Origin of the sequence: Aeromonas sp. S2(2024), assembly GCF_041402505.1 — a bacterium.
GTDB lineage: Bacteria > Pseudomonadota > Gammaproteobacteria > Enterobacterales > Aeromonadaceae > Aeromonas > Aeromonas media.
In genome coordinates this window covers 395,582-452,290 of sequence record NZ_JBGLRL010000001.1, presented here as the reverse complement: position 1 = coordinate 452,290, position 56,709 = coordinate 395,582, and the positions used below count along the sequence as shown (strand labels likewise).

Here is a 56,709-nt window from a genome sequence, read left to right as displayed (position 1 = left end):
GATAGGTGCCCATCTGGCGCTCGGGATGGACAGGCTGGCCTGGGTCACCCTGCTGCCGCTGCTGCTGATCGGGGTCGGCGTGCTGCTTACCCCGGCCCTGCTCGACAAGACCGGGCCGCGCCCCTTGCTCGGCACGGCCCTGTTGCTGCTGATGCTGGGCAGCGCCCTGCGCTTCGATCTCGCGAGCGGCGCCCTGCTCATCGCCAGCGCTGCCCTGTGCGGGCTGGGGTCGGCCTTGGTTCAGGGAGTCCTGCCCGGCCTCATCAAGCACGCCTTCGCGGGCAAGGTGCCCCTGGTGATGGGGATCTTCTCCGCCTGCATGATGGGGGGCGGGGCGCTCGGCGCCGTGCTCACCCCCAGGGTCGCTGTATACCTCGACTGGTCCCGGGCGCTGGCTCTGTGGAGCCTGCCGGTGCTGCTGGCCCTTCTCTGGCTCGGCTGGCGGGTGCGCCTGCCCGCCGCCGCGCAGCACTCCCCCGTATCTGGGGAGCAGCGGCTGATCGCGCTGCCCCGCGCCTGGCTGCTGATCGCCTGCTTTGGCATCATCAACAGCGGCTACGGCATCGTCGTGGCCTGGCTGGCCCCCGCCTACCTGGTGCTGGGGTGGAGCCCCCAGCAGGGGGGCGAACTGGTGGCCTGGCTGGCCCTGGCCCAGACCGTGAGCGGCCTGGGTCTGCCGCTGCTGGCGGCGCGCAAGCTGGACAGGCGCCCCTGGATGGGGCTCGCCATCGCGGCGCAGGTGGCGGGCTTTGGCGGCCTCTGGCTCGCCCCAGAAGTCGCCCCCATCCTCTGGTGCCTGCTGTGCGGCGCCGGACTTGGCGGCAGCTTCTCCCTCATCATGGTGATTGCGCTGGATCACCTGCCAGACCCCAGGCGCGCCGGCAGCCTCAGCGCCCTGATGCAGGGGTTTGGCTTCATGCTGGCGGCCACGGGCCCCTGGGTGGCGGCGCGCCTGCACCACTTGAGCGGCGATTTCGCTAGCGCCTGGCAGTGGCAGTTGGGGGGGCTGGCGCTGATGAGCCTGCTGGTACTGCGTCTGGATCCGCGCCACTACGCCCGCGTGATGCGACAGCCTGCGGCTCCTGTCAGCCAACGGGGCCAGACGGCACAAAGCAATACACCGGCCTAGGGCCGGTGTATTGAGCAGGTTGAAAAACGAGTGACGGGGCGCCTTAGCGCCCCTTCTTCTGCCGTCCACCCTGGTTGGTGCGCGGTTTGCCCGCAGTGGCCGGCTTGCCCCCCTTGGCCGGGGCCCCCTTGCCAGCGCTGCCCTTGCCTGCGGGGCTTTTCTTCTCGAAGGCCTCCGGGCCCGGCACATTGGGGCGCCCGCCAATCTCGTGATCGTCGTCCCGGCGCGGCTTCTTGCCCTGAGCCGGTTTGGCGGTTTGCGCCGCCGGGGTCTTGGGTTTCTCCCCCTTGGCCGGTTTCACCTCGGAGGAGGAATCTTCAATGAGCTTGAACAGCTCGATCAGCTCGTCGTCGGTAAGGTCGCGCCACTCCCCCACCGGCAACCCCTTGAGGCTGACGTTCATGATGCGGATGCGCTCGAGCTTGGTGACCTCGAAGCCGAAGTGTTCGCACATGCGGCGGATCTGGCGGTTCAGCCCCTGCACCAGTGTGATGCGAAACACGAAGGGGGCCTCTCGCTTCACCTTGCACTTCTTGGTGACGGCGCCGAGGATGGGCACCCCGGCCCCCATGCCCCGGATAAACTCGTCGGTCACCGGCTTGTCCACGGTCACCAGGTACTCTTTCTCGTGATCGTTGCCCGCCCGCAGTATCTTGTTCACCAGATCCCCGTGGTTGGTGAGGAAGATGAGCCCCTGGGAGTCCTTGTCGAGACGGCCTATGGGGAAGATACGGGTGCTGTGGTTGACGAAGTCGACGATGTTGTCCTTCTCCCCCGCCTCCGTGGTGGAGACGATGCCCACCGGCTTGTTCAGCACGATGAAGACCAGGCTGTCCGCCTCCCGCGCCTCTATCACCTGACCGTTGACCTTGACCAGATCCCCGGCAAATACCTGATCGCCGATCCCGGCCCGCTTGCCGTTGATGTAGACATGGCCCTGCTCGATGAAGCGATCGGCCTCGCGACGGGAGCAGATGCCGCTCTCGCTGATGTATTTGTTCAGGCGCATGGATTCATCGGCCAGCATGGGTCACCTGCCAGATAGTGGAGTTCAAAAGAAGTGTCGGCTCAGTCAGCCAGGTCATGGTCGGGTTAGTCTGCATACATGTCCATCTACAAAAAGAATCTACAAAAAGCGCCTGCAATCAGTCTCTTCAAAAGGGCAAGGCCGCCCTTTCTTCAAAAAAACGCCGCTACAGTAGCATATTGCGCCATCCCTTGCCCCGCCCCGTGCACCGGATCCTGCCATCCGCCCCACCTTACCCCTGCTCCCGCCCTCCTCTCCCCAGCCCAACAATGAGCGACAAGCCAGCGGTCGCAGAGAGCGTCGAAGGATACCCATAGAGAGGGATGAACTAAAACTTGCTATTTATTGACTAAAAATGCATAAAAAGATTTTCGTCAGCACGAATTATCACGTTCGTGTCGGCCATGTAGCGGCGTCACCGCCATCATTGTCGGCAATTACCGCCACGAAACAAATTTTTATCCGCATTCACTTTCAATGTCGAATATAAAGCGGGGTGCGGCGCCGACCCTTCTCTGGCAAGAGGCCAATTTCCCTTTATTACAGGAGTTACAGATGAGTCATTCCCTCTCTCAGGAGGCATTCCTGGCCCAGGTGGCCAGCCGCAACCCCCACCAACCCGAGTTCATCCAGGCGGTGAGTGAGGTCGTCGCCTCCATCTGGCCCTATGTGGAGCGTCACCCCCGCTACCTGCAACACGGCCTGCTGGAGCGGCTGGTGGAGCCCGAGCGCCTTGTGCAGTTTCGGGTGAGCTGGGTGGATGACCAGGGTCAGGTGCGGGTGAACCGTGGCTACCGCATTCAGCACAACAGCGCCATCGGTCCCTTCAAGGGAGGCATGCGCTTCCACCCCTCGGTGGATCTCTCGGTGCTCAAGTTCCTCGCCTTCGAGCAGACCTTCAAGAATGCCCTCACCACCCTGCCCATGGGCGGCGGCAAGGGGGGCAGCGACTTCGATCCCAAGGGCAAGAGCGAGGGAGAGGTGATGCGCTTCTGCCAGGCGCTGATGCTGGAGCTCTATCGCCACCTCGGGGCCAACACCGACGTGCCGGCCGGTGACATCGGGGTGGGCGGGCGCGAGGTGAGCTACATGGCGGGCATGATGAAGAAGCTCACCAACAGCGCCGAGTGCGTCTTCACCGGCAAGGGACTCTCCTTTGGCGGCAGCCTGATCCGCCCGGAAGCCACCGGCTACGGCCTGCTCTACTTCGTGGAGGCCATGCTGGCCCATCGCGGCCAGTCCCTCGATGGCATGCGGGTCTCGGTGTCGGGCTCGGGCAACGTGGCCCAGTACGCCATCGAGAAGGCTATGGCGCTCGGCGCCTGTGTCATCACCGCCTCCGACTCCGGCGGCACCGTCTATGATCCGGACGGCTTCACCCCCGAGAAGCTGGCCCGCCTGATGGAGCTTAAAAACGAGCAGCGCAAGCGCGTCGCCGATTACGCCCACGAGCTGGGGCTCGAGTTCTGCACCGGCCGTACCCCCTGGCATCTGGCGACCGACGTCGCCCTCCCCTGCGCCACCCAGAACGAGCTGGACGAATCGGATGCCGCCGCCCTGATCGCGAACGGCGTACAGCTGGTGGCCGAGGGGGCCAACATGCCCTCCAGCGCCGCCGCCATCCGCCTCTTCCACGACGCCCGGGTGCTGTTCGCCCCAGGCAAGGCCGCCAACGCAGGCGGGGTTGCCACCTCGGGGCTCGAGATGAGCCAGAATGCCCAGCGCCTCTCCTGGACCCGGGAGGAGGTGGACGCCCGCCTCAAGGGGATCATGACCAGCATCCACGCCACCTGTGTGCGCTACGGCCAGGTGGATCAGGGCCAGGATGACGGCCATGTGAACTACGAAAGCGGCGCCAATGTCGCCGGCTTCGTCAAGGTGGCCGACGCCATGCTGGCGCAAGGGGTCTGCTAGTCACGCCACTCCCCGAAACGCCCCCAAAAGCAACAGGGCAGCCCATGGCTGCCCTGTTGTGTTAGATGTATCGCTGTCGCTTTAATCTGGGCGATCGCAGGTTGCATGCCCGGCGCCACTTCACGCCCACTTCACCCAGCCATGACACCCTCACTCCTCTTTCATGCGCGAACGAGGACAACGAGATGACAACGAGATGACAACGACCATAGGCGCCCTCCTGATCCTGGCCGGGCTCGGCTGCTTTGTGGCCTTCAACCTGCTTGGCACCACAGTGGATGCACAGGGGTTCCTGCACGAGCCCTTTGCCCTGCTGCCCCTGGGCTATCTGCTGCTCTTCATCGGCATGGTGCTCACCTTGCGCCCTCTGCTGCGCAGGGCCCTCGCCAAAGGGGAATAATAAACCTGCCCTGAGGCTCTCAGCGATAGCGGCTGATCTCGATAAGGTTCTGATCCGGGTCCAGGCAATAAACCGATTCTATGGGGCCGCAGGCACCGCTTTTTGTCACCGGCCCTTCCACTATCTCGACCCCCTGGCTCGCGAGCTGGACCATCACCTGATCCAGGGGCCAGCGGGTGATGAGGCAGAGATCCCCAGAGCCCACCTGAGCCCGGTTGCGCCGCTCCTCCCCCAGCAATTGCAGATTGATCTTCTGGTTGCCAAAGCGCAGGGCCCGGCGCCCCGCCCCGAAGGTGATGGGCTCCATCTTGAAGGCGCGGCTGTAAAACGCTACCGCCCGCTCGATGTCGCTCACCGTCAATACCAGATGGTCGATATGGCTGATCATGCATGCTCCCTGTGGTGGTGATCCCCACCCCATCATAACCAGTCCCCTTGGCAGAGACTGTGCCTTGGCGCACATCCATTATCCCTAACCATTTCTTTTATCAGGGAAATACACCTTATCGCACGGCGGCGCAGGCCTTGTCTCGTTGGGCCAGCAGTGCTTCGTCCTCGCTCTCCATGGCCGCCAGAATGGCCTGATTGCAGGCCCGCTCCGCGAGCTTCGCCGGGCTCTGCTTGGCATCGGCGATCTCCGCAATCATGGGGCGATAGCCGACAGCAGCCGAGCAGTACATGGTGCGGTACTTAGGGAGCTGCCAACTGCTGTCATCCTGGCGCGACAACTCATCGCACAACTTGCCAAACAGCGCCTGCGCCTTGACCGTGCACTGACTGAAGCGCCGCACATCCTGCTCATAGGGACGGCAGACGCTGTTCTGTTTGATCTGCCAGAGCTGATAAGAGAAGGGAACTTGCTCCCCCTCATATGGCACCACCAGCGCCTTGACCTCGGTGCCATAGATATCCGTCACCTGCTGCTGCACCAGATTGAGATAAGCCGAAAAAAGGTAAGAAACCGGATCCATCACCACCTCCCTGTGGTTGTCACTGCCGAGCTGTATCACGAAAAATCGGGGCGATTTTCAAACGAGTAACAAGCGACAACAGCTTACTGATTTGGTTGGAAAAAATGATACTCTGCTCGCCACCCTCCTGTACAACGTTCAAGGCCAGTGTGCGATGCAACAATGCGGTATTTATGAACAACTCATTACTCAACTGCTGACATCTCGACTCGACCGTGAGCGCTTTTACGTCGGGGAACGCCAACTTGAGCCTGCCGAAGCGGCTGTCTGGTTATCACGATTTCTGAGTCGGGTTTTGGAATATGCGGTGGGTTCGGTTACTGGAGAAGATCAGCTGCAACGGCAGATTGAACTGGCTAATCAGTTATTGCTTTGGCTAAAGGATCGCACCCAAGACCCAGACTTTATTGGCGAGAACCTCATCGATAGTCAGGGAAAAATTCTGACAGCGCTCTACCAGTTGGATAACCCCATCTCAGCCAATTTAAAGCAATATGCCGAGGATATTTTCCCTCTGACAGGTCTAACGCAAAGTGAGCTGTTCTGCGGCAGCAATGCGGGTTTGTCGATGGAGTCGGAGATTAAAAGGGAGATATTATCGGCAGATAGCATCTGCTGGCTGGTCTCATTTATCAAATGGGCAGGTATCCGTATTTTCCGTCATGAGCTGGAAGAGTTCACTCGCAGCGGCCGCCAATTAAAAGTAATTACTACCTCTTATATGGGGGCAACCGACGCCAAGGCAGTTGAATTTTTAGCCAACCTCCCCAATGCCGAAGTCAAACTCAGCTATAACACCCAGCGCGAGCGGTTGCATGCCAAGAGCTATCTCTTTTGCCGACATACTGGCTTTCATACCGGCTATATAGGTTCATCCAACATCTCTCATTCCGCCCTCACCAGCGGATTGGAATGGAACCTAAAAATCACCTCGCAAGAGATCCCGCATATTATCGAGAAATCCCTGAGTACCTTTGAAACCTATTGGGAGTCCGATGATTTTGAGCTGTTCGATGGCAAGCTCGAAAGCCGTACAAAATTACAGCATGCGCTGCAAGAGGCACGTGGGGATGGGGATAAAAATAGTTCTGCCTATTTCTTTGATATCACACCGTTTCCCCATCAACAGGAGATCCTTGAGCAATTGGCGATGGAGCGCGCTTTACATCAGCGCTTTCGTAACTTGGTGGTAGCGGCCACCGGGACGGGCAAAACCCTGATCTCAGCCTTTGATTTTGCCCGTTTTCTGAAAACCAAACCCGACGCCAAGTTCCTGTTTGTCGCCCACAAAGAAGAGATCTTGCGCCAAGCATTGGCCTCTTACCGCGGAGTGCTCAAACAATCCAATTTTGGCGAACTCTTGGTCGGTGGCGCCGTACCAACCCACTACCATCGACTGTTTGCCTCGGTGCAATCCTTGAATAACCAACTGGCTAATTTGCGCCTTAGCCCAGACTATTTCGATTACATCGTCATCGATGAGGTTCATCATATTGCGGCGGCCAGTTATCGTGGTTTGCTCGCCGCCTTTGAACCTCACATTCTGTTGGGATTGACCGCAACCCCAGAGCGCCATGATGGCGGTGATATTCTCGCTGACTTTTGTGGTGTCATCGCAGCAGAAATCCGCTTGCCCGAGGCCATCAATCGACGCCATCTCTGTCCATTCCAATATTTTGGTATCGATGATGATACTGACTTGCGCCAAGTGACTTGGAAAAATGGCCGTTATGACATCACTGAGCTCACCAATATCTATACCCACAATCAACAACGGGTGCAGAAAATAGTCCAGAGCCTCGATGAGATCGTCACCGATATTACCAAGATAAAAGCGCTGGCATTTTGTGTGAGCCGCGAACATGCCGATTTTATGTGCAAGGCTTTTTTATTAAAGGGCATCAAGGCTGACATCCTCACCAGCGATAACCGAGACGATCGCCATAGTAAACAGCAGGATTTGCGTACCGGCGTTATCAATATTCTCTGCGTGGTGGACATCTTTAACGAAGGGGTCGATATCCCGGAGGTCGACACCTTGCTGTTTTTACGACCAACGGAAAGCCTCACCATCTTCTTGCAGCAATTAGGGCGGGGCCTGCGGCTGGCGAGCGATAAAGAGTGCTGCACCGTGTTGGATTTTGTTGGCAATGCTCGTGCGGAGTATGACTTTGCCCAGAAATTCCGGGCACTGGTGGGTAAAACCAATAAGGCGATCAGCCACGAAATCAAACAGGGCTTTCCTCACGCCCCCTTGGGCTGCCGCATCGAGCTCTCAAAACAGACCCAAGAGTTAATTCTGAGCAATATCAAGAAGGCGACCCTCAATACCTCGCGACTCATGGGCCTGATCCGCCGTTTTTCACAGGATTGCGATTTACCGCTGACGCTGGCGAACTTTTTGAAGTTTTACCCTCACATCAACCTTGAGGAGATCTACAAGCGCGGCAATTGGAGCTCCTTGGTCAAACAGGCCCGCAACCATACCGTGGCTGAAATGAGCGATGAGAAGCTGTCGATCCTCTACACCCGGGCCATCAGAACCCGGCTATTGGGCTGCGATGCGCTCCATTACTTGAAATTCTTACAAACCTTGGTGGAAGAGGCCTTTACCTTAACGACCGAGTACGATGAGCGGATGGCCTTGATGTGCCATTACGACTTCTGGCAACAGAGCGGTCCCACTGCAGGCTTTAGCTCCTTGGCGCACAGTCTGAAACAACTCTATCAACCAGAGTTAAGGGCCGAGCTGGCAGATCTGTTGCCCATGCTGATCAACCGGGTGCAGCACGAACAAAGCGCCATGCCCGACCTTCCCGACAATCCGCTGCAACTGCATGCCCGTTATGCCAGAGAGCAGGTGCTGGTTGGCTTTGGCGCGACCACCTTCGCGCAGCAACCCACGGCTCGCGAAGGGGTGTATGTCATCGCAGAGCAAAATATCGAGTTGCTGTTCGTTACCTTGAACAAAACGGAACAGCACTTCTCCCCCACCACCCGTTATCACGACTACGCCATCAACGAGTCGCTGTTTCATTGGCAAAGCCAAAACAGCGCTCGCCCAGAACGGGGTAAGGGGCTGAGTTACATAAATCACAGAGCAGAGGGTAAGCGCTTGTTTCTGTTCGTCCGCGAGCAGAGCAAAGATGAATTTGGCCGCACCCTTGGCTTTGTGAACTTTGGTGAGGTGGAGTACGTATCTCATAGCGGCAGCCAGCCGATGAACATTAAATGGCGTCTCACGACACCGATGCCGCCATTTATGTGGAAAGAGGCGGCCAAATTGGCGGTTGGCTGAACGAGCAATCACAACAGGGCCCGTCAAGGGCGGGCCGTCTTCGCGTGGTCAGCAGGAAATCCGCTCTATACGGCCGCCACTGAGTTTGAAAAAGGCATCCTGCGGCAGTTCTTGCGTCCAGGTGGTGAGGTAATCCAGATCGGCATAGGCACCGCGCAGCATGGCGCCGAACAGACCGTGGGAGACGACGATGGCCTGCTTGGCAATGCCTTCGTCCTGCAGCCATGCCTGGGCCCGGCGCTGAATGCTCAGGAAGCTCTCTCCATTCGGGGCCTGCAGATACCAATCCGGCTCTTCCAGATCGAGCTCGGGATGGGCCGCCAACAGCTCGGGAACCCGGCGGCTCTCCCACTCCCCCATGCCCAGCTCCACCAGCCGTTCGTCCCAGACGATGCGTTCCTTATCCAAGCCAAGCTGCTGGCATACCCGCTCCGCCGTCTGACGGGCACGACCAAGGGGGCTGGCATAGAGGGTCCAGCTCGCGGGCTCAGCCAGGAGATCTGCCAGGCGGGCCCCCATGGCGAGGGCCTGGGCTTCGCCCCTGGCGGTCAGATCCGAGTTGCAGCGTCCCTGCAACCGCAATTCGGCGTTGTAACGGGTCTGGCCGTGGCGCAGCAAATAGAGGGTTCGAGACATGCTTTCTCCTGCAGGTTCAACGAGATAACGAAAGCGGGAGACGCATGATAACAGATGTGTCGGGTCAACCAAGGCGCAGACGAAGCCAGATACCTATATGGCACTGTGACATCACATCCCAATGGTCATGGTGAACGCAACTGTACAGCAACAAGCACCACGCCCAAAGCGCCTCACATGAATGGAGGGGGCAGCACTGCAAAGCAGCCCAGGACTCTCCCTGAGCCGTATTTCAATAGCAGGTCACGACCGGAGCTATCTATTCCCAGATTTTCCATGCCCCTGTTTTCCAAACGGGAAACTTTGGAACCCGCCTTTGGACAGGGCGCGGGAGGGCCTTGCCATCAAGGGATAAATTCAGTGCTTTTACTCTGATCCAGTGTTCATTTTGGTGCGTATAGCTGACCGCTTTGGGACGCCCCTGGTGTACAATCCCCAGCCCGATTTTCTTCTCCAGTCCGGCCATGGCTCAGGCCGTTTTCCATCCCAGAGTGAATGAAGTGACCGCGACCCACCCCATGCTCGACAGTTATTACAGCCAGGATCTGGTGTTTTTCTCCATCCTGGTGGCGGTGCTCGCCTCTTACACAGCGCTCAACATGACAAGCCGGGTTAGCCAGAGCCGGGGCCGGGCCGCCGCCCTCTGGCTCACGGGGGGCGCCTTCGCCATGGGATTCGGCATCTGGTCCATGCACTTCATCGGCATGCTCGCCTTCAACCTGCCCATCGCGCTCGGTTACGACCTGACCCTGACCTCGCTCTCCCTGGTGGCGGCCATCGGTTCGTCGGCCTTCGCACTCTGGCTGGTGAGCCGCCCCGAGCTGCCCTGGCGCCATATCGCGGGGGGCGCCCTGCTGATGGGGGCCGGCATCGCCACCATGCACTTCATCGGCATGGCGGCCATGAAGATAAATCCCAGCATTCATTACCACCGCGGCCTCTTCGCGCTCTCCATCCTGATAGCCGTGTTCGCCTCCGGCGCCGCGCTCTGGATTGCGTTTCGCCTGCGCAACAGCACCCCCCGCGCCTTCTTTCGCAAGGCCGTCGCCTCCCTGGTGATGGGAGCCGCCATCATCGGCATGCACTACACCGGCATGGCGGCAGCCCAGTTCCCACAGGGGAGCCTGTGCGGCGCCCTCTATACCGGCCTCAATACCCAGTGGCTGGCGACCGTCATCATCATAGTGACCCTGGCGGTGTTCGCCATCGCCCTGGTGCTCTCCATGCTGGATGCCCACGCCGCCCGTCTCTCGACCTCCTTGCACCTGGCCCACGACGAGCTGATCAAGCTGGCGCTCCATGACAGCCTGACCCGGCTGCCGAACCGGCTGCTGTTTGCCACCCGATTGGAGCAGCGCATCCAGGAGTGCCAACACAGCCAGCGCAGTTTCTCCCTGCTATTTCTCGATCTCGACGGCTTCAAGATCATCAACGATGCCCACGGCCACCACACCGGGGATCTACTGCTGGCCGAGGTGGCGACGCGCATCACCGCGCTGCTTGGCGCCAGCGACACCGCCTCGCGCTTTGGCGGGGACGAGTTCGTGCTGGCCCTGGCGCCGGGGGACCTGAGCCAGACCACGGCCTTCGCCGAGCGCCTGCTGGCCGCCCTGGCCCAGCCCTATGAGTGGGAGCATCACAGCCTGCACATCACCGCCAGCATCGGCATCGCCGTCTATCCCCAGGATGGCATCAGCCTGCACGAGCTGACCCTCAACGCCGATGCCGCCATGTACTACGCCAAGGAGCGAGGGCGCAACGGCTACTACTGCTTCGACAGCGCCATGAATGCCAATGCCCACCAGCAGTTTTTGCTGCAACAGGCGCTGCACCATGCCCTGGAGCGGGAGGAACTGGTCCTGCACTATCAGCCCAAGTACCATGTCCGCAGCGGCCGGGTGGTTGGTGCCGAGGCGCTGCTGCGCTGGCAGCATCCGGAATATGGCACCATCTCCCCGGCCCGCTTCCTGCCCCTGGCGGAGAAGACCCGGCTCATCATCCCCATCGGCAACTGGGTACTGGATGAAGCCTGCCGTCAGATGAGCCGCTGGCGGGAAGCGGGTCATCACGATTGGAGCGTGGCGGTGAACCTCTCCACCATACAGCTGGCCAGCCCAGGCTTGCTGGAGGAGGTGGAGACCGCCCTCTCCCGCCACCGACTCGAGGCGCGCCACCTCACCCTGGAGATCACCGAATCCACCGCCATGGAGAACGCCGAGGAGAGCCTGGCCATCCTCAATCGCCTGGCCGAGCTCGGGCTCGGCATCTCCATCGATGACTTCGGCACCGGCTACTCCAGCCTGCTCTACCTCAAGCGCTTCCCTGCCAACGAGCTCAAGATTGACCGAGGCTTCGTCGCCACCCTGACGCACGAGGGGGACGATGCCACCATCATCGCCCTGGGTCAGGCTCTGGACATGCGCATCGTGGCCGAGGGGGTGGAGACCCCTGAGCAACGCGCCCTGCTGACCGAGCTGGGCTGCGACACCCTGCAGGGCTATCTGCTCGGGCGTCCCATGCCGGGGGAACAGCTGCTGGCCCACAGCCACATCGATGAGCCTCACCGAGAGCCCTATGCGGGTAGCGTGCTCGCCTGAGCCCAGCCTGACGCAGGGGCTATTCCATTGCACTCTGCTGCGCTCGCCCCTCCCCTTCCCCGAGCACGTTCTCCAATTGCATCTCTCGCTGACTCAGGATAGGCTGCCCAACAAAGACTCGAATGTTGCTTTCTACCCCTTGCGCAGACGGCAAACAAGGGGCCGTTCGGCGAGAGCCGATCACATCAAGACAACGCCGCGCAAGCGAGGAGCACAGATGGCCAGATACCAGTTTTTCAGCATTCCGGCTTCCAACCGGCAGCAGTACACCTATGTCGACATGGCCTCCCCCAGCTTTCTGGCGGAGAAGGCTGAGCTGCTGGCACAGGGGTTCGAGGTGCAGGAGGACTTCATCGATGCCACCAACCCCCAGGAGGCGGTGGAGAAGTACAAGTCAGACTTCCTTTATGTGGCGGACGAGGTGGGCAAGTCAGACAGCAGCTATGCCGCAGCGAGCGCCCTGATGGAGATGGGCAAGAAGCTGTTTGGCCGCAAGACGAACGGCTGACAGGAAAAACAGAAAGTGGCCATCGCGGCGTGTTGCCCGATGGCCATGAGACAGCCTTGCTTCAGCAGCGGGTCAGTTGCTGGAGCATGGCAATCAGCTCCTCTTCGCTACCGGGCTCACAGGCCAGTTGCAGGCTCGGCGCCGCGCCCCCCATCAGCATGTAGACGTGGGTGCTGCAATGATCGTAGTGATACCACTTACCGTCGATACAGACGTCGGTATAGCATCTCGGGTCCCTTTCCAGTTCCATATGCACATCCTTTTGTTACATCCCATCAACAACACTCCTGACCGTAAAATAACCGGTCCGAGTCCCATTTGATGTGGATCAAGGGAAACGGCGGGCAGTCGAGGATATCTGCCGGATCTGTGGCCTGCCAGGGCCCAGGGCTGGCTCCTGCTCTTCGAATGGAGACGGGTATTCGCCCCGTACATCACCGCAGGGCAGATCCTGGCAACAAAAACGGCGCCCGAAGGCGCCGTTTTTCACTCCCGTCTTTTTGACCAACGGGGGAACAAGCCGCTGGCTTATTCGTCTTCCAGGTAGGCGTAGCCTTGCAGACCCAGCTCCAGCTCGTCGAGCAGGGCCTTGCGGGTCGCGTCGTCCAGCGCCGGGTGGGAGACGATCCGCTGATAGTTCTCGCGAATGACGGAGGGGTCGATGTTGACGTAACGCAGCAGCTGGTCGACGGTGTCGCCGCGCACCACGTTGCGGATGTCCATCTTGCCTTCCTCGTCCAGCCACACTTCCGCGCAGTGGGTATCACCGAACAGGTTGTGCAGATCCCCCAGGATCTCCTGGTAGGCACCCACCAGGAAGAAGCCGACGTGGCACTCTTCGTTCTCGGCATACTCCGGCATCGGCAGGGTGCTCTCGACACCCAGGCCGTCGACGTAGTGCTCCACCTGACCGTCGGAGTCACAGGTGATGTCCATCAGGATGCCGCGGCGGGTGAGCGGACGCTCGAGGCCGGTGAGTGGCATCACGGGGAACACCTGACCTATGCCCCAGGCATCGGGCAGGGACTGGAACAGGGAGAAGTTCGCGAAGCACTTGTCTGCCAGCTTCTCGGAGAGCTCGTCGGCCAGGGCGCGGTGGTTGCGGTTGACCGGGTTCAGCAGCTCCTTGAGCGCCAGGCAGGTATTCTGGTGCAGCATCTCTGCCCAGGCGCGCTGTTCCAGGTTCAAGAGACCCATGGTGAACTGGGTGTTCACATCCCCCAGATCCGCCACAGAATCGTGGAAGATCTCCAGCAGGGAGGGGTCTTCACTGCGCAGGTCCAGCCAGCCTTTCCACATGTTCTGCAGAATGGTCGGGGCGTCTTCATCCGGCGCGTGGATGTCGTTCACTTCCACCCCTTCGGCACCAATCAGATTGGTGACCAGCACGGCGTGGTGGGCGGTCAGGGCACGGCCGGACTCGCTGATGATGGTCGGGTGCGGCAGGTCGAACTCGCGGCACACATCGCCGATGCCCCACACCACGTTGTTGGCGTACTCGGACAGGCTGTAGTTCGCGGAGCAGTGGCTCTGGGAGCGGGTGCCCTCATAGTCCACACCCAGGCCGCCGCCCACATCGACCACGTCGATGGGCACGCCGAGACGACGCAGCTCGGCATAGAAACGGCCGCACTCGCGGATGCCGCCCTGGATGTCGCGGATGTTCGCTATCTGGGAGCCCAGGTGGAAGTGCAGCAGTTGCAGGCAGTCCAGCTTGCCGAGGCTGCGCAGACGCTCCACCAGCGCCAGGATCTGGGAGGCAGAGAGGCCGAACTTGGACATGGAGCCACCGCTCGATTCCCACATGCCGGAGCCAGTGGAGGCGAGCTTGGCGCGCACCCCGATGTTGGGCTTGATGTTGAGGCGAACTGACTCGTCCAGCACCATTTCCAGCTCGGAGGGTTTTTCCACCACGATGTAGACCTTGTGGCCCATCAGGTTGCCCAGCAGGGCGTGGCGGATGTATTCGCGGTCCTTGTAACCGTTGCAGACGATGACGGACCCTTGCTCATGATGATGGGACAGCACGGCCAGCAGCTCCGGTTTGGAGCCCGCCTCCAGCCCAAGCCGCGGCTTGTCGCTGTAGGACTGACTGATGGTCTCGATGACGCGGCGCTGCTGGTTTACCTTGATCGGGTAAACGCACAGGTAGTCCCCTTCATAGCCTGACTTCTCGATGGCCTGACCGAAGGCGTTGAACAGCGCATCGACCCGGCTCTTGAGAATGTCGGGGAAACGCAGCAATACCGGGGTAGTCAGTCCGGACTGGCGCAGCTGTTCGATGGCTTCGGACAGCACGATGCGCGCCTCGGGACGAGACTTGTCGGGGGAGACGGTCACATGACCGGCGTCATTGATATTGAAAAAACCCGCACCCCAGTAGGGAACGTTGTAGACCTTCAAGGAGTCCTTGCTGGACCAGTTAGTCATGGGCTATGCCTCGCAAATGAGCGGCCAGAAGGCCGCCTTCGTTACCCTCAATCACATCCAGACCATCGATTGCAACATGCGGCGAGCAAAGGCTGCCTGCGGGCACCCGGTGCGTCACGGCCGGCGGCGGCAGGCGTTGTTGCCTGACCCTGGGCCTTGTCACAGCCAGATCCTCTATTGCACATCGCGGCAAGCCAAGGCTGCCTGGTGGATCTTGGGAAGTAACGAGTCTTGATGTGGGGCTGGTGGCTTTACATCAAGCTCAACGGTATGCGGTGCCACTGTAATGGGGCGCCGCGGTACTTTGATGACAACCGGCATCAGCCACGCCGTTCGTTCATCATTCGGCAGCCATCCCGACAGAAGGAGAAGGGTTCAAGGAAGAGAAGGGTAGACGTCAGCACGCACGCGTGTTGATAAACGACAACCACCACAGCCCGCTCAACGCCAGTGACCGCCCATGACAAGGGAAGATGATGAGCCGTTGGCCCACTCGGTCAGTTGGTGGATGAGAGTCTGTTGTTCTCCCTGATACCGGAGCCTAACCGGTATTAAAGAAACCATTCCCCAGCAGTGTCTGTCGTTTCTGCGTGCCTCGCCCTATAGGCGTCTGATCCTGTCGGTGTCTGGCGGCCTCTGCCTGCTCAGGGTTACCCTCGGATCGGCGCGGAGTGTACACACTTACCGGCGCCACTGACAATAAAAAATCGTGTTAAAAAACGGGTTTTGGCCGGTGGGTCAAATCTTGCTGCCAGCAAGGCTGGCTCTGGGATGGCGAGGGATGAGGCCGCTCGGGATTGGCCCTGAAAATAACAGGGGAACCAGCCATTTTCCCCCACCCCTTGCCAGTGCTGGGCCGGGGGGAAATTCAGCCCTTTCGCATATGCATGATGAGTTTTAAATTTGGAATTTTTATTCACTCACGCCTCGAGCGGTGACCCCTCCCGCCACCCTGTGCACCGGGATCCCTGCCCCGACAAATTCATCAAAAACTGCGCTGACGCAATAAGCGGCCCGGCCGTCTTGGCCACAATGGTCCCTCTTTTGTGGTTAGAGGCCTGCCAATGGATACCCTGCTTGAGCGTTTTCTGCGTTATCTGACTTTTCATACCCGCTCCGATGCGACCAATCCTGTCTGTCCCAGCAGCGAGGGCCAGCTCGTCTTCGCCCGCGCCCTCTGCGAGGAGATGACCCAGCTTGGGCTGGCGCACGTCACCCTGGATGAGCACGGCTACCTCACCGCCTGCCTGCCGGGCAATCAGCCGGATGCACCCGCCATCGGGCTGATTGCCCACATGGACACCGCCGATTACGAGGCAGAACAGGTAGTGCCCCAGCTCATTGAAAATTATCAGGGAGGCGACATCTGTCTCGGCAAGGGGGACGAGGTGCTGGCCATTCGCCAGTACCGCTGCCTGAAAAACTACCTGGGGCAGGATCTCATCACCACGGACGGCACCACCCTGCTGGGGGCCGACGACAAGGCGGGCATCGCCGAGATCCTCACCGCCGCCCAGTACCTGCTGGCTCACCCCGAGATCCCTCGCGGGGATCTCTGGATAGGCTTCACCCCGGACGAGGAGATAGGCCGCGGCGCCGATCTGTTCCCCCTGGAGAGATTCCCGGCCAAATGGGCCTATACCGTCGACGGCGGCGAGCTGGGGGAGCTGGAGTATGAAAACTTCAACGCCGCCAGCGCCACTGTGCGCATCACAGGCAACAACGTGCACCCCGGTACCGCCAAGGGCAGCATGATCAACAGCCAGACCCTGGCCGCCCGCTTCCACGCCGAGATGCCTCCCGAGCAGACCCCTGAGTGCACGGCAGGGTACGAAGGCTTCTTCCACCTGGCACGGATGGAAGGCACCGTGGAGGAAACCACCCTGCACTACCTCATCCGCGACTTCGACGACGACTGCTTCGCCGCCCGCAAGGCGCAGCTCAAGGAGCGGGTCGCCTCCCTGCAGCTGGACAACCCCAAGGCGCGCATCGAGCTCAACTTGACCGACAACTACCGCAACATGCGCAGCCAGATAGCGCCGCACATGCACATCGTCGAACTGGCCAGGGCCGCCATGGAGGCCGCCGACGTGGTCCCCAAAATCAAACCCATTCGCGGCGGCACCGACGGCGCGCGGCTCTCCTTTATGGGGCTGCCCTGCCCGAATATTTTCACGGGTGGTCACAACTTCCACGGCAAGCACGAGTTCATCCCGCTGCAATCCATGGAGAAGGCGGTCGCCACCCTGGTGGCCCTGGTGCAACTCACCTCGGCCTGGCGGGAGCAATAAGCAGTGACACCGTCCTGAGCGGGGCCGGGTGGGAGCAAATAACGGCGGTATAAGCGGGGACGGGTCTGCGGTATGAGCGGGCTCTCTGCCCCGGATCATCAAACCGTCACGGCGCTGCCACACAGGGGAAACCGGGGGGCGGCACCCTGAGGCAACGTTCCGCGGAGCCTTGCCCATGTTCAACGTCGATACCCTGCTGGGGCAGCATCTGCCCCGCCTCGCCACCCAACCCCTGATCCGTCCCCTGCTCCGGCAGGGGCTGAGCTGGCTGCTCAACGAGGAGGCCTTCGCCGAGTTTGCCAAGCGCCATCCTCACCTGCGCGGCCTGGACTTCGTCGAGCAGGCGCTCGGCGCCCTCGATTTTGACTACAGGGTGAGCGAGGCCGAACTCGAGAACATCCCCGCCAGCGGCCGGGTCATCATAGTCGCGAACCACCCCATAGGATCCCTGGACGGGCTGGCCCTGCTGCGCCTGCTTGGCCGCATCCGCCCCGACGTCAAGATAGTGGCCAACCAGCTGCTGGCACAGATTGCCCCCCTGCGTCCCCTGCTGCTGCCGGTGGACAACCTGGGGGGAAAGACCGACAGGCGCGCCATCCTGGCCATGGGGGAGCACCTGGCCCAGGAGGGAGCCCTCATCATCTTCCCCGCCGGCGAAGTGTCGCGCCTCGGCCCCAAGGGGGTGAAGGACGGTCCCTGGCAGGGGGGCTTCATCAAGCTGGCCAGGCGCACCCGCACGCCGCTGGTGCCCATCCATCTGGACGGGCGCAACGGCCTCCCCTTCTATCTCGCCTCTTGGCTCCACAAGCCCGCCTCCGCCCTGCTGCTGGTGCGCCAGCTGTTTCGCCAGCAGGGGCGGCGCATCTCCCTCACCCTGGGGGAGCGCATCCCGCCCCAGAGTCTCGGGGAGCTCGCCCCCAAGACAGCGGCCGCTCTGGTGCGCCGCCATCTCTATCGCCTCGGCCAGGGGAAGAAGGGCCCCCTGGCGACCGAGGCCCCCATCGCCCTGCCGGAGGATCGCCGCCAGCTCAAACAGGCCATGGATGGCTGCGAGCTGCTCGGGCAGACCCCGGATGGCCAGCGCATCCTGCTCTATCGCCGCCACGAGCAGGGCCACTCTGTGATACTGCGCGAGCTGGGGCGGCTGCGGGAGATCGCGTTTCGCGCCGTGGGGGAAGGCTCGGGCAGGCGGCGGGATCTCGATGCCTTCGACGATGACTACCACCACCTCATTCTCTGGGATCCGGCCCGCCTCGACATCATAGGGGCCTATCGCTTCGCCCCCGTGGCCGAGCTGCTGGCGCGCAAAGGCCTGAGCGGCCTCTACAGCCACACCCTGTTCGGGTTTGAAGAAAGATTGCTGCCCCGGCTGGAGCAGGCCATCGAGCTTGGCCGCAGCTTCATCCAACCCGCCTACTGGGGCAAGCGGGGGCTGGATTATCTCTGGTTCGGCATAGGCGCCTACCTGGCCCGCTACCCCCAGTATCGGTATCTGTTCGGGCCCGTGACCCTCTCCGGCAGCCTGCCGCCGGCGGCCAAGGATCTGCTGGTGGGCTTCTACCGCCAGCACTTCGCCCCCGAGTTGGCGCTGGCCCCCTCGCGCCGCCCCTACCCCGAGACGGAGCCCCTGTTCGAGGGGGTGGATTACGGCAGCGATCTCAAGGCGCTCAAGGCCCGCCTCGACCACCTGGGCTGCGCCATCCCCACCCTCTACAAGCAATACTCCGAGCTGTGCGAGCCGGGGGGCGTGCAGTTCATGGACTTTGGCATAGACCCCGACTTCAACCACTGCATCGACGGCCTGGTGTGGGTGGACGTGAGCCGCATCAAACCCCACAAGCGGGCCCGCTATATCGGCCAACCCGCCCGGACAGAGGCCGCAGGTTAGCCGCCACGGCAAACAAAAAGGGAGGCTATCGCCTCCCTTTTGCTCTGTGTGGTTGCCTTATTCGGCTGCGGGTTTGCGATCGGCATGGCCGAGGTCGCGCTCCGGGGCGATGACGTCCCGCACCCGCTGCTTGATCTCTTTCGCCTCGGGGAAACCCTCGTCGGCCACCCTGTCCCACACCTGGATGCCGTTCACCAGTATCTTGAACTCCCCCTTGCTGGCGGGCACCAGCGCCACCTCGCCGAGATCGCTGTCGAAGGTGGAGAGCAGCTCCTGGGCGAGCCAGGCGGCGCGCAGCATCCAGCGGCAGAGGGTGCAGTAGCGGATCTCGATGCGCGGTTTGCTGACCGGGGTCTGTAAGTCTGTCATGCGATGACTCCATGAAAATCGGTTAACCAGTGGCGGGCTATGCGCTGCATGGTGGCCTGGGGCAGCTCGAGCAGGCCGGCGGCCGGCGTCTGCCCGGCAAGCTGGTGCACCCCTTCGATGATCTCCGCCAGCACCAGGTAGACGTACTCGCCGATGACGGCGCCGTGGACGAAGTTCACCGCCTCGCCGCGATTGAGCAGGAAGATGGTGCTGCCATCCGGGCGCGTGAGCGCCAGCACATGGGGGCACACCTCCTCGCTCGGCCAGGGCAGTTGGGAGAGGCAGAACGCGAACTCGTCGTCCGCCGAGGTGACAGACGCCAGCATGGCGCCGGGGCGCAGCGCCTGCAAGTCGGCGATGTCCAGAGCCCCGTTGCCGGTGCAGCAGATCACCAGCTCGGCGCGGCCCAGAGCCTCGGCCTTGTTCACCAGCTTGAAGCCGTGGGAGAGCGCCTCCACCTGGCGCAGGGCATCCGTCTCCACCAGCTCCAGATGCAGGTTGCGGCAGCGCAGCTCGCGGGCGATGCTGCGCCCCACCTTGCCATAACCGAACAGGGCGGCCTGGCAGACGTTGAAGGTGCGCCTGAGGGTGCGCGCCAGAGACTCGGCGGAGTAGACCACGCTCAGGCCGATCTGGATGTCTTCCGCCTGCTTGAGGGGGCTGCGCGCCACCGAGATGACGGGAGCGGCCAGCACCTCCTGCTCGTAGCGCTGATGGCCATTTTCGGTCATCTCCACCACCCCGAGAAAGCGCGCGCCGAAGTGCTCGAAGAGCACCGCCTGGGTCTTTGCGAAGTAGCCGCCTATGTCCAGGATGATGAGACGCTCATGGGGTTCCACCAGGGGGGCTATCTGGGCAATGACGCCCTCGGGATCCGAGGTCCAGTGGCGATTGAGCGGCAGCACTGGGTAGTGCTGCTGGGCCCAGGCCAGGGTCGGCCCGTGCACGGACTTGGGTTTGGGCAGGATGGCGCCGACGCGCCCCACCCCATCGAGCACCTGGATGAACTGGGGCCTGTCGGGAAGCAGGTGAGTCACCAGCAGGATGCAGAGATCCCCGAGGCGTCCCTGCTCGGTGAAATGGCGAAAAAACAGATGCTCAGATCCCTGACTGCGCAACTGTGGCCTCCTTAGCGTGCCGCGAGAAAGCAGGCAAACAGAACCCGGCATAGCCGGGTTCTGTGTGTGTCCAGATAATTGAAAATCCTTTTTATCTGAAAGCACCATGGGGCTCAATCTTTATCTACACAGACTTTGACTAACCCATCAATTTATAAGGTAATAGCCTGTTTTTCATGCAGAAATCAATAAAGTGACGCCTCTGGCCACACCCACCACAGACTCAAACCAGCACCAATTGCCCCCACCAGGATCAGCAGACCCCAACGAGACAACCCCGGCAGCTTGCGCAGGGCCCACTCCAGAAGCGGCAGCAACCAGACCGGCAGCAACACCACCAGCGGCACTTCCACGTACTGCCAGGCCAGCATCTGCACGAAGGCGAGCGCCAGCGCCAGGGCGGCCGGGGCCACCTTGATGCCCGCAAAGGCACCGAGCAGGGCACGGAAACCGGCGAATGCCGCCAGCGCGCCTGCCAGTTGGGCGATCAGCAGGCTGCCATCGATGCCGATGACCAGCGCCAGCCAGATGAAGCCGAGGGCAAAACCCAGCCCCTCGTCACTGTCACCACGCCAGCCCGTCCAGCCGAACCAGGCGATGGCGGGCAACAGGGCCAGCCAGATGCGCGGCTCACTGGCGAGGACCGAGGCCAGCCCCTGCCACCACACGAGGGCGCCAAGCACCGCAAACAGCGCCAGGGCGGCGCGCTTGTCCTCAACCTGAGCCGCGATGGCGGGCACCAGCAGGGCCAGCGGCAGCCACTGCCACGCCTTGACCGGCAGGCCATAGGCGCCGCCCAGCAGGCAGCCCACCAGCCAGAGCGCGAGCGCCCCCCACAGGTAGCCCAGTCGTGGCCAGCGCCATGACAGCAAAGCGGCCCCCAAAGGGGCCGCCAGGGTCTGTAGCAAGAGTGCTGCGCCCATTACTTGCGCACACCTTCGACGAACAGGTTGATGCTCATCTCGTCCGGAATGCCCGGCAGCATGTAGTTCACGCCAAAGTCGCTGCGCTTGATGGTGGTGGTGGCGTTGAAGCCGCTGCGGTAGCCGCCCCAGGGATCCTTGCCTTCGCCGATGTGGACCATGTCGAAGGCCACGTCCTTGGAGACGCCGTGCAGGGTCAGGGTGCCCTTGAGCACGCCCTTGTCCTTGGTGCCTTCATAGCCGGAGCTGACGAAGGTCATCTTGGGGTACTGCTTGACGTCCAGGAAGTCGGGGCTGCGCAGGTGCTTGTCGCGGGCCTCGTGGTTGGAGTCCACGCTGGCGGCGTCGATTTCGAAGCTCGCCTTGGCGGCGGTCGGATTGGCATCATCCATGCTGAAGGTGCCGCTGAAGGTGTTGAACCGGCCGACCAGCTCGGAGAAGCCGAGGTGGCCCACCTTGAACTGGACTGTGGTGTGGGCCGCATCGACATCGTAGTCGGCCGCCATCAGGGGAGCCGCCATAAACAGGCAGGAAGCCAGCAGGGCCTTGGTCATTTTCATTCCGATCGTTCCTTCATTAGGGGGTTCACATCGATACCCGACATGCTAACCTCCGAGCAGGAATGGATAATCATCGATTTATTAAAATAATTATCAACCGAGAGTGGAATATGGATCAGATAGCCGCCATGCGCACCTTCATCAAGGTGGTGGAGTGCCAGAGCTTTACCAAGGCCGCCCATCAGCTCGGCATCTCGGTCGCCATGACCTCCAAGCTGATGCAACAGCTCGAGGAGTCATTGTCGACCCGGCTGCTGTCACGCACGACCCGCCAGGTCAACCCCACAGAGGCGGGCCAGTTCTACTACCAGCGCTCCCTGGCCCTGCTGGCGGAGCTGGAAGAGACCCACAGCCAGCTCACCCACAACAACCAGCAGCCTCAGGGCACCCTCAAGCTCTCTGTGCCCATGGACTTTGGCTACCTGCACCTCTCCCCTGCCCTGCCGCTGTTTCGTGAGCGGTTTCCCGAGCTCAAGCTGGAGATAGAGTACAGCGACCGGCGGGTGGCCCTGGTGGAAGAAGGATTCGATCTGGCGCTGCGGATCGGCAACCTGCCGGACTCCTCCCTGGTGGCCAAGCCGCTCGCCACCATGAAGCTGGTGGTGTGCGCCAGCCCGGAATACCTGGCCCGCAGGGGCACCCCAGAGACCCCGGAGGATCTCAAGCAGCACGACTGCCTCATCTACACCCTGACCCAGCCGGACTGGGTCTTCAAGCGAAATGGGGAGCAGCAAAGCGTGCGCCCCCTTGGGCCCCTTCGCGCCAACAACGGAGTGGCCCTGACCCGGGCCGCCTGCGACCACCAGGGCATCATATTACAGCCCACCTTCATCGTCGGGGATGCGCTGCGCTCAGGCGCCTTGGTACCCCTGCTGCCGGAGTGGGAGAAGGGACAGGTGGGGCTCTATGCCCTCTATCCGCACCGCCGTTTCGTCTCGGCCAAGGTGCGCTGCTTCATCGAGTTCGTGCAGGAGCGCTACCTGGCCCCCCACTACTGGGACAGGGAGACCTGAGCCCGGGCCGGAGGGTTATCAGGGGGTGGGTACGACTGGCAGCTCGGCCACCAGCAGCAGACTGCGCAAAGTCAGCTTCCAGCGCGGCAGGCGCCGCGCCAGGGTGGCGAGCTGCGCCTCGCCAAGCTCATAGGGCAGAGTGATGTGCAGGCAGTGGCAATCGAGCATGGCCGCCAGTTGCAGGATCAGCGCTAGGTTGGCCTCGTCCGTCTTGCGCTTGTTGATGCGCTTGCCGAGCTCCTGGCGAAAGTGAGTCTCGGGATCCTGGGTCATCGCCTGCCAGCCGTAGCCGAACAGCGGGATCAAGGCGCTGACGATGCCAAGGGCGGTGAGCGGCTGCTTGGGGGGGTGGTAGAGGGCATTGAGATCCAGCAGTATGGGGGCTTGATGGGGCTCACGACTGCCGGATAAAATAGTATTACTCATTGGATAACCTTATTGATTCCTCTAGACTTCGCCGCATCTTTGACCTGACATGCCAACGAGGTGCTGATGCTAAGCGATATCGAGATCTCCCGCCAGTCCCCCCGTCTCTCCATCCAGGTGCTGGCCGAACGCCTCGCCATCCCGCCCCAGCAGCTCAGCCCCCAGGGCCACCACAAGGGCAAACTCAGTCTCGACCTGCTCAAGTCTCAGCCCAAACAGAGAGGCAAGCTGGTGCTGGTGAGCGCCATCACCCCGACCCCCCTCGGCGAGGGCAAGACGGTCACCACCCTCGGCCTCTCCATGGGGCTCAACCACATCGGCCAGCCCAGCATCGCCACCATACGCCAGCCGAGCCTCGGGCCCGTGTTCGGGGTCAAGGGGGGCGCCGCCGGGGGCGGACATGCCCAGGTGGTGCCCATGGAGGAGATGAACCTGCACCTCACCGGGGACTTCCACGCCCTCAGCGCCGCCCACAACCTGGCGGCGGCGGCCCTGGATGCCCGCCTGTTCCACGAGCAGAAACTCGGCGACCAGTTCAGCGTCAGAACCGGTTTGCCACGCCTCGACATAGACCCGGCCAACATCCTCTGGCCGCGCACCCTGGACATGAATGACCGCGCCCTGCGCCACCTCACCCTAGGCCAGGGGGGCGCCGCCGACGGGGTGGAGCGTGCCGACCGTTTCGTCATCACAGCCGCCTCCGAGCTGATGGCCATTCTGGCGCTGGCCAGCGATCTGAAAGACTTGCGCGCGCGCATCGGCCGCATCCAGCTGGCGCTGGACAGCCGCGGCAACCCCATCACCGCCGAGCAGCTGGAAGTGGCGGGGGCCATGACGGTGCTGCTCAAAGACGCCCTGCAACCGACCCTGATGCAGACCACGGAGCAGACCCCGGTGCTGGTGCACGCCGGCCCCTTTGCCAACATCGCCCACGGCAACTCCTCCGTCATCGCCGATCGCATCGCTCTGGGCCTCACCGACTATGTGGTGACCGAGGCAGGCTTTGGCTCCGACATGGGGCTGGAGAAGTTCTTCAACATCAAGTATCGCCAGTCCGGCCTCGCCCCCGCCTGCGTGGTGCTGGTGGCCACGGTGCGCGGCCTCAAGGCCAACAGCGGCCTGCTGGACATACGCCCGGGCCAGCCGCTGCCCGAGAGCCTGCTGGGGGAAGACTTGCCCACCCTCAAGCAGGGCTGCGCCAACCTCGCCTGGCATATCCAGAACGCCCGCCGTTACGGTGTGCCCGTGGTGGTCGCCATCAACCGCTTCCCCACCGACAGCCAGGCCGAGCTGGATCTGCTGGCCCGCGAGGCGCTGGCGGCCGGTGCCTGTGACGCCGCCATCTCCCACGCCTTCACCGACGGGGGCAAGGGCGCCAGCAAGCTGGCCAGGGCCGTGGTGGCGGCCTGCGAGCAGCAGAGCCAGGTCAAACTACTCTACCCAAACGAAATGAGCCTCGCGGCCAAGCTGGCCACTCTGGTGGAGTGCGGCTACGGCGGGCGCGGGGTGCGGCTCTCGGACAAGGCGCGCCAGCAGCTGGCCCGGCTCTCGGCCGAGGGCTGGGATCACCTGCCCATCTGCGTGGCCAAGACGCCGCTCTCCATCAGCCATGATCCCACCCTCAAGGGAGTACCGACGGACTTCGAGGTGCCCATCGACGAGGTGAGGCTGTGCGCTGGCGCCGGTTTCGTCTATGCCCTGGCGGGCCCCATCATGACCATGCCGGGCCTGGGCAGCCTGCCAGCCTTTCGCCATATCGATATCGATGAGAACGGCGAGATAGTCGGCCTGAGCTGAGCCCTTCCACAACGCCAGAAACAACAAGGCCCCGCCGATTGGCGGGGCCTTCTGTTATCCGTGGGTCAAGGCTCAGAGGGTGAAGCGCTGGGTCATCTGGTGCAGGCTGTTGGCCAGCTTGCTCAGCTCGACACAGGCCTGGGCGGTCTGCTGCGCCCCCTGGGCGTTCTCGTCGGCGGCATTGTGGATGTTCACTATGCTGCGGTTGAGCTCCTCGGTCACCGCGTTCTGCTCTTCGGTGGCGGTGGCGATCAGGGTGTTCATGTCGCTGATCTGGGTGACGGCGCCATTGATGCTGTCGATGCTACCCCCCGCCTCCCGTGCCAGCCCGACGCTCTCCTGCATCTGCTGACGGCTCAGTTGCATGGCGTTGCCCGCTTCGGCGGTGCGCTCCTGCAACAGCGCTATCATCTTGCTTATCTCGGCGGTGGAGGCCTGGGTACGCTGGGCCAGGGAACGCACTTCGTCCGCGACGACCGCAAAACCACGCCCCTGCTCGCCGGCCCGGGCCGCCTCGATGGCCGCGTTGAGTGCCAGCAGGTTGGTCTGCTCCGCGATGCCACGAATAACATCCAGCACCATGCTGATGCTGGCGCTGTCCGCTTCCAGCTGCGACACCACAGTGCCCGCCTGCTCTATCTGCTGCGAGACCTGCTCTATGCTACCGATGGCGCTGCGCACCACCTGATTGCCCTGGGTCGAGGTGCGGGAGGCCTCCTTGGCCGCGCTCATGGCATCCGTGGTATTGCGGGCCACCTCATTCACGGTGGACTGCATCTCGTTCATGGCGGTGGCCACCTGGGAGACCTCGCTCTGCTGGCTGGCCATGCCCTTGGCGGACTGTTCGGAGATGGCGCTCACCTCCTCCACCGCGCTGCTGAGCTGGCTCACCGAGCCGGCTATCTCGCTCACCAGGTCCGCCAACGCCCCCTGCATCCTGTCGATGGCAGAGCCAAGCTGACCCAGCTCGTCGCGGTTGAAGCGGCTGGTGCGGATCCACTCCTGCAGCTCACCCTTGCCGAGATCGCCGCTCGCGATGCGCTGGGCCTGACGGGCCAACATGATGAGCGGGTCGCGGATCTGACGGGTCAGCACCACGGAGAGGCAGACCACCAGCACCAGACCGACCAACAGGGACAGGGTGACGCTCAGTTTGGCGGAATCATAGGCCGCCACCACCACCTTGCGGGAGGCATCGGCATAGCCATGGTTGATGCGCACCAGGTCGCCCACCGACTTGGCCAGGTTGGTGTAGAGGGTGACCCCCTCCCCCATGAAGAGGTGCTGGGCCTCGGCCATCTGCCCTGAGTCCTGCATCTGCCGGATGCGCTGGTGCAGGCCGAGGTATTTCTCCCAGTCTGCCTTGACGATGTCGAAGGTGCGGCGCTCCTCCAGATCCTCCGCCCAGATGGTGCCATCGTGGGCCGTTATCTGGCGCGCGGCCTCCTGCAGGCTCTTCTCGCTCTCATTGCGGTAATGGGCCTGCTGCTGGGGATCGTCCGCCACCAGAAAAACATCCAGCTCATAACGGCGCACCGCATTGATGGTCTCGCCCAGGGTGCTGGTACGCACCACGGCGGGCAGGATACTGTCGGTAAAACCGATGGCAGCCCGGTTCATGGTGCTGAATTCAAACAGAGAAAAGCCGCCTATAAAGGCCATCATCAGGCCGAGTACGGCAAAGCCGGCGGAGAGTTTCTTGCCTATCGTCATGGTGTTCATGGCATGTCCTGCATATGGGTCATCAAGTGGCATTCGTCGGCGCCGGCCCCTCGAGGCGCGAGCACGCTAGCTGCCATCCATAGCAGTCATTCAAATCTCATCCGTATCGGCACGAAAGAGAGGGCCAAACGGGTGTCAAACAGGCCATCCCGCGGCACGGAGAGCTGTATCGGCCAGCGCGGGCATCACTTTAGGATTTTTTCAGAAAATAAACCGGGGGCAGACGGAGGGAAGAAGTCGGGGCATGTCGGCGCGACATACCCCTGGGTGACTAGCCTTTCAAGCCACCGAGAAACTCGGCACGGGTGTCTGGCTGGGTCTTGAAGACCCCACCGAGGGAGGTGGTGGTGGTGTAGGAGGTAGAATCCATCACGCCGCGCGCCTTCACGCAGAAGTGGGTCGCCTTGATGCTGATGGCCACGTCCTTGGTGCCGAGCAGGGTCTGCAACGCCAGCAGGATCTGCTGGGTGAGCCGCTCCTGCACCTGGGGACGGCGGGCGAAGAACTGCACGATACGGTTGATCTTCGACAGCCCGATCACCTTGCCACGGGGGATATAGGCCACGTGGGCCAGCCCGTCGATGGTGACGAAGTGGTGTTCGCAGGTGCTGGTGAGACTGATGTCCCGCACCATGATCATCTCGTCCACCTTCATCTTGTTCTCGATCACCGTCACCTTGGGGAAGGTGGCGTAATCGAGGCCGGAGAAGATCTCGTTCACGTACATCTTGGCGATGCGGTGCGGCGTCTCGGCCAGACTGTCGTCGGTCAGATCCAGCCCCAGCGTCTCCATGATGGCGCGCATGTGGCCTTCGATTTTTTCCTTCTTCTGCTGGCCGTTCAATTCATTGGCCACCAGAGGTGTCTCGAGGCCCTGGGCCTCGAGCGCAGCCCTGACCAACAGGGCTTCCTGGCTTAAGCTCGTCATCTTGTTTCTCTCCCACGCTCAGGGACTGTGCTGGCCATCGACATGGTGTCGTGGCGCAATCTTACAGGGCGATTATTGTCATAATTCAGACTAACTCAAGCCCAACACCTGACTTTATGCCAAACCGCCCGGTTTTACCCTGCGGCCCCCTCCCCGTTCGGTGGCGCCTGGCAGACAGTCCGGCACTTGGCATGCAGGCGTCCCTTCCATGCCACCCACAAGGTGGTAACTCAAGGAAAGGGCCGCCGCTGTCATCACAGCAAAAGCCGTATTTCCCCGCATTCCTGCACGATCCGCCTGCCCATCCGGGCGGATTTTTGGGATAATCCACCCCCTATACACCACAGAGGTCATGATGATGGGATTCGATACCGGTGCACTCCTCCCCTTGGACAAGGCCCTGCAAGGGATGCTGGAACAACTCACCTGCTGCTGCGAGACGGAGCAGTTGCCGCTGCCCCAGGCGCTGGATCGGATACTGGCCGAGGAGATCAGCTCCCCCCTGTCGGTGCCCCCCTTCGACAACGCCGCCATGGACGGTTACGCCGTGCGTCTGGCCGATCTCGCCGCCGGCGCCCCACTCCCCGTGGCGGGCAAGGCCTTCGCCGGCCAGCCCTATGAGGGCGAATGGCCGGTCGGTCACTGCATCCGCATCATGACCGGCGCCCCGGTGCCGGCGGGCACGGAGGCGGTCGTCATGCAGGAAGAAACGCAGGAGGGCGGCAACGGGATCACTTTTCTGACGACTCCCTTCCTTGGCCAGAACATCCGCCGCCGCGGCGAGGACATGGCGCAAGGATCCCGGGTGCTGGCGAGCGGCCTGCGCCTCAGCCCCCGGGAGTTGCCGCTGCTGGCCTCCTTGGGCATCGCCACCGTGACGGTGCGCCGCCCGCTCAAGGTCGCCATCTTCAGCACAGGTGACGAGCTCAAACCCCTGGGCACCCCGCTCGCCCATGGCGACATCTATGACTCCAACCGTTACGGGGTCAAGGCCATGCTGACCCGCATGGGCATAGCGTGCCTGGATCTGGGCATCATCCCCGACGATCCTGCCGCCCTGCGCGCCGCCTTTATTCAGGCCGACCGCGAGGCCGATGCCCTCATCACCACGGGGGGCGTCTCGGTCGGCGAGGCGGACTTCACCAAGCAGTTGCTGGAGGAGCTTGGCGAAATCGGCTTCTGGAAGCTCGCCATCAAGCCGGGCAAACCCTTTGCCTTCGGTCGCCTGCCAAACGCCTGGTTCTTCGGCCTGCCGGGCAACCCCGTCTCCGCCATGGTTACCTTCGATCAGCTGGTGCAGCCGGCGCTGGCCAGGCTGGCCGGTCACCACTTCGAGCGCCCCCTGCCGCTGCAGGCCATCGCGACCGAGCCCCTCAAGAAGGCGCCGGGGCGACTGGACTTCCAACGCGGCATGCTGAGCCAGGGCCCGAACGGCCTCGAGGTACGCAGCACCGGCTCCCAGGACTCCGGGGTGTTCAGCTCCCTGTCCCGGGCCAACTGCTACATAGTGCTTGAGCAGGAACGCGGCAAGGTGACCGCCGGTGAGACGGTGACCGTCGAGCCCTTCTCGGGGCTGCTGCTGTGAGCGAGATCCTGAGCGACGCCGAGCTGCTGCGCTACAACCGTCAGATCATTCTTAAATCTTTCGATTTCGAGGGGCAGGAGGCGCTCAAGCAGGCCCGGGTGCTGGTGATCGGCGCCGGGGGACTGGGCTGCGCCGCCGCCCAGTACCTCGCCGTGGCCGGGGTCGGCCGGCTAACCCTGGTGGATTTTGACCGGGTGGAGCTCTCCAACCTGCAGCGCCAGGTGCTGCACAGCGACGAGCGCATCGGCATGTACAAGGTGGACTCCGCCGCCCAGTCCCTGCGAGCCCTCAATCCCTGGCTAGAGGTGGAAACCCACACTCTCCTCGCCGACGAGGCGCTGCTCGATGCCCTGCTGCCCGGCCACCAGCTGGTACTCGACTGCACCGACAACCTCACCATCCGCAACCTGCTCAACCAGCGTGCCCGCCAGCACAGGGTGCCCCTGGTCAGCGGCGCCGCCATCCGGCTGGAGGGGCAGCTGTGCAGCTTCACCTGGCAGGAGGACGAGCCCTGCTACGCCTGCCTCAGCGCCCTGTTTGGCGAGCAGGCGCTGACCTGCGTCGAGGCCGGAGTGCTGGCCCCCGTGGTGGGCCTGGTGGGCAGCCTGCAGGCCCTCGAAGCCATCAAGCTGCTGGCCGGCATGGGCAAGAGCCATCACGGCCGCCTGCTGATGATCGACGGCCTCAGTAGCCGCTTTCGCGAGCTGAAGCTCCCCAAGCGCCCGGACTGCCCGGTCTGCTCCCAGCCCTGAGCGGCAAAAAACCATCAACAAAAATGCCGAACCCAGGGGGTCGGCATTTTTATGTCCGCACAGACTCAGTGAGTCGCCAGGATCCGTTGCAGCAGATGGTTGAACCCGGCGGGATCTTCTGCGGGCCAGGCGTGATGGCCCTCTGGGGTGTGGATGCTGGCATTGGGCAGGGAGGCGAACTGCTCCACCCGTTTGGCGAGGGGCAGGTAGTCGTGACTGGTGGAGATGATGGCCACCGGCTGCCAGAGGCTGCCGAGCCGGGCGCGCACCGACCAGCCGGGCAGCGCTTCCAGCAGCGCCTTGTAGGTCTTTTTCTTGTTGCTGCGCACGAAGCGCAGCCGGAAGGTGTGGCGCACCTGGGCGAGCTCGGGGCCGGGGAAGAGTTCGCGCCCCAGCCACCAGGCCAGCGGTCGCATGCCAAACCAGCGCAGCCACTTGAGGCGCATGGCATGGCGCTCCTGCTCCCTCGGCGTCTCCAGCAGAAATTCGCTGAAGCCGTTGACCAGCACCAGCCCCCGCACCTTGTGAGGCAGTCGCAGCGCCAGCTCGAGCGCCACCATGGCCCCGAGCGACAGCCCCACCACCCAGGCGGGTTCCGGCTGCTCCTCTAGCCAGCGGGTCACGTCCGCCGCCAGGGTGGGCACATCGAAGGGCCCCTCCTGCATGCTCTGGCCGTGGCCGCGCAGATCCAGCGCCACCACCCGGTAGTGCTGGGAGAAGTGCTCGATCTGGGCCTGCCAGTCGAGGCTGGAGGAGCCAAGGCCGTGCAGCAAGAGCAGCAAGGGGCCCTCCCCCGCGCTGCGCAAGGCCAATCCATGGGATTTCATTACCTGGTTGCGACGCACCCGTGCTCTCCCTCTCGACTCGATAGCGGCCACCGACGACCTTGCTGCCCATGCTGTGGCGACACGCCCCTCAGCCCTCTCCCACCAGGCTCACCGCCTTGATGTAGGCGTAGAGGCGCTGCCCCGGCACCAGCGCCAGCCGCTGCGCGGAGCGGCTGGTGATCCGGGCCAGCAGTATCTGCTGCCCCAGCGCCAACTGCAACAGGGTTTGCCCCGGCCTCACCTCCCTCACCTCGAGCAGTCGGGTCTCGAGGCAGTTGGAGAGGCTGGAGTGCGCTATGGGGGCGGTGGCGATCACCAGATCCCGCCCCGCCACCTTGATCTGCAGCTCCCCTGTCTCGTCGGGGGCATGCTCCATGGTGACCATCAAGGTCTGATCCCCGAGTTGCAGGGTCGCCATCTGCTCAGCGTCATCGTAGTGGGCCAGGGTCGCCGTCAACATGACCCCAACATCGTCGCGACTGGCCAAGGAGAGGTCGGTGCGGGCGAAGATCTCGCTCGGCCTGCCCTGCGCCTCCACCCGGCCCCCCTCCTGCAACACCAGCTGATCACACAGCAGGCTAACCTCCTCCATGGCGTGGCTCACGAAGATCATGGGGATGCCGCTTTCACGCTGCAACCCCTTGAGCACGTGGGCCTGATGGATGCGGCTGCGGCTGTCCAGCGCCGAGAAGGGCTCATCGAGCAGCAGCAGATCCGGCTCTGCCAGCAGGGCCCGCCCCAGGGCCACCCGCTGACGCTGGCCACCGGAAAGCCCGTGGGCGGGCTGCCCCAGCAGATCGGCAAAGCCGAGCCGCATCGCCAGCGCCTCGGGCTGCCAGCGCCCTCGCCCCTTGCCCGCCGCCAGCTGCAAATTGCCCAATACCGTCATGTGGGGAAAGAGGCGGGAATCCTGGAACACCAGCCCGATGCGGCGCGCCTCCGGCAGCAGGGCCGCCAGATCCCGCCCCTGCCAGTGCAGGACGTCCGAGGGGGCACGATCCAGCCCGGCGATGATGCGCAGCAGGGTACTCTTGCCACAGCCGGAAGGGCCAAAGAGGCCGAGAATGCCACCAAGGGGGAGTGTCAGATCGCAGTCGAGTTCGAAGCCGCCAAACCGGCGCCAGGCCTTGAGGTGCAGGCTCATCTGAATAACCTCCGCTGCCGGCGCTGCAAGACGCCATAGACCAGCACCAGCATCACCAGGGAGAAGCCCATCAGGCCGCCCGCCAGGTAATGGGCATGCCGATAATCCATGGCTTCCACGTGATCAAACAGGGCGATGGAGAGCACCTGGGTCTCGCCGGGGATGTTGCCCCCTATCATCAGCACTACGCCAAACTCCCCCAGGGTGTGGGCAAAGCCGAGGGCCGCCGCCATCACGAAGCTCGGCAGCGTCATCGGCAAGATGATCTGAAAGAAGCGCTCGAGGGGCCCCAGCCCCAGGGTGGCGGCGGCTTCGATCTCCTTGTTGCCCATGTTGACGAAGGCGGAGGTAAGCGGCTGCACCACGAAGGGGAGCGAATAGAGGATGGAGGCAAACAGCAGGCCGAGGAAGCTGAAGGCGAGCGGGGTCCCGAAGGTCTCCCGCCACCAGGCGCCGAGGCCATACTCCGGCGAGAAGGCGAGCAGCAGATAGAAGCCGAGCACGGTCGGCGGCAGCACCAGGGGCAGCGCCACCAGGGCTTCCACCAGCGGCCGCAGCCGGTGCTGGCTGCGCGACAGCCACCAGGCGAGCGGCGGCGACAGCAGCAGCAGGATGGCGGTGGTGCTGGCCGCCAGCTTCAGGGTAAGCCAGACCGCCAGCAGATCCCCTTCACTCATAGCCCGCCTCCCGGGTGGATGCCGACAACCACATGCTGCACCCTCTCATTGCAAAGCGTGGCCGACCTCAGGGTCGGCCACTCAGGGGGGCGCGTCAGGCCCATGCCCTCATTGGGGCAGGGCATAGCCCGCAGCCTTGATCTGTTCCTGGCCCGGGCCCTTGAGCCAGGCGACCAGGGCATCGACCGCAGCCCCTTTCTTCAGGATCAGCCCCTGCTGCTCGATGGGGGGGTAGAAGTTGGCAGGCACCGCCCAGGCTTCGCCGGTCTTGCCCGCTTCCACCAGGTTGGCCCAGGCGACGAAGCCCAGCTCGGCGTTGCCGGTGTCCACGAACTGCCAGGTCTGGCTGATGTTGGTACCGGTCAGCACCCTGTATTGCTTGGGATCTATCTTGAGATGGGCCAGGGTTGCCATGGCGGCGGTGCCATAGGGGGCGGTTTTCGGGTTGGCGATGGCGAGGTTGCCCTTCCAGTTGCGCAAGGTCGCCTCGTCGGGAGCCGGACCGCCCTTCTTCCACAGACCGAGCTGGCCGATGGCATAGGTGAAACGGCCGCTCCCCTTGCCCTCCGCCTCCAGTTTTTGAGGGGTGACCACGTCGGCCGAGAGGAAGAGATCGAAGGGGGCGCCGTGGGTGATCTGGGTGTAGAGCACCCCGGTGGCCGCCGAGCTGATGACGACGCTGTGGCCGGTCTTGGCGGTGAACGCCTTGCCGATGCGCTCCAGGGTGCCCTTGAAGTTGGCGGCCACGGCCACCTTGACCTCATCGGCCTGGGCGGCCCCGCTGTGCAAGGCGCCGGCGACGAGGCCAAGCAACACCACGGACAACTGTTTCTTCATTCCCTGTCTCCTGTGAGGCTCAGTCACATCCCGAGCCTGTGATGGCGGGAGCCCGCAGGCTCACTCCCCTTGGTGCCAGCGGGCGGCGGCGGCGTCGTCGCTCTGCTTGGCCTCAACCCAGCGCTGAACGCCCTCGGCGGTCAGCTCTTTTTTCCAGAACGGTGCCCGGGTCTTCAAGAAATCCATGATGAAGTGGCAGGCATCAAACGCCGCCTCGCGGTGGGCACTGCTCACCGCCACCAGCACGATTTGATCCCCGAGCAACAACTCGCCGATACGGTGAATGAGGGTGCACTCCTGCAGCGGCCAGCGGGCGCGGGCCTGGGCGACGATATCGGTAAGCGCCTTCTCCGTCATGCCGGGATAGTGCTCGAGGGAGAGCCCCTTCACCGCATCCCCCTGATTGAAGTCGCGCACCTTGCCGACGAAGGTGACGATGGCGCCGCTCTCGTGGCGGGCGGCGAGCCGCTCATACTCCTCCCCGAGGGAGAAGTCGGCCCGCTGCACCAGGATGCGATCCACGGTCGTTATCTCGCTCATCCTCAGCCTCCGGTCGTTACTGGAAGGAGAGGGAAGAAGGCGGCCTCATGCCAGTCCCACAGCGCCGTTGTGCGATCCACGGTCGTTATCTCGCTCATTCTCAACCTCCGGTCACCGGGGGGAAGAAGGCGACTTCATCGCCATCATTGAGCGCCGTCTCGAGCGGCACCAGGGTCTGGTTGACCGCCATCAGCAGCTTGCCGGACTCGAGCGCCAGGGCCCACTTGTCGCCGCGCACGCACAAGGCCGCACGAAGCGCTTCGGCCGTGGGATAGTCGCTGGGCAGGCTCAGTTCGTCACAGCCCACCAGCTCCCTCACTTGCGCAAAAAACAGTACCTTGATCATGCTTGTTCTCCTGCACTCGCACCCAGTTGGAAATGGCCAGACTTACCGCCCTTCTTCTCCACCAGCCTGACTTGCTCGATCACCATGTCCTTTTGCACCGCCTTGCACATGTCGTAGATGGTCAGCGCCGCCACGGACGCCGCGGTGAGCGCCTCCATCTCGACCCCTGTCTTGCCGGACAGCTTGCAGAGGGTGCGGATATGAACCCTATTGTGCTCGGGCTGGGCGTCAATCTCTACCTCCACCCGGGTCAGTGCCAGGGGGTGGCAGAGGGGAATGAGATCGGCGGTCTTCTTGGCCGCCATGATGCCGGCGATGCGGGCGGTGGCGAACACGTCCCCCTTGTGATGCTGACCACCGAGGATCAGGGCCAGGGTCGCGGGGGCCACGGTCACGAAGGCTTCGGCACGAGCCTCCCGCTCGGTGACCTGTTTGTCGGTCACGTCCACCATGTGCGCTTCGCCGCTCTGATTGAGATGGGTCAGGTTCATCTATGCCCCTTGGTCACGAATAGTTCCACAAGAACCCGGCAGCCGGTACGCTGTCGCCCGGGTTCATCCATGCCCTGTCACTCACGCCGGTATGGCGCTGGTGCTCAGATGGGCCACGAAGTTGCACGGCCTGGTGCGGGCGTCCAGCTGATCCCGAATGAGCTGCTCCCAGCCGAGCTGGCAGGCGCCGGTGGAGCCCGGCAGGCAGCAGATGAGGGTACGGTTGGCCAGGCCTGCCAACGCGCGGCTCTGCATGGCCGACCCTTTTATCTCGGCAAAGGAGAGCTGGCGGAACATCTCGCCAAAGCCCTGCACGGTGCGCTCGAACAGCACCCCCACCGCCTCCGGTACCCGGTTCTGTTCATTGAAGCCGGTGCCACCGTTGATCAGCACCACCTGCACCCCGTCATCGACGATCCAGTCGCTCACCTGAGCCCGGATCCGGAACAGGTTGTCCGGGCAGAGCGCTCTGTCCGTGAGCTGGTGACCGGCTTCGGTCAGGGCAGAGACCAGATAATCCCCCGAGCTGTCGTCGGCGGCGGTACGGCTGTCGGAGACCGTCAGTACGGCGATCTTGAGAGGGATGAATTCGTTGTGTTTGGGTGCCATGTTTTTGGCTGCCATGGGACAAGTCCTGTCAATCATTGACCACGAGAGGAAGAAGAGGGATACGCGTCGCCCGGCCATGTCGGTCGGTGAATGCACGCCGACACGGGCGCCGCGTTGCCGGGGAGGGATTCTATCAAAAGATGTCGGGCTGAGGGGTTAAAAGGTCTATAAAAATCAAAGGCCATCGGCGCGGTGCAAGCCACGCCGATGGCCTGGTGTCCTTAGAACCCTTCCACGCCCTTCATGTCAGGCAACTGGTGAGCGATACCCTTGTGACAGTCGATACAGGTGCTCTCGCCACTGGCCAGACTGGTGGAGTGCATCTGGGCGCCCCGCTTGCCTTGCAGGGAGAAGTCCATGTACTCGAAGTTGTGGCAGTTGCGACACTCCCTCGAATCCGTGTCCTTCATGCGCTTCCACTCCCGCTCGGCCATCTCGCGCCGGTGCGACTCGAACTTCTCGCGGGTATCCACCTTGCCGGTCAGCATGCCCCACAGTTCCTTGGATGCCTGCACCTTGCGAATGATCTTGTAGGTCCATTCGTGGGGCACGTGGCAATCCGGGCAGCTGGCGCGCACCCCGGAGCGATTCGCATAGTGGATGGTGTCGCGGTATTCCACGAAGACGTTGTCCTTCATCTCGTGGCAACCGGTACAGAATTTCTCGGTGTTCGAAGCTTCCATGGCGGTGTTGAAACCGCCCCAGAAGATGACGCCGCCGAAGAAGCCCATCAGCAGCAGCACCCAGAGGGCCGCCTTCGAGGGGGACTTGAAGGTGGTCCACAGACGCTGGATAAAGCCGGGTAATTTCATCTATGGGTTCCTCAGTTCAGCGCTTCAACTGGTTTAAACGTATTTTCCACCAGCGGCTTCGCATCCGCCTGCGGCACGTGGCACTGCAGGCAGAAGTAGCGGCGGGGGGACACTTCGCCAAGGGTCATGCCGTCACGGGTTTCGAAATGAGTGGGGCTTATCTTGGGCGCCTTCATCTTGCTGGCGTTCTTGAAGCTGTGACAGGCCAGGCACTTGTTGACCTTGTTGTCCACTTCATAGTTGCGGGTGTCGTGGGGGATCAGCGGGGGCTGATGCATGTACTGGCGATCGTAGAGGTCACCATCCTTGCGATAGTTCTTCATGGGAGCCGCATCTGCATCCGTGACCAGATCCGTACTCCCCCGCTCCGATTTTATCCCCCCCGTGCTGTTGGTGATCTCGGGGGTGGCTGCCATCAAGGAGCCCGCCATCAGGCAGGCCAGCATTGCTCCAATCAGCTTTTTCATTATTTGTTCTCCGACGTTTTCTCTGCCTTGACGGCAAAACCTGTAGTGATTTCGAAAACTTGCTCCGCGCAGACATCGATGCAACGGCCGCAGTTGGTACACTCCTGAGCCACAATCAAGGGCCCGTGACCGCGCCTGGCCCCGTGAACCGGGCCGCGCAGGATGGGACGCTCCGGGCAGACCGCATAACAATCCATGCAGTTGCTGCATCGCTCACGCCCCTTGGCAGAAATCTTGATAAATCCGACCCGATTGACCAGGGCATAGAAGGCCCCCACCGGGCAGAGATGACCACACCAGCCCCGCTCCACCACGAACAGATCGAACAGGAACAGGGCCACCAGCAGACCCCAGCCCGCCCCCATGCCAAACAGCAGGCCGCGCATGGTAAGCGACACCGGATTGACCAGCTCCCACACCAGCACGCCCGTAATGGCGGGCGCCACCAGCACCATGGCCAGCAGCCAGTAGCGGGTGTTGCGGTTGAACTGGCCGTTGCCCTTGAGCCCAAGTCGGGCCCTGGCCCAGGCGGCTGCATCCGTGACCAGGTTGACCGGGCAGACCCAGGAGCAGAACACCCGCCCCCCGACCAGCCAGTACCCCAGCAGCACCAAGCCTGCCCCGAGCCACAGTGTGGTGATGGGCCAATGGCCCGCCGCCACCGACTGCAGCAGGGTCAGGGGATCCGAGAGCGGTACCGTCTCCAGCAACAGCGAGCTGGAGAGGTTGCCCTTGAGGATCCAGATGCCCGCCAGCGGCCCCAGCAGGAAGAGCCCCAGCACGCCGAACTGGCTCAGACGGCGCAGCAGCAGGAAGCGATGGGCACGCCACCAGCCCAGCCTGGCGCTGGCCTCGGCCCCCGGATAACGACTCATAGCCCCTCCGGTTTGCGGGTGGGCAGGGTGAGTCGCTCACCGATGAGGGACTTGCCCGCCTTGGCCTTCTCTTCCCAGCCAAGCCGGTAGTGATGACCCAGCTCACCCTTGGCGAGCTGACGGGGCACCACCTTGATGGCCGCCGTCTCCAGCACGCAGGCGTGCTCGCACTTGCCGCAGCCGGTGCAGACATCGCTGTGCACCGTGGGCAGGAACATGGCGTGCTTGCCGGTCCGCTGGTTGTGCTGCAGATCCAGGGTGATTGCCTTGTCGATGAGCGGGCAGACTCGGTAGCAGACGTCGCAGCGCAGCCCCAGGTAGTTGAGGCAGGTCTCGTGATCGATGAGCACCGCCACCCCCATCCGCGCCTGATCGATGTCGGTCATGGTCTGATCCAGCGCCCCGCTCGGACAGGCCACCACACAGGGGATGTCGTCACACATCTCGCAAGGAACGCTGCGCGCCTCGAAATAGGGGGTGCCCGTGGTCACGGGATCCAGCAGCCGGGCGAGCTTGAGGGTGTCGTAGGGGCAGGCTTCGACGCAGAGCCCGCAGCGCACGCAGGCACCAAGGAAGTCTGCCTCCCCCAGTGCCGCCGGCGGCCGCAGAGCCTGGGCGGGCACCGCCTGCGCCTGCTGGCGCGCCACCGAGCCCAGACCCACACCCAGGAGGCCCACGGAGCAGGCCCCCTTGGCAAGGTCGGCCAGGAACTGGCGACGGCTGCGACTCATCCCCCGGCCCGCCTTACGCCTTCATGACCTTGACGGCGCACTTCTTGTAATCCGTCTCTTTGGAGAGCGGATCCGTGGCGTCCAGGGTCAGCTTGTTGACCAACTGGCTCGCATCGAAGAAGGGCATGAACACCAGGCCTTTGGGCGGACGGTTGCGGCCGCGGGTCTCGACCCGGGTCTTCACCTCGCCACGGCGGGAGGAGACGATCACCTCTTCGCCACGGCGCACGCCGCGGGCCTTTGCATCTTCCGGGTGCATGAAGAGCACCGCATCCGGGAAGGCGCGATAGAGCTCGGGGACCCGGCGAGTCATGGTGCCGGTGTGCCAGTGCTCCAGCACGCGACCGGTGGAGAGCCACATGTCGTACTCTTTATCCGGTGCCTCGGCGGCCGGCTCATAGGGCAGCGCGAAGATCACCGCACGGCCATCGGGCTTGCCGTAGAATTTCACCCCCTCCCCCGCCTTCACATAAGGGTCAAACCCTTCGCGATAGCGCCACAGGGTTTCCTTGCCGTCCACCACGGGCCAGCGCAGGCCACGGGCCTCGTGATACTGATCAAACGGTGCCAGATCGTGGCCGTGGCCGCGACCGAAGGAGGCGTACTCCTCGAACAACCCCTTCTGCACGTAGAAGCCGAAGTGTTCCGCCTCGTCGTTCAGCGCCCCCTTGCTCTGCTCTTTCGGGAACTGGTTGACCTGCCCGTTGGCGTAGAGCACCTCGAACAGGGTCTTGCCCTTCACTTCCGGCATCTTGGCAATCAGCTCAGCCGGCCACACCTCTTCCACGGTGAAGCGCTTGGAAAACTCCATCAGCTGCCACAGATCGGACTTGGCCCCTTCTGGCGCCTTCACCTGCTGGTGCCAGAACTGGGTGCGGCGCTCGGCGTTGCCATAGGCACCCTCTTTTTCCACCCACATGGCGGTGGGCAGGATGAGGTCAGCCGCTTGCGCGGTCACTGTCGGGTAAGGGTCGGAGACCACGATGAAGTTGGCCGGGTTGCGATAACCGGGCAATCCCTCCTCGTTCATGTTGGGGCCGGCCTGCATGTTGTTGTTGCACATCACCCAGTAGGCGTTGAGCTTGCCGTCTTTGAGCATGCGGTTTTGCAGCACGGCGTGATAACCCACCTGCTCGGGAATGGTGCCTTCCGGCAGCTTCCAGATCTTCTCGGCGATGGCGCGGTGCTTGGGATCGGTCACCACCATGTCGGCCGGCAGACGGTGGGCGAAGGTGCCCACTTCCCGCGCCGTGCCGCACGCAGACGGCTGGCCGGTCAGGGAGAAGGGACCCGAGCCCGGAGTGGAGATCTTGCCGGTCAGCAGATGGATGTTGTAGCAGAGGTTGTTTGCCCAGACGCCACGGGTGTGCTGGTTGAAGCCCATGGTCCAGTAGGAGACCACCTTCTTGTCCGGATCGGCATAGATCTGGGCCAGCTTTTCCAGCTTGTCTTTGGAGACGCCGGAGAGCTTGGCTACCGACTCGACGTCATAATCCGCCACGAACTTCGCGAAGTCGTCGAAGCTCATGGGGGTCGAGTCGCCGCTGTCGGGGTTCTTGGCCTTCTGCTGCGTCGGGTGAGTCGGACGCAGGCCATAGCCGATGTCGGTGACGCCCTTGCGGAACTGGGTGTGCTTGTTGACGAAGTCCCAGTTCACCTTGTCGTTCTGGATGATGTAGTTGGCGATGTAGTTGAGGATCGCCAAGTCGGTCTGGGGCGTGAACACCATGCCGTTGTCCGCCAACTCGAAGCTGCGGTGCTCGAAGGTGGAGAGCACGTGCACCTGCACATCCGGGTTGGAGAGGCGGCGATCGGACATCCGCGACCAGAGGATGGGGTGCATCTCGGCCATGTTGGAGCCCCAGAGCACGAAGGCGTCGGCCTGCTCGATGTCGTCATAGCAGCCCATGGGCTCATCCATGCCGAAGGTACGCATGAAACCGACCACGGCGGAGGCCATGCAGTGACGGGCGTTGGGATCCAGGTTGTTGGTGCGCAGGCCCGCCTTCATCAGCTTGGCGGCGGCATAACCTTCCCAGACGGTCCACTGGCCGGAGCCGAACATGCCGACCGCGGTCGGTCCCTTCTCCTTGAGGGTGGCCTTGAACTTCTCGGCCATGATGTCGAACGCCTGATCCCAGCTGATGGGGGCGAAGTCGCCATTCTTGTCGAACTTGCCATTGGTCATGCGCAGCATGGGCTGGGTCAGGCGATCCTCGCCGTACATGATCTTGGACAGGAAGTAGCCCTTGATGCAGTTGAGGCCACGGTTGACCGGCGCATCGGGATCGCCCTGGGTCGCCACGACACGCCCGGCCTGGGAGCCCACCAGCACGGAGCAGCCGGTGCCGCAAAAGCGGCAGGGCGCCTTGTCCCAGGTGATGGCAGTCTTGTCGGTGCTGGTAATAAGGTTCGCCGCCAGGGTGGGGGCACTGACTCCGGCCACGGCAGCGGCTGCCGCCACCGCATTGGCCTTCATAAAGTCGCGTCGACTCAGCTTCATGACATATCCTCGCATTGCTTAATCACATCAATGACAGCCATTGTCACGAGCCGCGCTGGCTCAGCGTCATGGCGCTTTATTGCTTTCATCGGGCATCGCAAACCGCGCGGCCCCAGCCTCATGGCGCTATTCCCTGCCCTCGGCTTCGACTTCATCAAACTGGTGGTAAATCAGGGCGGCGGAGAGCACGCCCGGCATGGCATTGATCGCATCGATGGCCGCCATGATGGGGCGCTGGCTGGGCCCTTCCAGGGTCACCACCAGCTTGCCTTCGTCGCTGACGGCATGGATCTCGGCCCCATCCAGGGCCGCAATCTGCTCTGCGAGCTGGTGGCGCAAGGGGGGCTGGGTCAGTACCACCAGGCTGGATACGTGGAACTCTTCTCGGGTCATATGGTTGTTTTCCAACTTGCTCATCCCTTGCTTCATGTGGACGATCCCTGATGGGGGGCGCCCACCCTGATACTGCCGACCGGACAATCCGCCACGCAGGCACCACAGCCATTGCACGACTCGGTATGGATGCTGGGGGTGGGTACTCGCCCCAGCTGAGGAGAAAAACGGATGGCCTGCTGCTCGCAGCTGTCCTGACAGCGCTGGCAGAAGACCTGGGCACTGGCCAGGCAACCGGCTTCGATGTGAGCCACATAGTCCCAGGGCGTCTGGGTCGTCGGCCTGAACACAGGCACCTGGCAGGCGCTGACGCATTCACCACAGAAGGTGCACTCGCCACGCTGGAAATCCACCGTCGGGAAGCCGCCGTCCCCCTTGATCAGGATCTGTTCCGGGCAGGCCGTCAGGCAGTCGCCACACCGGGTGCAATCGGCCACGAAGTCGGCCCAGGAGACAGACCAGGGCAGCTGCACCTCGGGTCTGGGCGCACTCAGTCGTCCTCGAAACAGACTGCGGCGTGACAGATTGACCCCATCAGGCATATCAATTCCTCTTCACAGGACAGAATTCGAGCACGGAACCAGTGACTGGCATTTTCAATACCAATTATAAGCGTGGGTGTATATTGCGACTCTCACAAGTCCAGTGATATACCACCAGGGAGATAAACAGGGGGGATTATTGCGCTGGATCAAACCCTTGGCGCAACAAGGCAGGAAAGGGGCAAGATAAATTACCCCTATATGAGGATTGCTTATTAATCGATGGCTATTTTGCTCTGACGGTGAGCACTCAGCCGCCGATGGAGGCGAGATGGGGGGTCATGCCGGCATTGCCCTCGTGCAGACGGTGGGTGGCGGCCTTGCCGGTAAGCGCCTGGCGGATCCGCAGTTGCAGAGCTTCCTGCTGACTGTCGTCGCTGAGCAGATCCCGCAGCTCCACCCCGTTGTCACCGAACAGACAGAGGTGCAACTTGCCCACGGAGGAAACCCGCAGCCGATTGCAACCGGCGCAGAAGTCCTTGCTGTAGGGCATGATGAGCCCGACGCCCCCCTGTGACTCGGGATGCATGAACACCTGGGCCGGGCCGTCGTCCACCGCGCGCAATTGCTGGATCCAGCCATTGCCAAGCAGTTGCTCCTTGATGAGCTCGCCACTGGTGTGGTGGTCGCGAAACAGGTTGTCCATCTCCCCGGTCTGCATCAACTCGATGAAGCGCAGCTCGATGGGCTTGTGCCTGATCCAGGCCAGAAACTGATCCAGCTGCTGATCGTTGAGCCCCTTGAGCAGCACCGCATTGATCTTCACCGACTTGAAGCCGGCGGCCAGTGCCGCCTCTATTCCCTCCATCACCTCCGCCAGCTTGTTCTCACCGGTGATCTGGTGAAACTGGCGTGGATCCAGGCTGTCGACACTGACATTGAGGGCATTGAGTCCGGCATCGAACCACTCCTGGGCGCGCTCCTTCAAACGATAGCCGTTGGTAGTCATGGCCACCTTCTCGATGCCGGGGGTATTGGCCACGGTCTCTATGATGGCGGTAAAGTCACGGCGCAGTGAGGGTTCCCCACCGGTCAGGCGCACCTTGCGGGTGCCCATGGCGGCGAAGCCAGAGACGATGCGGCGGATCTCCTCCAGGGAGAGAAACGACTTGCGCCCCTCCTTGTTCCCATCCGGGGGGCGATAACCGTCCGGCAAACAGTAGGTACAACGGAAATTGCACACATCGGTAATAGACAGGCGCAAATAGTAAAAACGACGGGAAAAACCATCTTCAAGTGGCAACATAAACACCTTTCCAAATACGGGAGGCCAGGGCATTTCTTTCCTGACCCTTTCAGCTCGAACGACGGCTGACGGCGTTTTCCCCCTATCTCAATGACTTAGGCAAAAACGCTCGGAGTTCATCTAGTTTTTCGATGCTAGCACAAGTTGGAGTACACTCCCATGCTACTTTGTGGGGTCTTTGTCTGATCTGAAGGAAGCCAATCGGCATGGGAAAGTGGTTCAAAGTACACTCGGTCAGCAGCGCCATCGGCCGCTCCATGGTGCTGATCCTGTTCATGGCCAGCCTGATCGCCGTGGTGGCCATGGTCACCCTCTTCTATTCGGTGCCCGACGCCAAGGCGATCAACCTGTCGGGATCATTGCGGATGCAGGCCTATCGCATGGCCTACGAAATCGAGAAGGATCAGGCCGTCCTCGGCCGGCTCGACCAGTTCGAACAGACACTGCACGCCTCCGAGTTGCAGGAGACCCAGCGCTGGATCACCCCCGCCTCCTTGCGCCGTACCTATGGCGAGGTGCTGCTGCAATGGCAGATGATGCGCGAGCACATCGAGAACGCCACCCCCAGCCGCTACACCGACAACACCGAGCAGTTCGTCGCCGCCATCGATGACTTCGTCAACCAGATGCAGTATCACGTGGAGTTCAAGGTGCGCATGCTGGCGCTGGCGGAGGGGCTGGGCTTGCTCTCCATCATCACCATCGCCTGGTTCACGGTGCGTTTCACCCGCCAGCAGGTGGTTGCCCCCCTCAATCAGCTGGTCCATTGCGCACGCCAGATCCAGCGCCAGGAGTTCGACCTGACCCTGCCCCCCCACTGCGAAAACGAGTTGGGGGAACTGTCCGGCGCCTTCGCCACCATGGCGGACGAGCTCGGCAAGCTCTATCGGGAGCTGGAGAGCAAGGTGGAAGAGAAAACCGCCAAGCTACAGCAGGCGAACGACACCCTCTCCTTCCTCTATTCCACCGCCCAGAAGCTGCATGCGGCGCCGCTGAGCCGCCGTACCCTGCAGAAATTGCTGGAGCGGGCCGCCGCTCATCAGCACATCGACTACATCAGGCTGACCCGCTTCGAGCACAATGCCATGCCGGTCTACATCACCGGGCGCAAGGGCTGGCCCGGAGACCTGGATGCCGTGGTGAGCTTCTATCTGCAGATGGATGATGAGGAGTACGGCCGGCTCGACATGATAAGCGCTCACCCCATCGACGAGCGGCTGATGAAGAACTTCTCCATGCTGCTGGCCCAGGTGCTGCACAAGGATCAGACCTTGCTGCAACACCAGCGCCTGCTGCTGATGGAGGAGCGTGCCGTCATCGCCCGCGAGCTGCACGACTCGCTGGCCCAGGCGCTCTCCTACCTCAAGATCCAGTCCACCCTGCTCAAGCGCTCCGTCGCCAAGGGGGATAATGGCAAGGCCAAAGCCGCCATGGAGCAGATAGACGAAGGGCTCAGCAATGCCTATACCCAGTTGCGCGAGCTGCTCGGTACCTTCCGCCTCAGCATCGGCGACGCCAATCTCGGCGAAGCCATCGGCGTCATGCTGGAGCAGCTCAAGCCCCAGACACGGGCCGAGATCCGGCTCCAATACGGACTGACTGATACGGATCTCGAGGCGGGGCAGCACATACACATCCTGCAACTGATCCGTGAGGCAGTGCTCAATGCCATCAAACATGCCTGTGCCCAGCGCATTGACGTTAGCTGTGAGACCCTGGCTGATGGTAACATCCAAGTTCAGATTGCAGATGATGGTGTCGGAATAGGGGGCGCAAGCTCGGCGGTGAATCACTACGGTCTCAGCATCATGAACGAGCGTGCCAGCAAGTTGCACGGTCAGTTGACCATCAGTGAACCGTCTTCCGGGGGCACCCGTGTACACCTAACTTTTCCCACCAGCCTAACAAGAGACGCCTGATGGACGAGATGAAATATAGTGTTCTGGTCGTAGATGACCATCCCCTGATGCGCAAAGGCATTGTGCAACTGCTGGAGCTGGAAGATAACATCGAAGTGATAGGTGAGGCTTCTAACGGCACTGACGCCGTGGCCATGGCCAAGGAGTCCGAACCGGACCTTATCCTGCTCGATCTCAACATGAAGGGCTTGTCCGGCCTCGATACCCTCAAGGCCCTGCGCGCCGAAGAGGTCACCTCCCGGGTCGTGATCCTGACCGTCTCCGACGCCCGTCAGGACGTGGTTGCCCTGCTCAAGGCAGGCGCCGATGGTTACCTGCTCAAGGACACCGAGCCTGACATGCTGCTCGGTCAGCTGGCCGATGTCATGACCGGCAAACAGATCCTGAGCGAGCCCCTGCGTCCCTATCTGGAAAACATCTATGAGCTGGACCATCTGCAACAGAAGCTGGAAAGCCTGACCCGCCGAGAGATGCAGATCATGCGCGAGATTGCCAAGGGTCTTTCCAACAAGCAGGTCGCCTCCGTGCTCCACATCTCGGAAGGCACCGTCAAGGTGCACGTCAAGAGCCTGCTGAAGAAGCTCGAGGCCCAGAGCCGGGTGGAAGCCGCCGTCATGTACCTGGAGCAGCGCAACTAGACTCCCATGTTGTCCTCCCACTCATGCCAGCCAAGGCCCCGTCATTTCGGGGCTTTTTGCTGGATACAGCACTGCCCCAGCCTAACAGAATGTCATCGGCTCCACTCTCGCAACTTATTGAGAAAATGCATTATTATGTTTGGGAGACGACGCATGGAGGGTGCACGGCATGACACCGGAACAGATCGAACTGGTACAAAGGGCATGGGGCAGGGTCACCGCATTGAACAACACCTATGTTCAGGAGGTGTATACAGAGCTGTTCCGGCTGTCACCTGACTTGATCAACCTCTTTCCCGATCCTGCGGGAATGCCGGTCACCAAGGTGTCTGAGACCCTGAACACGGTGATCACCAGCCTGGAGCAGCTGGATGCCCTGGGTTTCATCATCCGGGATCTCGGCAGACGGCATCGACAGTTCAACGTGCAGTCACACCAGTTCGGCCTGTTGAAACAGGCATTGACCCTGGTGCTGGCAAGACGGCTGGGAGAGCACTTCACACCGACGCTGTCTGAGGCCTGGTCACAGATGTACGACGAGATCGCCGCCCTGATGCTGGAAGGGCTCGGTCAGCACACCCCATCCGTCGTCTAGCCGTTTCTGCCATCTCGTCTGACAGATCCTGCCGCTGAAGATGGATGGCAGATGCGCATTTTGCAGGAGAGTCATTTGCAATATGCGAACGATGCCCCATTCTGCAGATGGGGCATGTACGAGCCCCTATAAACTCGCCTGAATCCCTCTCTGACGAGTCCCATCCCTGTCCTTAGAGCATATTCTAATATATTGATTATTAATGAATATTTAAATTTTCTTCATCATTTCTCTACCGAGCCTCCATTTTACTCGTGCTCTGGCACAGTCACTGCATTGTCATATTCAGATGCAACTTATCGGAGGATGGAACATGAAACTTCAACACTTGGCACTGTTCCCCTTGCCCTCACACATACTGCCGGGCGGGAAACTCCCCTTGCGTCTGTTTGAGCCTCGCCACCTGCAGATGCTCAAGGAGTCCTTCATCGATGATCGGGGCTTTGGCATCGTGATGGAAGAGAGCACCAGCACGGGCACATGCGGGCGTATCCTGCCAGTCGGCACTCGCGTCAAGGTGACAGATTTCTATACGCTCAACGATGGTCTGCTCGGGGTCACCGTGCTCGGTCTGGAACGTTTCTGCATCCACGAAATGGAAACGGATGAATCCGGATTGCGCCACGCTCAGGTGGAAACCCTGCCCAACTGGCCGAGCGCGCACTCGGACTTCAGCGACAAGCAGCTGGTCAGCAGATTGCAGGAAGTATTTGAACAATATCCAGAACTGGATGAGCTCTACCCGGACAAGCAGTTCGACGACGCGGCCTGGCTCTGTCAGCGCTGGCTCGAGATCCTGCCCATGCCGATCTATGAGAAACAGATGTTGATTGCCAAACAGAACAGTGAAGCGGCGCGCCAGTTCCTGCGCCGACTGATCGCACAGTGAGTCAGAGAGTGAGTCAATACGTGATTTGCAAAACGCGAATATCCTGACCAGAAATTCTTACAATGAAAAGATGGAATTCGCAATTTGCAATCACCGGTGGCGATAACAACAGATAACTCCGCTACCAGCCGCAAATAACAGGTCATGAAAAGTTGGCACGACTTTTTCATACAAGACCGTACAACCCGATTTATCCCGTGCTCTCTTCAGTATTTGCTGAAGAATTGGTCAACCACCAGGTTGACCATTTTTTTTACCCAAAATCTGGCTATGGAAGCCGGCAATGGCGCAGCAAACAACTGCGCAGCCGGGCCAGGCTGATGGGTTTGGCCAGAAAATCGTTCATCCCCTGGGCCAGACAACGCGCCCTGTCCTCCGTCATGGCATTGGCCGTCAGCGCCACTATGGGAACCTCGCACCCCATGGATCGCAAGCGGCGGGTTGCTTCCAGCCCGTCCATCTGCGGCATTCGCATATCCATCAGGATGAGGTCCGGTCGCCGCTCACCGACCTGTGCCAGCGCCTCCAGGCCATTGCTTGCAAGCCTCACCCGACACACCAGCTTTTGCAGCATGAGCGACACCACCAGCTGATTGACCGGGCTGTCCTCCACCACCAGCACATCCAGATCCAGCATGGAGAGCCCCTGGGTGGCGGGGCTGACTGCCTCGATGCAGGGTGAGGCCATTCCGGGCAACTCGAACCAGAAGCAGCTGCCCTGCCCCGGGGTGCTCTGCAGGCGGATGTCCCCCCCCATGAGTTGCACCAGCCGCCGGCAGATGGCCAGCCCAAGCCCGGAGCCGGAGAAACGACGGCTGGCCGAGCTGTCGACCTGATAGAACGGTTCGAACAGCAGCGCCTGATCCTCCGGGGATATGCCAATCCCGGTGTCGCTGACCGACACCCTCAGCCGCTCATCCTGCCATTCCAGCGCGAGCCGCACGCTGCCGGCGGCGGTAAATTTCACCGCATTGCCGAGCAGATTGCCAATCACCTGGGACAGGCGGACCGCGTCCCCCTGCAGGTGAGACGGCACTTGCTCATCCAGCTGCCAATGCAGCGCTATGCCCTTGGCTCGGGCCTGCGCCTGCAGCGGCTCCACCAGCGCCCGGCACAGCTCGGCGGGTTGAAAAGGCTCGCAGTGCAGGGCCAGGGTATGGGATTCAATCTTCGAGAAGTCGAGTACATCGTCGATGATGGTCTGCAGCAGATGGGCAGAGTGGGTGGCGTGACCGAGCAGGGTCTGTTGGGGGGTCTCGAGCCGACCGTGCTGCAGCAGATCCAGCATCCCCAGCACCGCATTCATGGGGGAGCGGATCTCGTGGGTCATCATGGCCAGGAACTGGGACTTGGCACGGTTGGCACTCTCGGCCTCATCCCGCGCCCGCGCCAGCTCCTGCTCGCGGCGGATCTGGCTGCCAATCTCCCGCGCCGTGCCACGATAGCCGATGAAGGTGCCGCTGGCATCATGACAAGGCTCGGCATTGATCTCCATCCAGCAGGGTCCGCTGGCCAGCGTCACCTGGGCGCGCATCGCCCGCACCGGCAGATGGTGAGCGATCTGGTGCTGATACTTGCACCAGGCGGGATCCTGCTTGTCGTGGGCAAAGTCATAGAGGCTGCGCCCCGCCTGGCGGACCAGCGCCTCCCCCTGATAACCGGGGGCAGAGACATAGCTCAGCCTGTGCTCGGGATCCGTCTCCCAGAACCAGTCGGACGCCATGGCGGCAAAGCTGCGAAAGCGCTGCTCGCTTGCTTGAAGCGCCAGGGTCTTGAGGTCGACCTGCTCCTGCAGGCGCGCCCGATAGGCAATGTTGACCAGCGCCTGGGAGATGAGCGGGCGACAACGCTGCATCGCCGCCTTGCTCTGAAGATCGAAGGTGCCCGCGGTACTGTGCCGGCAGATGAGCACCCCGGAAAAGCCCGGCGCCTGCAGCCCCGTCATCATGACGCTGGCCCAACCCGCCGCCCCCGCCAGAGCAGCCAGCTCGGGCAACTGGGCCGGATCATAGATGACCAGGGTTTCCCCGGCGATGGCGCGGGAGAAGAGCGGCGTCAGCGGCCAGATGCGGCCGACCTCCCCGAGTTGGGTGCTCAGATGCGTGGTGCCGCGCGAGCTTTCCCAGGCGACCACGTCAGCCTGTTCGAAGCCGATAAAGGGCTTGAGCGCCAGGATGAGGCTGTCCAGTACCTGCTCCAGGCTCTGAGCCTGTGCCAGTGTCGCCACCCCGCACAGCAGGGCCTGCGACTCCTGACGGTATCTGGCCTCCCGCTCCCGGCAACGCATCAGCTCCACCAGCGTGGTTTGCAGCTTGTCACCCAGGGTTTCGAGTTCACTATTGCCTATCATCTTGTTTCCAGCACCGTGTCAGCTCTCGAGGAAGATTACGCTCGACACCATGAGGTTGCCATGGGCCAGCTCACCGTGGGGCAATCGCCCCTGCTCGCCGAAGGTAAATGGCGTGATAAAGGGGATCTCCCCCAGCCGTTGACTGAAGTGACCGACGACATCGCTGAGTGAGTCCCCCAGCGCCAGACGGCAGCCCGCGCAGAACACCACCAGGGCACCGATGGGTTGCAGGTTCCCCGCCATCCCGTATTCGGGTTCGATGCGCACCGCATTCAGGCTGCGCTGAAGCAAGCCTTCCTGGCTGCTGTACATCAGTTGCAGGCGCTCCCCCAGCCGGGTTTCGGTAAACAGACGCAACCCTTCCCGCGCCGTGACAGCATCGGGGTGGGAGAGCTTGTAGTAAGGCATCTCATCGAGCGTCCCGACCTGCCGGGCCAGCGGGGAGAGGGTCGTCTCCCGCAAAATGGGGCCCACCGGCCAGGGGACCTGGCGTTCTGTCCAGCGGGCGTAGACCCGGGCCGCCGGTTCATTGTCTATGGTCAGTACCTCGCGCCCCTCCAGCGCGGTAATGACGCCATGGCGCTCGGTGGGCACATAACCGGAGTGGAACTGGAAGGCCAACTGGCAATCGGGATAGAGCACCGCCACCACGCAGCCCTGCGTCCCTTCCCCCTCATCCCAGCACAGTTGCCACTCGCCGGTGACCCCGTCGTCAGCCGCCGACCCGCCGACGACGGGAACCGTCGCCCCGAACTCGGCATCTATGCCCGCCAGCACAGCCTCTTCCTGCCCCGGGCTGGTGTGCAGCAAGATGAGTTGCGGCAACTCGCCGGGACGCCCACCATCTGCAATTGCGCGGCGCAGCAACTGGCGCACATCCAGCTTATCCCCTGCCTGGCCGGCTACGCCGTAGGCCCCCTTGTCGTCATAGAGGGCCGCCACCGCGAGACTCCAGCCCAGCAGGCCATGATGGCCAGTCTGGGTCAGGATACCGCCACAGGAGCTGCACCCGATGAGCCGGACATCGGGAAAGCGGGACTTGAGTACACGGCGCAGTACCGCGGCATCGTGAGCTTGGGTAAAATAAACCAGCAACAGCGACGGGGAATGGGGTGATTGAGCGAGCAGCCGTTCAACTATCTGTTGGGCGGCCAGCGGGGTCGTCTCGGCAAGGGAGTGAGCCGTCAGGAAGTTCAACACCATCTCCTAGTGGTATGCGATGCTCTGGCATCAAGCAAAAATCATACCTTTATCAAATAATTACCTGGTCATGCGGACTAGCATGATACTCACTGGCCCACACAGGATGACGGCATGTGGCAGAAAAATATCAATGACTTTGAGCGGGTCGTCGCCATCGGCGGTGGACACGGCATGGGTCGGGTGCTCTCTTCTCTCTCGTTTTTAGGCACTCGGCTGACGGGCATTGTCACCACGACCGATAATGGCGGCTCCACCGGACGCCTGCGCAAGAGCCAGGAGTGCATCGCCTGGGGCGATCTGCGCAACTGCCTGAATCAGCTGGTGACCGAACCCAGCATCGGCAGCCGACTGTTCGAATATCGCTTCACGGGGCGCGGCGAGCTGGCGGGTCACAACCTCGGCAACCTGATGCTGCTGGCACTCGACAATCTCTGCGTCCGTCCCCTGGATGCCATCCGGCTCATCAGCGACATGCTGAACATCGAGCCCAGCCTGCTGCCCATGTCCGAACATCCCACCGATCTGTGTGCCCACACCGTCTGTGGCGATCAGATCCTGGGGGAGGTTTCCATCGATCAGCTCACCACACCGCCACGGGCCCTGAGCCTGAACCCGGTTGTACCTGCCACCCGTGAGGCGATCGATGCCCTGCACCAGGCCGACATGATCATTCTGGGGCCCGGCAGCTTCCTCACCTCCATCATGCCGCCCCTGTTGCTAAACGAGGTAGCCGAGGCGATCCGCGGCAGCGGTGCCATCGTCGTCTTCATCAGCAATCTGGTGGCCGAAAACGGGCCAGCTGGCAAGCTGACACTGTCCCACCAGCATCGCTGGCTGGAAGAGCGGATCGGCCAGGGTCGGATCGATGCCATCCTGGCCCCCGAAGGCCTTGGGGCTCCCGAGCTGCAGCATTGCCTGGTTCAGGCCAGTCTGGGTGAGGCGGCCCTGCCCCATCGCCACGATCGCCTCAAGCTTCGACAGGCGCTGGATGCAGTGATCCTGAGCTGGTACGCAGAGCGTGACAAGGCGGGCTAAGCCGCCAATGCGGCCTAGTGATACTGGGCCAAATGGGAGAATACCTGCGGCAGGGAGTGTTCGAGCTGTTCGAGCAGGCGACCGGCCTCCTCCGCATCTTCCCGGCGACAGGCGAGCTCCAGCGCCATGACCTGACGATAGCTGGGCTCGGCACCGTAACTGCCACAAGAGGACTTCATGCTGTGGGCAAGGCGGGCCAGGGCGGTCCAGTCCCGCTGATCAAAGAGCGGCCTGAGCTGGGCAAGTTGCCCGCCCACCTCCTCGACGAACACCGAGATGACGACCGGCATCATGTCGTGACCTATGTCATCTGCCAGTTGCCGCAGCACTTTCTGATCCAGCCACTCCATCTTCTGTTCCCTATGATGGTATTCAAACAGACCACAATATAGCCGACCCGCACACCGGCTGTCATCCACTCTCCGGTGAGACTCGAGCGAAGTGCCTTGCCGCCATCAGAGTGTGAGCCAGTTCAAGTTATCAACACCCAGCCACAGGCAGGAAAGAGATAAATGTTGCCGTAAAATTAACAATAACGTAACAATGAAAGCCATGAGAATGATGCGGCTCAGCAACACCTCTCTCATCCCTTTTTGCCTGTATGGCTGCTGCGAAGAACCAGGGTAGGATTCTACCCTGGTATTTTTTATTTACGGGTCAGCAGCTTGGCTGCATTGCCGTATTCCAGCTCACCCAGCCTGAACAGGCAGAATTCCCCGGGCACCATCTTTACCCAGCTCTCGTTGCCGGTGAGCGGGCGGGTGGCTATCAGCGTCACCACGTCATTCGGAGTGGTCTCGCTCTGGAAGTCGATGGCCACGTCTTCATCCAGCAGACGGGCCTCGCCAAAGGGCGCCCTGCGGGTCAGCCAGTAGAGGTTGTTGCTGCAATAGGTCATCACGAACTCCCCATCCGACAGCAACATGTTGAATACCCCGAGTCCACGCAGCTCGTCGCACAGGGTCGCGAGATAGCGGAACATGGCGGGGAAGTTCGCCGGACGCTTGGGGTATTTCTGCTCCAACCTGTCGAGCAGCCAGCAGAACGCGTGCTCGCTGTCAGTGTCCCCCACAGGACGGTGGCGCCCGGTCGGCAGCCTCTTGTAGCCGGTCAGCTGGCCGTTGTGGGCAAAGGTCCAGTAGCGTCCCCACAGCTCGCGGGTGAAGGGATGGGTGTTTTCCAGCGACACGCATCCCCGGTTGGCCTGCCGGATATGGCTGACCACGGCGCGGCTCTTGATGGGCAACGCCTGCACCAGCTTGGCGATGGGTGACTGGGCACTGGGTTCGGGATCCTTGAAGGTGCGAAAGCCTCGCCCCTCGTAGAAGGTGATTCCCCAGCCATCCTTGTGGGGGCCCGTCTTGCCGCCCCGCAGCATCAGCCCGGTAAAGCTGAAGCAGATGTCGGTCGGCACATTGGCGCTCATGCCGAGCAGTTCGCACATGTCCAGTCCACTCCCTGAATTAATTGATCATCTTTGCGTCAATCAGCGAACTCAAGCTGGATACGAGGCGCCAGGATCGGTCATTGGCCCCCCGGCTGCCCCACCCGCCCTCTCTGATTACTTGGCCATCTCTTTTTCGACCAGCTGGATCAGGATGTGAATGACCTTGATGTGCACTTCCTGGATGCGGTCGGCATAGCCGAAGTGCGGCACCCGGATCTCAACATCGGCCAGGCCTGCCATCTTGCCACCGTCCTTGCCGGTCAGGGCGATGACCTTCATGCCTTTGGCGCGGGCAGCCTCGATGGCTTTGAGGATATTGCCGGAATTGCCGCTGGTGGAGATGCCGAGCAGCACGTCGCCACGACGGCCGACCGCTTCCACGTAGCGGGAGAAGACATAGTCATAGCCAAAGTCGTTGGAGACGCAGGAGAGGTGGCTGGGATCGGAAATGGCGATGCCGGCATAGCCAGGGCGGTTCTCGCGATAGCGGCCGGTCAGCTCTTCGGCAAAGTGCATGGCGTCGCAGTGGGAACCGCCGTTACCGCAGGAGAGCACCTTGCCCTCTTCCTTGAAAGAGTCAGCCAGCAGTTTGGCGGCCGCCTCTATGTTCTTCAGATTTTGCTCATCGGCCAGAAAGGCCTGGAGCACGCCGGCAGCTTCGGTCAGTTCATTGCGGATAAGTTCTTGGTACATGGCGTCTGATGTCTCTTTGTATCGTCCAACATAGGGTTCTGCATTGTCGCACAAGCCAATCCAGTCGTCGCCCCCCTGCCCGCCAAGATGCGGCCTGCAGTACGTTAGGGCGATCACGGTGTCAAGGTAACAAGCTTGTAAACACCTTGATAATTTTGTGCGTATGAATTACAACAGGGACCACATCCAACAGGTCAGACCTCTGGATCAGTTAACCCACGTTTTCCCCAACTTCGGCAACTCATGCAAGGAGCGAAAAATGACGACGACCCTCACTCTGTTCGGGGTGATCCTGGTGATCGGCGCCATGGCTTACCGCCGGGCGTCACTGTTCACCGCCACGCTTGCCACGGCCGCCGCCCTGGTCGCCGGCGCCCTCTATGGCCATGTGCCCCTGCTGGTGTGGGTGCTGTTCGCGGTGATCGCCATCCCGCTCAACCTGGTGGAGTTTCGTCGCAACCAGCTGACCAAACCCCTGTTCAAGATCTACAAGTCCATCATGCCGGAGATGTCTCGCACCGAGAAGGAAGCCATCGAGGCGGGCACCACCTGGTGGGAAGCGGATCTGTTTGCCGGCAATCCGAACTGGAAGAAACTGCACGCCATTCCGGTGAGCACCCTCTCCGCCGAAGAGCAAGCCTTCATGGATGGCCCGGTTGAAGAAGTGTGCCGCATGGTCAACGACTGGGAAGTGACCCACGAGCGGGCCGATCTTTCTCCCGAGGTGTGGCAGTACCTGAAGGACCACAAGTTCTTCGCCATGATCATCAAGAAGAAGTACGGCGGCCTGGAGTTCTCCGCCTACGCCCAGTCCTGCGTGCTGCAAAAGCTGTGCGGCGCCAGCGCCGTGCTCGCCTCCACCGTCGGCGTGCCCAATTCCCTGGGGCCGGGCGAGCTGCTGCAGCACTACGGCACTGACGAGCAGAAAGACCACTACCTGCCGCGCCTGGCCGTCGGCAAGGAGATCCCCTGCTTCGCCCTGACCAGCCCGGAAGCGGGCTCGGATGCGGGCTCCATTCCCGACTTCGGCGTCGTCTGCAAGGGCGAATGGGAAGGGGAAGAGGTGCTCGGCATGCGCCTGACCTGGAACAAGCGTTACATCACCTTGGCCCCTATCGCGACTGTGCTGGGGCTGGCCTTCAAGCTGCGCGACCCGGATCACCTGCTGGGTGAGGAAGAGGAGCTTGGCATCACCTGTGCCCTGATCCCCACCGACATCAAGGGCGTAGAGATAGGCCGCCGTCACTTCCCCCTCAACGTACCGTTCCAGAACGGACCGACCCAGGGCAAGGATGTGTTCGTGCCGCTCGACTTCATCATCGGCGGCCCGGCCATGGCCGGCCAGGGCTGGCGCATGCTGGTGGAGTGCCTGTCGGTCGGTCGCGGCATCACCCTGCCCTCCAACAGCACCGGCGGCGTCAAGATGCTGGCCCTGGCGAGCGGTGCCTACAGCCGCATCCGCCGCCAGTTCAAGCTGCCCATCGGCAAGATGGAAGGCATCGAAGAGCCGCTGGCACGTCTCGGTGGCAACGCCTACATCATGGGCGCTGCCGCCAAGCTGACGGTGACCGGCATCGATCTGGGCGAGAAGCCGTCCGTCATCTCCGCCATCGTCAAGTACCACCTCACCGATCGTGCCCAGAAGTGCATCATAGATGCCATGGACATCCACGGCGGCAAGGCCATCTGCATGGGCCCAAACAACTATCTGGCCCGCGGTTATCAGGGTGCGCCCATTGCGGTCACGGTTGAAGGGGCCAACATCCTGACCCGCAGCATGATCATCTACGGTCAGGGCGCCATCCGCTGCCACCCTTATGTGCTGCCGGAGATGCTGGCCGCCAGCCATCCCGACAAGGAGCAGGCGCTGAAGGATTTCGACAAGGCGGTGTTCAGCCACGTCGGCTTTGCCATCAGCAACCTGGTGCGCAGCTTCTGGCTGGGCATCACCGGCGCCCGCTTCGCCTCAGCCCCCTACAGGGATCAGACCAAAGGCTACTATCAGCAGCTCTCGCGCCTCAGCGCCAACCTGGCCTTCCTGTCCGACATGGCGATGGGCACCCTGGGTGGCGAGCTCAAGCGCAAGGAGCGGGTCTCCGCCCGCCTCGGCGACGTGCTGAGCCAGCTCTATCTCGCCTCCAGCGCCCTCAAGCGTTATCAGGACGAGGGGCACCAGCAGGCCGACCTGCCGCTGCTGCACTGGGCACTGCAAGACGCCCTGTTCAAAGCACAGGAAGCCATCGACGAGTTGCTGCGCAACTTCCCGAACCGCTGGATTGGCCTGGCCCTGCGCGTCATCGTATTGCCGCTGGGTCGCGACATGAAGCGTCCCTCCGACAAGCTGGACAGCCAGGTTGCCCGTCTGCTGCAGACCCCGAGCGCCACCCGCGACCGTCTGGCCGAAGGGCAGTACCTCACCCGCGAGGAGGGCAACCCCTTCGGGTTGCTGGAACAGGCCCTCGATGACGTGCTGACCGCCGAGCCGCTGTTTGACAAGGTGTGCAAGGCAGAGGGCCGCAAGCGTCCCTTCACTCAGCTCGACAAGGTGGCAGACGCCGGCCTGGCCCTTGGCGTCATCAACCAGACCGAGGCCGACCTGCTGCACCGTGCCGAAGAGA

Annotated in this window: 52 protein-coding genes and 1 riboswitch (2 of these 53 only partly in view); of the genes, 18 read left to right on the top strand and 34 right to left on the bottom strand. The window is 62.2% G+C overall.

Features of this window, described 5'->3' with window-relative positions; genetic code table 11:
• Window positions 1-1,129: the 3' portion of an MFS transporter gene (locus ACB039_RS02105; RefSeq protein ID WP_371165027.1), read on the top strand. Its footprint begins 110 nt before the window's first position; 1,129 of the gene's 1,239 nt are visible here — the last part of the coding sequence; its start codon lies beyond the left edge, outside the window; the stop codon is at window positions 1,127-1,129.
• A gap of 43 nt (window positions 1,130-1,172) precedes the next feature.
• On the opposite strand, the gene rluF is transcribed toward ACB039_RS02105, so the two are convergent.
• Entirely contained in the window at window positions 1,173-2,156 is a 984-nt protein-coding gene (rluF, locus tag ACB039_RS02100) for a 23S rRNA pseudouridine(2604) synthase RluF (RefSeq protein ID WP_371165026.1), read from the bottom strand.
• 555 nt (window positions 2,157-2,711) lie between these two features.
• On the opposite strand from rluF, the gene gdhA reads away from it, so the two are divergent.
• Together gdhA and ACB039_RS02090 are read left to right on the top strand one after the other, a co-directional pair.
• A complete protein-coding gene (gene gdhA, locus ACB039_RS02095; protein ID WP_371165025.1) occupies window positions 2,712-4,070 on the top strand; it encodes an NADP-specific glutamate dehydrogenase in 1,359 nt (452 codons plus the stop codon).
• A 196-nt stretch (window positions 4,071-4,266) separates the two neighbouring features.
• Window positions 4,267-4,470: a DUF3955 domain-containing protein gene (locus tag ACB039_RS02090; RefSeq protein WP_171269570.1), complete on the top strand. Its 204-nt coding sequence runs from the start codon at window positions 4,267-4,269 to the stop codon at window positions 4,468-4,470.
• Between the two features lie 19 nt (window positions 4,471-4,489).
• Here ACB039_RS02090 and ACB039_RS02085 read toward each other — a convergent pair whose 3' ends face one another.
• A complete protein-coding gene (locus ACB039_RS02085) occupies window positions 4,490-4,858 on the bottom strand; it encodes a VOC family protein (RefSeq protein WP_218408913.1) in 369 nt (122 codons plus the stop codon).
• 115 nt (window positions 4,859-4,973) lie between these two features.
• On the bottom strand, window positions 4,974-5,441 hold the full coding sequence (locus ACB039_RS02080) for a hypothetical protein (protein WP_171269132.1): 468 nt from the start codon (window positions 5,439-5,441) through the stop codon (window positions 4,974-4,976).
• Between the two features lie 154 nt (window positions 5,442-5,595).
• On the opposite strand from ACB039_RS02080, the gene ACB039_RS02075 reads away from it, so the two are divergent.
• Window positions 5,596-8,739: a DUF3427 domain-containing protein gene (locus ACB039_RS02075; protein WP_371165024.1), complete on the top strand. Its 3,144-nt coding sequence runs from the start codon at window positions 5,596-5,598 to the stop codon at window positions 8,737-8,739.
• Between the two features lie 48 nt (window positions 8,740-8,787).
• Here the strand turns inward: ACB039_RS02075 and ACB039_RS02070 are convergent, their stop codons facing one another.
• Window positions 8,788-9,375 (bottom strand): histidine phosphatase family protein, encoded by a 588-nt coding sequence (locus tag ACB039_RS02070; protein ID WP_371165023.1) that lies wholly within the window; start codon window positions 9,373-9,375, stop codon window positions 8,788-8,790.
• Between the two features lie 464 nt (window positions 9,376-9,839).
• Here ACB039_RS02070 and ACB039_RS02065 point away from each other — a divergent pair, with 464 nt between their 5' ends.
• Together ACB039_RS02065 and ACB039_RS02060 are read left to right on the top strand one after the other, a co-directional pair.
• Complete coding sequence (locus ACB039_RS02065) at window positions 9,840-11,972, top strand: putative bifunctional diguanylate cyclase/phosphodiesterase (RefSeq protein WP_371165022.1); 2,133 nt, start codon at window positions 9,840-9,842, stop codon at window positions 11,970-11,972.
• A gap of 217 nt (window positions 11,973-12,189) precedes the next feature.
• Entirely contained in the window at window positions 12,190-12,480 is a 291-nt protein-coding gene (locus tag ACB039_RS02060) for a hypothetical protein (protein WP_182310503.1), read from the top strand.
• 61 nt (window positions 12,481-12,541) lie between these two features.
• On the opposite strand, the gene ACB039_RS02055 is transcribed toward ACB039_RS02060, so the two are convergent.
• On the bottom strand, window positions 12,542-12,730 hold the full coding sequence (locus ACB039_RS02055; RefSeq protein WP_005332719.1) for a hypothetical protein: 189 nt from the start codon (window positions 12,728-12,730) through the stop codon (window positions 12,542-12,544).
• A gap of 278 nt (window positions 12,731-13,008) precedes the next feature.
• Window positions 13,009-14,910 carry a biosynthetic arginine decarboxylase gene (gene speA / locus ACB039_RS02050; protein WP_041206114.1) on the bottom strand — a complete coding sequence of 634 codons (1,902 nt, stop codon included), beginning with the start codon at window positions 14,908-14,910 and terminating at the stop codon, window positions 13,009-13,011.
• 1,064 nt (window positions 14,911-15,974) lie between these two features.
• Here speA and pepT point away from each other — a divergent pair.
• Window positions 15,975-17,201: a peptidase T gene (pepT, locus tag ACB039_RS02045; RefSeq protein WP_226169680.1), complete on the top strand. Its 1,227-nt coding sequence runs from the start codon at window positions 15,975-15,977 to the stop codon at window positions 17,199-17,201.
• A gap of 175 nt (window positions 17,202-17,376) precedes the next feature.
• Window positions 17,377-19,089 carry a lysophospholipid acyltransferase family protein gene (locus ACB039_RS02040; RefSeq protein WP_371165021.1) on the top strand — a complete coding sequence of 571 codons (1,713 nt, stop codon included), beginning with the start codon at window positions 17,377-17,379 and terminating at the stop codon, window positions 19,087-19,089.
• Between the two features lie 57 nt (window positions 19,090-19,146).
• On the opposite strand, the gene ACB039_RS02035 is transcribed toward ACB039_RS02040, so the two are convergent.
• The 4 genes from ACB039_RS02035 to ACB039_RS02020 all read right to left on the bottom strand — a co-directional run bounded on the left by ACB039_RS02035 (window position 19,147) and on the right by ACB039_RS02020 (window position 22,059).
• Window positions 19,147-19,458 carry a SelT/SelW/SelH family protein gene (locus ACB039_RS02035; RefSeq protein WP_226169684.1) on the bottom strand — a complete coding sequence of 104 codons (312 nt, stop codon included), beginning with the start codon at window positions 19,456-19,458 and terminating at the stop codon, window positions 19,147-19,149.
• A complete protein-coding gene (locus ACB039_RS02030) occupies window positions 19,455-20,576 on the bottom strand; it encodes an adenosylhomocysteinase (protein ID WP_371165020.1) in 1,122 nt (373 codons plus the stop codon). Before ACB039_RS02030 ends, ACB039_RS02035 begins: the two co-directional genes overlap by 4 nt.
• A gap of 185 nt (window positions 20,577-20,761) precedes the next feature.
• On the bottom strand, window positions 20,762-21,499 hold the full coding sequence (locus tag ACB039_RS02025) for a hypothetical protein (RefSeq protein ID WP_171269559.1): 738 nt from the start codon (window positions 21,497-21,499) through the stop codon (window positions 20,762-20,764).
• Window positions 21,499-22,059, bottom strand: a complete 561-nt coding sequence (locus ACB039_RS02020; protein WP_025326429.1) for a YceI family protein — start codon at window positions 22,057-22,059, stop codon at window positions 21,499-21,501. Before ACB039_RS02020 ends, ACB039_RS02025 begins: the two co-directional genes overlap by 1 nt.
• 110 nt (window positions 22,060-22,169) lie before the next feature.
• Between ACB039_RS02020 and ACB039_RS02015 the strand changes: the two genes are divergently transcribed.
• The gene (locus ACB039_RS02015) at window positions 22,170-23,072 is read left to right on the top strand and encodes a LysR family transcriptional regulator (RefSeq protein WP_043130096.1); all 903 of its coding nucleotides are present in this window, start codon (window positions 22,170-22,172) and stop codon (window positions 23,070-23,072) included.
• An 18-nt stretch (window positions 23,073-23,090) separates the two neighbouring features.
• Here ACB039_RS02015 and ACB039_RS02010 read toward each other — a convergent pair whose 3' ends face one another.
• Window positions 23,091-23,498, bottom strand: coding sequence for a hypothetical protein (locus ACB039_RS02010; RefSeq protein WP_317841146.1), 408 nt, complete (start codon window positions 23,496-23,498; stop codon window positions 23,091-23,093).
• Between the two features lie 66 nt (window positions 23,499-23,564).
• On the opposite strand from ACB039_RS02010, the gene ACB039_RS02005 reads away from it, so the two are divergent.
• Window positions 23,565-25,295: a formate--tetrahydrofolate ligase gene (locus ACB039_RS02005; protein WP_371165019.1), complete on the top strand. Its 1,731-nt coding sequence runs from the start codon at window positions 23,565-23,567 to the stop codon at window positions 25,293-25,295.
• Between the two features lie 72 nt (window positions 25,296-25,367).
• Here ACB039_RS02005 and ACB039_RS02000 read toward each other — a convergent pair whose 3' ends face one another.
• Window positions 25,368-27,017 (bottom strand): methyl-accepting chemotaxis protein, encoded by a 1,650-nt coding sequence (locus ACB039_RS02000; RefSeq protein ID WP_182785768.1) that lies wholly within the window; start codon window positions 27,015-27,017, stop codon window positions 25,368-25,370.
• A 271-nt stretch (window positions 27,018-27,288) separates the two neighbouring features.
• A complete protein-coding gene (gene folE, locus ACB039_RS01995) occupies window positions 27,289-27,945 on the bottom strand; it encodes a GTP cyclohydrolase I FolE (protein ID WP_043132898.1) in 657 nt (218 codons plus the stop codon).
• Window positions 27,946-28,303: 358 nt separating this feature from the next.
• Between folE and moeA the strand changes: the two genes are divergently transcribed.
• Window positions 28,304-29,530, top strand: a complete 1,227-nt coding sequence (gene moeA, locus ACB039_RS01990; RefSeq protein WP_371165047.1) for a molybdopterin molybdotransferase MoeA — start codon at window positions 28,304-28,306, stop codon at window positions 29,528-29,530.
• Window positions 29,527-30,282 carry a molybdopterin-synthase adenylyltransferase MoeB gene (gene moeB, locus ACB039_RS01985; protein WP_371165018.1) on the top strand — a complete coding sequence of 252 codons (756 nt, stop codon included), beginning with the start codon at window positions 29,527-29,529 and terminating at the stop codon, window positions 30,280-30,282. The genes moeA and moeB overlap by 4 nt, the downstream gene beginning before the upstream one ends.
• 65 nt (window positions 30,283-30,347) lie before the next feature.
• On the opposite strand, the gene ACB039_RS01980 is transcribed toward moeB, so the two are convergent.
• The 16 genes from ACB039_RS01980 to moaA all read right to left on the bottom strand — a co-directional run bounded on the left by ACB039_RS01980 (window position 30,348) and on the right by moaA (window position 43,322).
• A complete protein-coding gene (locus tag ACB039_RS01980; protein ID WP_371165017.1) occupies window positions 30,348-31,127 on the bottom strand; it encodes an alpha/beta fold hydrolase in 780 nt (259 codons plus the stop codon).
• 70 nt (window positions 31,128-31,197) lie between these two features.
• On the bottom strand, window positions 31,198-32,253 hold the full coding sequence (gene modC, locus ACB039_RS01975) for a molybdenum ABC transporter ATP-binding protein (protein WP_182785771.1): 1,056 nt from the start codon (window positions 32,251-32,253) through the stop codon (window positions 31,198-31,200).
• Window positions 32,250-32,930, bottom strand: coding sequence for a molybdate ABC transporter permease subunit (modB, locus tag ACB039_RS01970; RefSeq protein ID WP_182785772.1), 681 nt, complete (start codon window positions 32,928-32,930; stop codon window positions 32,250-32,252). The genes modC and modB overlap by 4 nt, the downstream gene beginning before the upstream one ends.
• A gap of 108 nt (window positions 32,931-33,038) precedes the next feature.
• The gene (gene modA, locus ACB039_RS01965) at window positions 33,039-33,767 is read right to left on the bottom strand and encodes a molybdate ABC transporter substrate-binding protein (protein ID WP_371165016.1); all 729 of its coding nucleotides are present in this window, start codon (window positions 33,765-33,767) and stop codon (window positions 33,039-33,041) included.
• Between the two features lie 60 nt (window positions 33,768-33,827).
• Window positions 33,828-34,307 (bottom strand): molybdopterin synthase catalytic subunit MoaE, encoded by a 480-nt coding sequence (gene moaE / locus ACB039_RS01960; RefSeq protein ID WP_371165015.1) that lies wholly within the window; start codon window positions 34,305-34,307, stop codon window positions 33,828-33,830.
• 100 nt (window positions 34,308-34,407) lie between these two features.
• The gene (gene moaD, locus ACB039_RS01955; protein ID WP_317841153.1) at window positions 34,408-34,653 is read right to left on the bottom strand and encodes a molybdopterin synthase sulfur carrier subunit; all 246 of its coding nucleotides are present in this window, start codon (window positions 34,651-34,653) and stop codon (window positions 34,408-34,410) included.
• Entirely contained in the window at window positions 34,650-35,144 is a 495-nt protein-coding gene (gene moaC, locus ACB039_RS01950) for a cyclic pyranopterin monophosphate synthase MoaC (protein ID WP_371165014.1), read from the bottom strand. Before moaC ends, moaD begins: the two co-directional genes overlap by 4 nt.
• Before the next feature lie 81 nt (window positions 35,145-35,225).
• The gene (gene moaB / locus ACB039_RS01945; protein ID WP_005325511.1) at window positions 35,226-35,768 is read right to left on the bottom strand and encodes a molybdenum cofactor biosynthesis protein B; all 543 of its coding nucleotides are present in this window, start codon (window positions 35,766-35,768) and stop codon (window positions 35,226-35,228) included.
• Between the two features lie 206 nt (window positions 35,769-35,974).
• Window positions 35,975-36,565, bottom strand: a complete 591-nt coding sequence (locus ACB039_RS01940; protein WP_043132887.1) for a cytochrome c3 family protein — start codon at window positions 36,563-36,565, stop codon at window positions 35,975-35,977.
• A gap of 11 nt (window positions 36,566-36,576) precedes the next feature.
• Window positions 36,577-37,032, bottom strand: coding sequence for a nitrate reductase cytochrome c-type subunit (locus ACB039_RS01935; RefSeq protein ID WP_041206124.1), 456 nt, complete (start codon window positions 37,030-37,032; stop codon window positions 36,577-36,579).
• The gene (napH, locus tag ACB039_RS01930; protein ID WP_371165013.1) at window positions 37,032-37,907 is read right to left on the bottom strand and encodes a quinol dehydrogenase ferredoxin subunit NapH; all 876 of its coding nucleotides are present in this window, start codon (window positions 37,905-37,907) and stop codon (window positions 37,032-37,034) included. The genes ACB039_RS01935 and napH overlap by 1 nt, the downstream gene beginning before the upstream one ends.
• Complete coding sequence (napG, locus tag ACB039_RS01925) at window positions 37,904-38,638, bottom strand: ferredoxin-type protein NapG (RefSeq protein ID WP_371165012.1); 735 nt, start codon at window positions 38,636-38,638, stop codon at window positions 37,904-37,906. The genes napH and napG overlap by 4 nt, the downstream gene beginning before the upstream one ends.
• Window positions 38,639-38,651: 13 nt before the next feature.
• Window positions 38,652-41,141 carry a nitrate reductase catalytic subunit NapA gene (napA, locus tag ACB039_RS01920; protein ID WP_171269545.1) on the bottom strand — a complete coding sequence of 830 codons (2,490 nt, stop codon included), beginning with the start codon at window positions 41,139-41,141 and terminating at the stop codon, window positions 38,652-38,654.
• Between the two features lie 126 nt (window positions 41,142-41,267).
• Window positions 41,268-41,558: a chaperone NapD gene (locus tag ACB039_RS01915; RefSeq protein ID WP_371165011.1), complete on the bottom strand. Its 291-nt coding sequence runs from the start codon at window positions 41,556-41,558 to the stop codon at window positions 41,268-41,270.
• A gap of 8 nt (window positions 41,559-41,566) precedes the next feature.
• Window positions 41,567-42,076 carry a ferredoxin-type protein NapF gene (gene napF, locus ACB039_RS01910; RefSeq protein WP_182785775.1) on the bottom strand — a complete coding sequence of 170 codons (510 nt, stop codon included), beginning with the start codon at window positions 42,074-42,076 and terminating at the stop codon, window positions 41,567-41,569.
• Between the two features lie 250 nt (window positions 42,077-42,326).
• A complete protein-coding gene (gene moaA / locus ACB039_RS01905; RefSeq protein ID WP_005325528.1) occupies window positions 42,327-43,322 on the bottom strand; it encodes a GTP 3',8-cyclase MoaA in 996 nt (331 codons plus the stop codon).
• Window positions 43,310-43,449, bottom strand: a riboswitch (molybdenum cofactor riboswitch). (Overlaps the previous gene by 13 nt.)
• A 79-nt stretch (window positions 43,450-43,528) precedes the next feature.
• Between moaA and narQ the strand changes: the two genes are divergently transcribed.
• From narQ to ACB039_RS01885, 4 genes are all read left to right on the top strand, one after another.
• Window positions 43,529-45,241, top strand: a complete 1,713-nt coding sequence (gene narQ, locus ACB039_RS01900) for a nitrate/nitrite two-component system sensor histidine kinase NarQ (protein WP_043132876.1) — start codon at window positions 43,529-43,531, stop codon at window positions 45,239-45,241.
• A complete protein-coding gene (gene narL / locus ACB039_RS01895) occupies window positions 45,241-45,879 on the top strand; it encodes a two-component system response regulator NarL (protein ID WP_005325544.1) in 639 nt (212 codons plus the stop codon). The genes narQ and narL overlap by 1 nt, the downstream gene beginning before the upstream one ends.
• Before the next feature lie 169 nt (window positions 45,880-46,048).
• Window positions 46,049-46,474, top strand: a complete 426-nt coding sequence (locus ACB039_RS01890; protein ID WP_171274119.1) for a globin domain-containing protein — start codon at window positions 46,049-46,051, stop codon at window positions 46,472-46,474.
• Window positions 46,475-46,787: 313 nt separating this feature from the next.
• On the top strand, window positions 46,788-47,363 hold the full coding sequence (locus ACB039_RS01885) for an LON peptidase substrate-binding domain-containing protein (protein WP_171269541.1): 576 nt from the start codon (window positions 46,788-46,790) through the stop codon (window positions 47,361-47,363).
• 268 nt (window positions 47,364-47,631) lie between these two features.
• On the opposite strand, the gene ACB039_RS01880 is transcribed toward ACB039_RS01885, so the two are convergent.
• A complete protein-coding gene (locus ACB039_RS01880; protein ID WP_317841156.1) occupies window positions 47,632-49,713 on the bottom strand; it encodes an ATP-binding protein in 2,082 nt (693 codons plus the stop codon).
• A gap of 18 nt (window positions 49,714-49,731) precedes the next feature.
• Complete coding sequence (locus tag ACB039_RS01875; RefSeq protein WP_171274121.1) at window positions 49,732-50,916, bottom strand: FIST signal transduction protein; 1,185 nt, start codon at window positions 50,914-50,916, stop codon at window positions 49,732-49,734.
• A gap of 111 nt (window positions 50,917-51,027) precedes the next feature.
• On the opposite strand from ACB039_RS01875, the gene yvcK reads away from it, so the two are divergent.
• A complete protein-coding gene (yvcK, locus tag ACB039_RS01870; RefSeq protein WP_171274122.1) occupies window positions 51,028-51,951 on the top strand; it encodes a uridine diphosphate-N-acetylglucosamine-binding protein YvcK in 924 nt (307 codons plus the stop codon).
• Between the two features lie 14 nt (window positions 51,952-51,965).
• Here the strand turns inward: yvcK and ACB039_RS01865 are convergent, their stop codons facing one another.
• The 3 genes from ACB039_RS01865 to lpcA form a co-directional block, all read right to left on the bottom strand.
• Window positions 51,966-52,301, bottom strand: coding sequence for an Hpt domain-containing protein (locus ACB039_RS01865; protein WP_005325550.1), 336 nt, complete (start codon window positions 52,299-52,301; stop codon window positions 51,966-51,968).
• A 296-nt stretch (window positions 52,302-52,597) separates the two neighbouring features.
• Entirely contained in the window at window positions 52,598-53,395 is a 798-nt protein-coding gene (locus tag ACB039_RS01860) for a class II glutamine amidotransferase (RefSeq protein ID WP_005325551.1), read from the bottom strand.
• Between the two features lie 117 nt (window positions 53,396-53,512).
• Window positions 53,513-54,091: a D-sedoheptulose 7-phosphate isomerase gene (lpcA, locus tag ACB039_RS01855; RefSeq protein WP_005325554.1), complete on the bottom strand. Its 579-nt coding sequence runs from the start codon at window positions 54,089-54,091 to the stop codon at window positions 53,513-53,515.
• Window positions 54,092-54,350: 259 nt separating this feature from the next.
• On the opposite strand from lpcA, the gene fadE reads away from it, so the two are divergent.
• On the top strand, window positions 54,351-56,709 hold the 5' portion of the coding sequence (gene fadE / locus ACB039_RS01850; protein ID WP_182785780.1) for an acyl-CoA dehydrogenase FadE. It continues 98 nt past the right edge of the window; only the first 2,359 of its 2,457 coding nucleotides appear in the window; its start codon is at window positions 54,351-54,353; its stop codon lies beyond the right edge, outside the window.

Coding starts and splice junctions, on each gene's coding strand:
- rluF (WP_371165026.1), bottom strand. CDS start 2,156: ATGCTGGCCGATGAATCCATGCGCCTGAACAAATACATCAGCGAGAGC.
- gdhA (WP_371165025.1), top strand. CDS start 2,712: ATGAGTCATTCCCTCTCTCAGGAGGCATTCCTGGCCCAGGTGGCCAGC.
- ACB039_RS02090 (WP_171269570.1), top strand. CDS start 4,267: ATGACAACGACCATAGGCGCCCTCCTGATCCTGGCCGGGCTCGGCTGC.
- ACB039_RS02085 (WP_218408913.1), bottom strand. CDS start 4,858: ATGATCAGCCATATCGACCATCTGGTATTGACGGTGAGCGACATCGAG.
- ACB039_RS02080 (WP_171269132.1), bottom strand. CDS start 5,441: ATGGATCCGGTTTCTTACCTTTTTTCGGCTTATCTCAATCTGGTGCAG.
- ACB039_RS02075 (WP_371165024.1), top strand. CDS start 5,596: ATGCAACAATGCGGTATTTATGAACAACTCATTACTCAACTGCTGACA.
- ACB039_RS02070 (WP_371165023.1), bottom strand. CDS start 9,375: ATGTCTCGAACCCTCTATTTGCTGCGCCACGGCCAGACCCGTTACAAC.
- ACB039_RS02065 (WP_371165022.1), top strand. CDS start 9,840: ATGGCTCAGGCCGTTTTCCATCCCAGAGTGAATGAAGTGACCGCGACC.
- ACB039_RS02060 (WP_182310503.1), top strand. CDS start 12,190: ATGGCCAGATACCAGTTTTTCAGCATTCCGGCTTCCAACCGGCAGCAG.
- ACB039_RS02055 (WP_005332719.1), bottom strand. CDS start 12,730: ATGGAACTGGAAAGGGACCCGAGATGCTATACCGACGTCTGTATCGAC.
- speA (WP_041206114.1), bottom strand. CDS start 14,910: ATGACTAACTGGTCCAGCAAGGACTCCTTGAAGGTCTACAACGTTCCC.
- pepT (WP_226169680.1), top strand. CDS start 15,975: ATGGATACCCTGCTTGAGCGTTTTCTGCGTTATCTGACTTTTCATACC.
- ACB039_RS02040 (WP_371165021.1), top strand. CDS start 17,377: ATGTTCAACGTCGATACCCTGCTGGGGCAGCATCTGCCCCGCCTCGCC.
- ACB039_RS02035 (WP_226169684.1), bottom strand. CDS start 19,458: ATGACAGACTTACAGACCCCGGTCAGCAAACCGCGCATCGAGATCCGC.
- ACB039_RS02025 (WP_171269559.1), bottom strand. CDS start 21,499: ATGGGCGCAGCACTCTTGCTACAGACCCTGGCGGCCCCTTTGGGGGCC.
- ACB039_RS02020 (WP_025326429.1), bottom strand. CDS start 22,059: ATGAAAATGACCAAGGCCCTGCTGGCTTCCTGCCTGTTTATGGCGGCT.
- ACB039_RS02015 (WP_043130096.1), top strand. CDS start 22,170: ATGGATCAGATAGCCGCCATGCGCACCTTCATCAAGGTGGTGGAGTGC.
- ACB039_RS02010 (WP_317841146.1), bottom strand. CDS start 23,498: ATGAGTAATACTATTTTATCCGGCAGTCGTGAGCCCCATCAAGCCCCC.
- ACB039_RS02005 (WP_371165019.1), top strand. CDS start 23,565: ATGCTAAGCGATATCGAGATCTCCCGCCAGTCCCCCCGTCTCTCCATC.
- ACB039_RS02000 (WP_182785768.1), bottom strand. CDS start 27,017: ATGAACACCATGACGATAGGCAAGAAACTCTCCGCCGGCTTTGCCGTA.
- folE (WP_043132898.1), bottom strand. CDS start 27,945: ATGACGAGCTTAAGCCAGGAAGCCCTGTTGGTCAGGGCTGCGCTCGAG.
- moeA (WP_371165047.1), top strand. CDS start 28,304: ATGGGATTCGATACCGGTGCACTCCTCCCCTTGGACAAGGCCCTGCAA.
- modC (WP_182785771.1), bottom strand. CDS start 32,253: ATGAGCCTGCACCTCAAGGCCTGGCGCCGGTTTGGCGGCTTCGAACTC.
- modB (WP_182785772.1), bottom strand. CDS start 32,930: ATGAGTGAAGGGGATCTGCTGGCGGTCTGGCTTACCCTGAAGCTGGCG.
- modA (WP_371165016.1), bottom strand. CDS start 33,767: ATGAAGAAACAGTTGTCCGTGGTGTTGCTTGGCCTCGTCGCCGGCGCC.
- moaE (WP_371165015.1), bottom strand. CDS start 34,307: ATGAGCGAGATAACGACCGTGGATCGCATCCTGGTGCAGCGGGCCGAC.
- moaD (WP_317841153.1), bottom strand. CDS start 34,653: ATGATCAAGGTACTGTTTTTTGCGCAAGTGAGGGAGCTGGTGGGCTGT.
- moaC (WP_371165014.1), bottom strand. CDS start 35,144: ATGAACCTGACCCATCTCAATCAGAGCGGCGAAGCGCACATGGTGGAC.
- moaB (WP_005325511.1), bottom strand. CDS start 35,768: ATGGCAGCCAAAAACATGGCACCCAAACACAACGAATTCATCCCTCTC.
- ACB039_RS01940 (WP_043132887.1), bottom strand. CDS start 36,565: ATGAAATTACCCGGCTTTATCCAGCGTCTGTGGACCACCTTCAAGTCC.
- ACB039_RS01935 (WP_041206124.1), bottom strand. CDS start 37,032: ATGAAAAAGCTGATTGGAGCAATGCTGGCCTGCCTGATGGCGGGCTCC.
- napH (WP_371165013.1), bottom strand. CDS start 37,907: ATGAGTCGTTATCCGGGGGCCGAGGCCAGCGCCAGGCTGGGCTGGTGG.
- napG (WP_371165012.1), bottom strand. CDS start 38,638: ATGAGTCGCAGCCGTCGCCAGTTCCTGGCCGACCTTGCCAAGGGGGCC.
- napA (WP_171269545.1), bottom strand. CDS start 41,141: ATGAAGCTGAGTCGACGCGACTTTATGAAGGCCAATGCGGTGGCGGCA.
- ACB039_RS01915 (WP_371165011.1), bottom strand. CDS start 41,558: ATGAGCAAGTTGGAAAACAACCATATGACCCGAGAAGAGTTCCACGTA.
- napF (WP_182785775.1), bottom strand. CDS start 42,076: ATGCCTGATGGGGTCAATCTGTCACGCCGCAGTCTGTTTCGAGGACGA.
- moaA (WP_005325528.1), bottom strand. CDS start 43,322: ATGTTGCCACTTGAAGATGGTTTTTCCCGTCGTTTTTACTATTTGCGC.
- narQ (WP_043132876.1), top strand. CDS start 43,529: ATGGGAAAGTGGTTCAAAGTACACTCGGTCAGCAGCGCCATCGGCCGC.
- narL (WP_005325544.1), top strand. CDS start 45,241: ATGGACGAGATGAAATATAGTGTTCTGGTCGTAGATGACCATCCCCTG.
- ACB039_RS01890 (WP_171274119.1), top strand. CDS start 46,049: ATGACACCGGAACAGATCGAACTGGTACAAAGGGCATGGGGCAGGGTC.
- ACB039_RS01885 (WP_171269541.1), top strand. CDS start 46,788: ATGAAACTTCAACACTTGGCACTGTTCCCCTTGCCCTCACACATACTG.
- ACB039_RS01880 (WP_317841156.1), bottom strand. CDS start 49,713: ATGATAGGCAATAGTGAACTCGAAACCCTGGGTGACAAGCTGCAAACC.
- ACB039_RS01875 (WP_171274121.1), bottom strand. CDS start 50,916: ATGGTGTTGAACTTCCTGACGGCTCACTCCCTTGCCGAGACGACCCCG.
- yvcK (WP_171274122.1), top strand. CDS start 51,028: ATGTGGCAGAAAAATATCAATGACTTTGAGCGGGTCGTCGCCATCGGC.
- ACB039_RS01865 (WP_005325550.1), bottom strand. CDS start 52,301: ATGGAGTGGCTGGATCAGAAAGTGCTGCGGCAACTGGCAGATGACATA.
- ACB039_RS01860 (WP_005325551.1), bottom strand. CDS start 53,395: ATGTGCGAACTGCTCGGCATGAGCGCCAATGTGCCGACCGACATCTGC.
- lpcA (WP_005325554.1), bottom strand. CDS start 54,091: ATGTACCAAGAACTTATCCGCAATGAACTGACCGAAGCTGCCGGCGTG.